This window comes from Mesorhizobium sp. (genome assembly GCF_004963255.1).
Lineage (GTDB): Bacteria > Pseudomonadota > Alphaproteobacteria > Rhizobiales > Rhizobiaceae > Mesorhizobium.
In genome coordinates this window covers 1-54,282 of the sequence record NZ_SUGA01000016.1, presented here as the reverse complement: position 1 = coordinate 54,282, position 54,282 = coordinate 1, and the positions used below count along the sequence as shown (strand labels likewise).

The following is a 54,282-nucleotide window of genomic DNA, read 5'->3' as shown; positions in this document are numbered from 1 at the left end:
TTGCCGGCCGGCCCGGTCTGCTTGGTGACCAGCGTGTGGCCGAGCATCTCGTTGGCGTTGGCGACGACTTCGGCCGCCGACTTCGCCAGCCGCACGCCACCCTTGGCGTCGGGGCCGAGCTCCTTGAACTTGCCCTTGCCGCGGCCGCCGGCATGGATCTGGCTCTTCACGACATAGAGCGGGCCGGGCAGCGCCTTTGCGGCGGCTTCCGCCTCGCTGGCCTTGAACACCGGGACACCGCTTGCCACTGGCGCGCCGAACGTCTTCAGCAGCGCCTTGGCCTGATACTCATGGATGTTCATGCGATTGATCTCCGGGGAGGACGATTGCTTTGCCGGCGAGATTACTTGCTGGCGAGATGCGGGGCGATCTTGGTGCAGGCCTCGGTTAGGCCCTGGACGGCCGCGACCGAATTGTCGAACATCTTCTGCTCTGCCTTCGACAGGTCGATCTCGATGACGCGCTCGACGCCGCCGGCGCCGATCACCACGGGAACGCCGACATAGGTTCCCCTGACGCCATACTGGCCGGAAAGGTGGGCGGCGCAGGGCAGCACGCGCTTCTTGTCTTTGAGGTAGGATTCGGCCATGGCGATCGCCGAGGCCGCCGGCGCGTAATAGGCCGAGCCGGTCTTCAACAGGCCGACGATCTCGGCGCCGCCGTCGCGGGTGCGCTGCACGATCTGGTCGAGCTTCTCCTTCGAGGTCCAGCCCATCTTGACGAGATCCGGCAGCGGGATGCCGGCGACCGTCGAATAGCGGATCATCGGCACCATCGAGTCGCCATGACCGCCGAGCACGAAAGCGGTGACGTCCTCGACCGAGACCTTGAACTCCTCGGCCAGGAAGTAGCGGAAGCGGGCACTGTCGAGCACGCCGGCCATGCCGACGACATGACTGGTCGGCAGGCCGGAGAACTTCTGCAGCGCCCAGACCATCGCGTCGAGCGGGTTGGTGATGCAGATGACGAAGGCCTTCGGCGCGTATTTCTTGAGACCCGCGCCGACCTGCTCCATGACCTTGAGGTTGATGCCGAGAAGGTCGTCGCGGCTCATGCCCGGCTTGCGCGGCACGCCGGCGGTGACGATGCAGACATCCGCGCCCTCGATGCCGGCATAGTCGTTGACGCCGGTCAGCCGGGAGTCGAAACCGTCGACGGGGGAAGACTGCGCGATGTCGAGGCCCTTGCCCTGCGGAATGCCCTCGGCGATGTCGAACAGCACCACGTCGCCGAGATCCTTGAGGCCGATCATATGGGCTAGCGTGCCGCCGATCATGCCCGAGCCGATGAGCGCTATCTTGTTGCGTGCCATGTGAGGATGTTTTCCCTTTGTCTGTGACGGTGCCGTGACGGGGCCGGGGAGGCCGAAAGGATGCGGGAAGCCGCGAGATTTCGCCGCACCCATTAGCGCCGGCCAAAGAAAAATTCAAATGATTATTTTGATCCCAGTGTTTTCAATCGGTTAGATGCTTTGGGAATTACGTAAACGTCAAAGTTCCTGAGACGACTGACGCGAACTTATACAATGAACGTGGAAATCAGAAGGCCTCATCCCGGCGATGACGCCCTTGTGAATTAACGGCTTGGTTTCTGACGCTGCCGGCCTGCGCTGCGACGGCCGGCTGCAGCTATACCTGCGCCTGCCTTGCCTTCGCCACCGGCGCCACCTCCCGCCGTTCCGCCCAATCATCGAGCCAGTCACGGCTCTGCATTTCGACCAGGCGCGAGGCGGTGCGCTCGAATTCGAACACTTCCGTGCCGCGTTTGGCCGTGTAGAGCCCTTTCGGCGCCGCAGCGGCGCTCATCACCAGCCGCATGTGGTGGTCGTAGAGCGTGTCGATCAGAAGGATGAAGCGCTTGGCCTCGTTGCGCTTGCCTTCGCCCAGCACCGGCACATGGTCGATGAAGACGGTCGAGAAGCGGCCGGCGATGGCCAGATAGTCGCGCGCGCCGAGCGGCTTTTCGCAAAGGTCGGCGAAGGAAAAACGCGCCGCGTCGCCGGCGGCGCGCGGCACGATGAGCTGACGGCCTTTCAGCGTCAGCGTTACCTCGCCGGTCGGCTGGCCATCCGTCATCGCCTTCCAGGCCTCGTCCAGCGCGCGCTCGGCCGCAGCGTCATCCGGCGTGACATAGACCGGTTGGCGGTTTAGCTTTTCCTGGCGGTAGTCCTTGTCGGCATCCAGCGTCATCACATGCGCATTGCGCTCGAGCAGCGAGATGAACGGCAGAAAGAGCTGGCGGTTCAACCCGTCGCGATAAAGGTTCTCCGGCGCCACGTTGGAGGTGGCGACCAGCACCACGCCATTGGCGAACAACGCCGAGAACAGGCGCGACAGGATCATGGCGTCGGCGATGTCGGTGACGGAGAACTCGTCGAAGCACAGCACCCAGGCTTGATCGGCGAGCGCCCGGGCGACCGGCGGGATCGGGTCGTCCTCTTTGACCGTGCCTTCCTTGCGCGCCTGCCGGTGTTTCTGGATCCGGTCCTGCACATCGGCCATGAAGTCGTTGAAATGCACGCGGCGCTTGCGGCGAACCGGCAGCAGCTCGAAGAACATGTCCATCAGCATGGTCTTGCCGCGACCGACGCTGCCATGGATGTAGAGGCCTTTGACGGGCTCGCGCGGCTGCCGCTTGGCCGCGAACAGCCAGCCCAGCGCGCTCGATTTCTGCGCCAGCCTTTTGGCCGAGATCTCGTCGATCAGCCGGTCGAGCGCGGCGACGATATGCTCCTGCGCCGGATCGCGCTCGACAGCGCCGCTCTGGACGAGATGGTCGTAGCGCTGCCTGACGGTCGCGTGGGTCTGGAGGCCGTCACGCAGGTGCATGGTTCACATCATTTACTTTGAGCAAAATGCTCCAGGGAGGCGCCAGGCTATGTTGAGATTCAGGTCAGGCCGAGCCGAGAAGGGTGGGTTCCGAGAACCGGAGCGGAGCGTACGTGAGCACCGGAAGCGCAGGAAGCCGCCATTCGCAGGCCGGCCTCACCTGAATATCAGCATAGCCTACCTTGTAAGCGAGATAGGCTGGCCATTGGAAGTCTGGCCGTCGAACTTTTCGCCGCCCGAGGAATAGAGCCTGGCCAGCGTGCCGCCATTTTCATCGTAGAGCGTCAGCTGCTTGCCGGCGACATTCCACGACTTGATGCCGTCGATCGGCGCCGGGCAGTGCAGCGGACCGGCGCGGTAACCGGCGCCGAACTTGGTCTGCGGCGTCGCGACCTTGCAGCTCTGCCCGGAGACATTGACGTTCCACACGCCGGCGACGCTGGCCGCGGTGAGATCGGTGGCGCCGGCGGGCGCGGTGCCGTCCGGCGGCAGCGAAGCGACCTGGGTGTTCTTCGGCGCGGTGGGAAATTGCGACGGATCGGTGGTGCCGGGGGCGGCTGGCGGCGGCAGTTGATTCTGCGTCACCGTGCCGGACGGAGCCGGCGTCAGCGGCGCCGGCTGCTGGTCGTCCATCGACGAGAAGCGCGAGGTCGAGCAGCCGCTCGCAACCAGCGCGGCCAGCGAGATGGCCACAAGGCCGCTCCGCGAAAAGGGGCGGGTCATCGAAAAATTCATCAAAACCTCCGTCGGATCCGGCCGGGGGGAAGCCCATCCGCGTAATCTTCGCTTCACCAAGATGGGGAAGGTGGCAGAATTTCAACCTGATATGGTTAAAATAGGGTTTTCGGAGTTGCTGTTGCAAATTTATCGCAGCCGGGGTCCGGCGCCGGAGAGTCGCTGGCAGCGATTGTCTAAACTATTGAAATATCAATGCTATGTTCGGGCACTTGGCACGAATACATAGCCATCCGGGCCAACGATATAGCATTCGCGCAGGCCATGCGGCTTATCGATGGAGCCGGCCAGCACGATGTGGCCGAGCGCCGCCGCCTTTTTCTCGATTTGATCCGGGTCGGCGCCGTAAAGGCGCAGTTCGATTCCGGCCCCGCGTGTTTCGGCGCCTGCAGTAACCCCGGTCATCGGGTGGTCGAGATAGGAATGGTCGGCATGCAGCATGAAGACCGAGCCTAGCAGTTCGATCGCCGCGAAATCCTCATCGGCATAGATGATCCGGGCACCGAGCACGTCGCGGCAAAAGGCCTCCATCGCCGCCATGTCGGTGACCAACAGGTTGACGCCGACCCCAAGCGGCAGCGAGCGGCCGAAATCCTCGGCCTTCATCCACGGTGTCCCGGTTCGCTTCATGACCATGATGATCGCCCCTCGCTCCCGATCCTAGATGAAGCGGGCTCCGCCCATTGGCATTCGCCAGCAAAATGCTTGCGCCAGGTCCGCGCACCCTTATCTCAGGAAGAGACCGAGCCGGCGGAGTGAGAATGGCCGCGAGAAAAAGAACCGCCAACCGCTATTACAGCGGCCCGCATAGCGATCATTTCGACGGTGCCTTGTTCTTCAACCCCGGCGGCAAGCCGCCGGGACGCTTCGGCGATCTTCTCAGATGGCAATTCAGCGGCAAGCGGGCGAGATGGCCCGCCGCCGTTCCGAGCCCTCACCCGCAGGCGAAGCCGGTGGGTCGCGTGGATGGCGGCGCGCTAAGGCTCACAATGGTCGGACACGCCTCATTGCTTATCCAGACCGCCGGCCTGAATATTCTGACCGATCCGGTCTGGTCGGACCGCGCCTCGCCCTTCACCTTCGCCGGCCCGAGAAGGGTCAATGCGCCGGGCATCGCCTTTGCCGACCTGCCGCCGATCGACCTGGTCCTGGTCAGCCACAACCACTACGACCACCTCGACCTCGCCACGCTGAGGCGGCTAAAGGAGGCCCACGACGCGCGCATCATCACGCCGCTCGGCAACGACGCCATCATCCACCGCGCGGTGCCCGGCATCCGGCTCAGTGCGCATGATTGGGGCGACAGGATCGACACAGGGGTCGCCGCCATCCATGTCGAGCCGGCGCATCATTGGTCGGCGCGCGGCGGGCGCGACCGCCGCATGGCGCTTTGGGCCGGCTTCGTCATCGAAACGGCGGGCGGCAACATCTATTTCGCCGGCGACACCGGCTTCCATGACGGCATCAATTACCGGCTGATGGGAGAAAAGCATGGCGGCTTTCGCCTCGCCATCCTGCCGATCGGCGCCTATGAGCCGCGTTGGTTCATGGCGCCGCAGCACCAGAATCCGGAGGAGGCCGTTCTCGGCATGAAGCTCTGCAACGCGGCTCACGCCGCAGGCTGCCACTGGGGCACGTTCCACCTCACCGACGAGCCGGTCGAGGAGCCGGCGCAAAAACTGGCCGAGGCGCTTGAGGCGCACGGCCTGCCGCCGGAGCGTTTTCGCGCCATGCGTCCTGGTGAGGTCTGGGACATACCGGCTATCTGACGAAGGAACCCAAACCTGCGAAAAGCGTTGGTTTCGCGACGCAATTTCGCTCGGAGCTTCCCATGATCAGGTGGATCATCATTCTTCTCATCATTGCCGCTGCCGCCAGCCTGCTCGGCATGCCGGCGCTGGCCGGAGCCGCCGCCACGGGAGCGCGCGTCCTCATCGGCATCGTGCTGATCATCTTCCTGCTGATCGTGCTCGGCGTCTTCGCGGTAACTTAAGCGCGACCACTTGGTCGTCGCGGCGCGACCGCGAGGTCGTCGCCGACGCGACGTTTCGCGGTGACCGAGACAAGAGCCGGACTGGTAATTCCCGCCCGTTTCCGCCATATAGCGGCCAAATGGATTGGCCAAACGGATTGGAATGACCGGGTAAATGGCAGGCACGGCCCCCTTCGCCAAGATGAACGGCATCGGCAACGAGATCATCGTTGCCGATATGCGCGGCCGTGCCGACAGGGTCACGCCGGCCGCGGCGATCGCGCTGAACGCCGACGCCGCGACCAAGTTCGACCAGATCATGGCGATCCATGACGCGCGCACGCCGGGCACCGCCTATTATATCGACATTCTGAATTCCGACGGCACCAGCGCGCAGGCCTGCGGCAACGGCACGCGCTGTGTCGTCCAGGCTCTGGCTGCCGAGACCGGCCAGAAGAGCTTCACCTTCGAGACCCGCGCCGGCATCTTGAATGCTCAGGAGCACGCCGACGGCACGATCTCGGTCGACATGGGCAAGCCGCGCTTCGGCTGGCGGGAGATCCCGCTGGCGGAAGAGTTCCGCGACACCCGCATGATCGAATTGCAGATCGGCCCGATCGACGCGCCGGTGCTGCATTCGCCCTCGGCCGTGTCTATGGGCAACCCACACGCCATCTTCTGGGTCGACAAAGACGTCTGGTCCTACGAGCTCGACCGTTTCGGCCCGCTGCTCGAGAACCACCCGATCTTTCCCGAGCGCGCCAACATCACCATCGCCCAGGTGACGTCGCCTCAAACCATGATCATCCGCACCTGGGAGCGCGGCGCCGGCCTTACCAAGGCCTGCGGCTCGGCGGCCTGCGCCGCCGTGGTGGCAGCAGCGCGCACCAGGCGCACTGGCCGCAGCGTCTCGCTGCTGACGCCGGGCGGCGGCGAATTGCATGTCGAATGGCGCGACGACGACCACGTCATCCTGACGGGTGCCGCCGAATGGGAATTTTCCGGCAGCTTCGATCCGTCGACCGGCGCCTGGGCCCGCGACACCGAAAGCGCCGCCTGATGTCCGCCCTTGAGAAAGGCGCGGTCACCAACGGTATCGACGTCGTCACCTTCGGCTGCCGCCTCAATACCTATGAATCGGAAGTGATGCGCCGCGAGGCCGAGAGCGCCGGTCTCGGCGCGCTGCAGGGCGGCGCCGTCATCTTCAACACCTGCGCCGTCACGGCGGAGGCGGTGCGCCAGGCCAAGCAGGCGATTCGCAAGGCGCGCCGCGAGAACCCTTCAGCCCGCATCATCGTCACTGGCTGCGCGGCGCAGACCGAACCGCACAACTTCACCGCCATGGACGAGGTCGACCTCGTGCTTGGCAATGAGGAGAAGCTCAAGGCCAACTCCTACCGCGCGCTGCCCGATTTCGGCGTCAACGACACCGAGAAGGCGCGCGTCAATGACATCTTTTCGGTGCGCGAGACGGCAGGCCACATGGTCGACGCCATCGAAGGCCGGGCGCGCGCCTTCGTGCAGGTGCAGAACGGCTGCGACCATCGCTGCACCTTCTGCATCATCCCCTATGGCCGCGGCAATTCGCGTTCCGTACCGATGGGCGCCGTGGTCGAGCAGGTGAAGCGCCTTGCCGGCAACGGCTATGCCGAGATCGTGCTCTCCGGCGTTGACATGACCAGCTTCGGCGCCGACCTGCCGGGCAGCCCGAAGCTCGGCAAACTGGTGAAGACTATCCTGCGCCAGGTGCCCGACGTGAAGCGGCTCAGGCTCTCCTCGATCGATTCCATTGAGGCCGACGACGACCTGCTCGACGCCATCGCCACTGAACAGAGGCTGATGCCGCATCTCCACCTGTCGCTGCAATCGGGCGACGACATGATCCTGAAGCGCATGAAGCGCCGCCATCTGCGCGACCAGTCGATCCGCTTCTGCGAGGACGTGCGCAAGCTGCGTCCTGAAATCGTGTTCGGCGCCGACATTATCGCCGGCTTCCCGACCGAGACCGAGGCGATGTTCGAGAATTCAGAACGGATCGTCGAGGAATGCGGGCTGACACATCTGCACGTTTTCCCGTTCAGCCCGCGCGAAGGCACGCCCGCGGCGCGCATGCCGCAGGTCCGCCGCGAGGTGGTGAAGGCGCGCGCCGCAAGGCTGCGCGCCGCCGGCGAGGCCGCCTATCGCCGTCATTTAACCTCGCTCCCCGGCACGCGGCAGTCGATCCTGATCGAACGCGACGGTCTCGGCCGCACTGAAGGTTTCACGCTGGCCGCGATCGGCGCCGGCGCGCCCGGCGAGATCGTCGATGCCGTGATCACCGGCCATGACGGCGCCCGACTGATTGCGGCTCCGCTTGCCGCGCAAGCCGCCTGAGAAACTGCGAGACGCATGGCTGGTTTTTTCAAGAAGATATTTTCGTTCGGCAAGAAAGAGGTCGTCGAGGAGCGCGTCGATGAAACGGCCCCGCTGCCGCCGATCAAATGGGATCAGCTGGACGCGCTGAAGCCGGAGGCCGATCAAGCAGCGCCGGAGATTCTGGCGCGCGAGCAGGAGCCAGCACCCCACCCTCCCCTCGATGAGGAGGGTCGCCACGAAGTGGCGGGGCGGGGTGAAAGCGCCGGCGGGGCCGCGCCACAGCCGCCCCCTGAAGAGCCGAAAGCCAAGCCTGCGCCGGGCATCCCGCCGACGCCGGAGCCCATCATCCCCGCCGAGCCGGAACCGCTGCCGCAGCCTGAGCCGGAGGAGGAGCCGCAACCGGCGCCCGAGAAGCCCGAGCCGCCGGCCCCCGAGGAAGTGCCGCCGGCACAACCCGAGCCCTTGCCCGCGCCGGCGCCAGAACCTGCGCCGCAGGAAGTGCCCGCCCCTGAGCCGGCTCAGCCGGACATCGAGCCTTCGCGCCCTGAACCGCTGCCTGAGCCTGCGCCTGTGGAGGTGCCGACGCCCGGCGAAGCGCCCGCAGAGACGCCGACACCGATCGAGGTGCCGCCAGCCGAGGTGCCCTCCATCGAGCCAAGCTCAGCAGAGGCTGGCGTTGCGCCTCGAGAGCCATCTGCCGAAGCCGAAGCCGAAATCGCGCCTCCTATTCGGCAGCCCGCGCCCGTCGAGCCGCAACCGATCCTTGCCGAGATAGCACCAGAGCCCGAGGCTGTGCCGTCGCCGCCATCCCCCTCCGTCGGCAAGGTGACGGTCTCGAAAAAGGTCGAGCAGAAGGCCGAGCCGGTAAAGGTCCCGGAGCCGGCGCCTCGGCGCTCCTGGTTCCAGCGCATGCGCGAAGGGCTCGCCCGCTCGTCCCGCGAGCTCACCGGCAACATTGCCGGCGTCTTCACCAAGCGAAAGCTGGATGAGGACACGCTGCAGGACCTGGAGGACGTGCTGATCCGCGCCGATCTCGGCGTGGAGACGGCGCTGCGCGTCACCGATTCGCTTGCCTCCAGCCGTTACGGCCGCGACGTCTCCGACTCCGAGGTCCGCACCGTGATGGCCGCGGAGGTGGAGAAGGTGCTGACGCCGGTGGCAAAACCGCTCGAGCTCGACCTCAGCCACAAGCCGCATGTCATCCTGGTCGTCGGCGTCAACGGCACCGGCAAGACCACCACCATCGGCAAATTGGCCGCCAAGCTCACCGATGGCGGCCTCAAGGTGATGCTGGCCGCCGGCGACACGTTCCGCGCCGCCGCGATCGAGCAGCTGAAAATCTGGGGTGAGCGCACGAAATCGCCCGTCATCGCCACCAAGCTCGGCGCCGACGCGGCGGGCCTCGCCTATGACGCCTTCGAGAAGGCCAAGGAGGCCGGCTCCGACGTTTTGATCATCGACACGGCCGGCCGGCTGCAGAACAAGACCGAGCTGATGGCGGAGCTGGAGAAGATCGTGCGCGTGCTCGGAAAACTCGACCCGGAGGCGCCGCACACGGTGCTGCAGACGGTTGACGCCACCACCGGCCAGAATGCGCTGAACCAGGTCGAGATCTTCCGCAACGTCGCCGGCGTCAACGGGCTGGTGATGACCAAGCTGGACGGCACGGCCCGCGGCGGTATTCTGGTGGCGATCGCCGCCAAGCACCGGCTGCCTGTCTATTTCATTGGTGTCGGCGAGCAGGTCGACGACCTCGAACCGTTTTCGGCCAGCGAATTTGCCAGGGCGATCGCCGGCGTCGCCTGAACAAAGGCGTGATCTTGGAAGGCCGCCTGCTTTTCGGCCAGATCATGCGCAAGAAGGAATTTTATGAACATCCTCGAACGCGACCCGTCCGATCCACGCCGCAAGCCGATGAACCCCGGCCTGAAATTCCTGCTCGAGCTGGGGCCGGGCCTGGTGTTCTTCTTCACCACCATCCGCGGCGAGTGGCTGGCCGAAAAATTCCCGGTGCTTGCCCATCTCGGCGAGCCGATCCTGATCGCCACCGCCTTCTTCATGGTCGCGACCGCGCTTTCGCTCGGCGTCTCCTGGCTGCTGACGCGCAGCCTGCCGCTGATGCCGCTGGTCTCGGCGATCGTCGTCTTCGTCTTCGGCGCGCTGGCGCTTTACCTGCAGGACAAGACCTTCGCTTTCATGAAGCCGACGATCATCAACTCGCTGTTCGGCGTAACCCTGCTCGGCGGGCTGCTGTTCGGCCGCTCGCTGCTCGGCTACGTCTTCGATTCCGCCTTCCAGCTCGATGCCGAGGGCTGGCGCAAGCTGACCTTCCGCTGGGGCCTTTTCTTCCTGTTCCTGGCCGTGCTCAACGAGGTCATGTGGCGCAACTTCTCCGAGGCGACCTGGCTATATTTCAAGGTCTGGGGCACGATTCCGATCACCCTGCTGTTCACCTTCAGCCAGATGCCGCTGATCATGCGCCACTCGCTCGAGGAAAAAGCCAAGGAAGAGAAGGCCGGGAACTAAAGCAATTCCAGGAAAAGTGTGACGCGGTTTTCCGTCCGGAATTGCGCCAGAATAAGAGGGGGCGACATGGAATTCCTCACCACGCATGACGAGCTGAGGACGATCTACAAGACGCCTCGGCCGACCGACGGTTCGATCCGGAAGGAACTGAAGAGCCTCGACGGCCATTGCCGCTCCTTCATCGGCAAGAGCCCCTTCGTGCTGATCGGATCCTCCGACGGCGCCGGCAATGCCGACGTGACGCCCAAGGGCGACAAGCCCGGCTTCACCGCCATCCTCGACAACAACACCATCGCCATTCCAGACCGTCCCGGCAACAACCGGCTGGACACGCTGGAAAACATCATCCGCAACCCGTCGGTCGGGCTGCTCTTCCTGATCCCCGGCATGAACGAGACGCTGCGCGTCAATGGCGACGCCCGCATCACCGTCGATCCCACCTTGCGCGAACGCCTGGCGGTCGACGGCAAGGAGCCGCAGAGCGTCATCGTGGTGACCGTCAAGGCCGCCTACATGCACTGCGCCAAGGCCTTCATGCGCTCCGATCTCTGGAAGCCCGAGACCTGGTACGACCGCGCGATGTTGCCGACGCTCGGCCAGATCATCCGCGACCAGCTGGCGCTGAGCGAAAGCGCCGGCGAGATCGACCGCGAGCTGGACGACGATTACCGGCAGACCATGTGGTAGGCTTCCGGGACGACTCAACCCTTCGTCCGGTCTCCCTTGATCGAAATCATCGCCATATCGGGCAGCCTGCGCGCCGCGTCGACCAATTCGGCCCTGCTTGCCGCCCTGGCCGCCAATGCCCCTGACGACTGTAGCGTCCAGGTCTATGACGGGCTCGGCCGGCTGCCGATCTTCAACCCCGACGATGAGGGCGAGCGCACGCCGCCCGAAGCGGCGCGCCTGATCGAGATGATCACCCGCGCTGATGGCGTCATCGTCTCCTGCCCCGAATATGCGCATGGCGTGCCCGGCGGCATGAAGAACGCGCTCGACTGGCTGGTCTCGCGCGACGCCGCCGTGGGCAAGCCGGCAATGCTGGTCCACGCCTCGCCCCGCTCGCTCTACGCGCGGGCGGCGCTCGCCGAGATCATGCGGACGATGTCGTTCGCGATGTATGAGGAGACACTGGAGATCGCGCTGCTGGGCAAGAAGCTAGGGGAGGTGGAGGCTATTCTGGCGGAGAATGCGAACCGCCAGGCGATGCGCGATGCGGTGCAGGGGTTCGCAAGATTTATTCGCGCCAACATAGCCTCGTCATCCTAGGGCGAAGCAAGGAGCGAAGCGACGCGGCGCAGACCCTAGGATCCATTCCGTGACGCTAAGGCGTTGCGGCGATTATAGAATTCTGCACCGTCGCGCTCGACGTCGAAAGTCACGGAATGGATCCTCGGGTCAAGCCCGAGGATGACGAACGCGAGGGGAGCGCCCATACCTCTGCCCCTCGCCGAAGGACCGCGCAGGCACTCGAACTGTAGCCTACCCCTTCCGCAGCGTCTCGACATCGGTCTTGCCGACATACCAGTCGCGGGCGTTGACCTCCTCGAACACCACCCAGACATCGTTGTTGCCAAGCCCGGTGGCCTCCATGATGGCCGAAGTTACCTTCTTGGCGATGTCAGCCTTCTTGCCGGCCGGATCGGCGGCGATCACTTCCTTGACGATGCGGATGTTGACGAATGGCATGATGTCCTCCCCTTGGGTTGTGCCGGTTGGCGTCAGGCGACGGTTTGGCAATTCGCTCCGGCAAAGCGGATGGCGTTGGTTGCGGGAACCGCAGCGCGGCGGGCGCTGCGGGAATGCGCAGAAAGGCGAGCAAAGGCCAGAGAAGCGCCTTGAGCAGTCTCAATAAGTCTTCGCCCCGTTCACCATCAGCCGCACCACGTAGAGCGAGGTGGTGCCGGCGATGTAGAGGCAGTTCAGCTTGTTGCCGCCGAACACGCAGTTGGCGGTCACTTCCGGCACCTTGACCTTGCCGATCAGCGTGCCGTCCGGGTCGTAGCAATGGATACCGTCGGCAGCGCTTGTCCAGATGCGCCCGTCGGAATCGAGCCGGAAGCCGTCGAACAGGCCGGCGGTACAGTCGGCGAAGACCTTGCCGCCCGAAACCTTCTTGCCGTGCTTGCCGACAGTGAAGACGCGTATATGCGCCGGGTTCTTCTCGCCATGCGTGCGGCCGGTGTCGGCGACATAGAGCAGGCTTTCGTCCAGCGAGAAGGCGAGCCCGTTCGGCCGCACCATGTCGGTGATGACGGCCTCGACATCGCCGGTCTCCGGATCGACCCGGTAGACATTGCAGGCGCCGATCTCGCTTTCCGCCTTGTCGCCTTCATAGTCGGTGTCGATGCCGTAGCTCGGATCGGTGAACCAGATCGAGCCGTCGGAACGCACCACCACGTCGTTGGGCGAGTTCAGCCGCTTGCCTTTCCATTTGTCGGCGATGGTGCTGATCGAGCCGTCGAATTCCGTGCGGCTGACGCGGCGGCCGGAATGCTCGCAGGTCACCAGCCGGCCCTGCCGGTCGACCGTGTTGCCGTTGGAATTGCCGGAGGGCTGGCGGAACACGCTGACGCTGCCGTCGGTCTCGTCATAGCGCAGCATGCGGTTGTTCGGGATGTCGGACCAGACGACATAGCGGCCGGCGGCGAACCAGGCCGGCCCTTCCGCCCAACGGCATCCGGTGAACAGCTTTTCCACCTGCGCGCTGCCGTTGAACAGGCGCGCGAAGCGCGGATCGAGAATTTCGTAATAGTCAGCGGCCGCCATGCGTTTCCTCCCGGCATCAGGTGACGGGCGGATCAAGCCAGCCCGCGGTCATTCTGGCAAGACGGCAGGCCTGTAATTTGTATGACAAAACGGATGAGACTGCGTGAAGCGCGCGCCAAAGGCCGCCATGCCGAATGCATGGGCCCGCTAGCCCGCGGTTAACCGGCTATGCGCTGGCTGCAATGGTGCATTGCAACATCTTTCTTTTGCAACGCACCATTCCTATGTCATGCTCGCAATTGTCAGGGAGGAACAACCGGCCGCAGCAGTGCGGCATGAAAGGAACCCTGTCATGTTCGACAATCTTGTTTCCCGCGCTCGCGCCAGCATCGCCAAGCGCCGTCAGTACAACCGCCTCGTCGCCGAAATCGAGAACCTGTCCGGCCGCGATCTCGCCGATCTGCGCGCCGACCGTTCCGAGATGCTCTATCAGATCCGCAAGCAGATCTACGGCTGAGCGTTTTCGGTCGAGGGCAATTCCCCCTCACCCGGATCGCCAACCGAATTGCGAAGGGCAATTCGGGGCAATCCGACCTCTCCCCGAGAGGAGAGGAGCAGGTAAGCGCCGGCGCCGACCTCTTCTCCCCTCGGGGGCGAAGCGGCCGGATGAGGGGGCGTCAACCCGGCGCAGCCAAGGCCTTTTCGATCTGCGGCAACAGCAAAGTCCTCACGGAGTCGGGTGTCAGCGGCCCGACATGCTTGTAGGCGATCTTGCCGTCCTTGCCGATGACGAAGGTTTCCGGCACGCCATACACGCCCCAGTCGATCGCCGCGCGTCCGGCCGGATCGACGCCGATGGCCTGATAGGGATTGCCGAGATCGCCGAGGAAGCGGCGGGCGTTTTCCGGCTGGTCCTTGTAATTCAGCGCCGCAAGCGTGAAGCGCTTGTCCTGCGACAGGCCAAGCAGAACCGGATGCTCTTCGCGGCACGGCGCGCACCAGGACGCGAACACATTGACCAGCGTCACCTTGCCGGCAAAGCTTTTGGAATCGAGCCCTGGCAGGTTCACCCCTTCCAGCGGCGGCAAGCTGGTCTGCGGCGCCGGCAGGCCGATCAGCGCCGAGGGGATCTCGGCAACATCGCGGCCCGACAGAAGCTGCGACAGGAACAGCCCCGCCAGCCCCAGGAACACCAGCAGCGGCAAAAGCACGAACAGGCGGCGGCGCGGCGCCGGAGCTTCGGTCCCGGTGCTCATGGCTTTGCCGCTCCGGATTTGTCCGAACGCCTGCGCACACCGGCTGCTTCCAGCGCCGCGAGCTCGCGCTTGCGCGCCCGCTGGTCGAGCAGGATCCAGCCGATCAGCCCGGCCAACACGATCGCCGTGATGGCATAGGCGGCGGTGACGAACAGGGCGTGCGCGCTCATGTCGACCGCTCCCCATTCTCCGTCATGCCAGTCGTTTCGATCATGTCTTTCCTCTGAGCGTTTCACCGTCTGATAGAGACAGTGATCCGCTCCATTTCCTTGTTCTGACGCAATTCCTGACGGAAAAACCGCTCGCGCTTTTCGTGGATTGGTCTAGCCCCGCCGCGGATTTCCCGCAATTGTCTCGGCGCCGCAGCGAAATGAACGTCCTTGTCGCATCAGTCCGTCCCGTGCCGCAGGGCCAGCGCCGCCGCCAGGGGCCCGACCACCGCAAGAAACAATGTCAGCGCGGCAAGAATGAGGAAGGGCTGCAGGAACGGCGCCGGATCGGCGACGGCGCCATAGCTTGCCGAAACGCCGAAGATCAGCACCGGAATGGTGAGCGGCAGCACCAGCACCGAAATCAGCAGCCCGCCGCGCGGCAGCGCCACGGCTACCGCCGCACCCGCCGCGCCGATGAAGGTGATGGCCGGCGTGCCGATGAGCAGCGTCAGCGCCGTGGCGCCGATGCCCAGCGGCTCCATGTTCATGAACAGGCCGAGCAAAGGAGCGGCGATAACCAGCGGCAACACGCTGCCCGCCCAATGCGCCAGGCATTTCGTCAGCACCGTCAGCGCCAGCATGTGCCGGTCGCCGTTGAGGACAAGAAGATCAAGCGAGCCGTCCTCCCGGTCGGCCTGGAAGAGCCGGTCGAGCCCGAGCAGGCAGGCGAGCAGCGCCGCGATCCACAGGATCGCCGGGCCGATGCGCGACAGAAGATTGAGGTCGGGCCCGACGCCGAACGGTATGGTGACGATGACGGCGAGAAAGAAGATGACGCCGACCAGCGCGCCGCCGCCGGCACGGATGGAAAGGCGGATGTCGCGGAGGAAGAGGGCCCACATTACGTCGTGATCCCTTTGCAGGGTTTGCGTTCCTTCGCGCCCCCCTCTGCCCTGCCGGGCATCTCCCCCACAAGGGGGGAGATCAGCCGTCGCAGACGATTTCGCCAATCACTAACCTTGGCAGGGTGAGCGGGGCGCCGAAGCTGCCAATCTCCCCCCAAGTGGGGGAGATGGCCGGCAGGCCAGAGGGGGGCGCCGTAGAGCACCGACATCAATGACCTACCTTCATTTGCAGCTCGCGCGCCCCCTCCAGCCCCAGCGGCAGATGCGTCGCCGCCACCACGATCCCTCCGCCCTCGAGATGGCCCCGCATCAGCCCCGCGAACCGCTCCTCCGAAGCCTTGTCCAGCCCCGCCGTCGGCTCATCCAGCAGCCATACCGGTCTATGGCTGACCAGAAGCTTGGCGATCGACACCCGCCGCCTTTGCCCGGTCGACAGATAGCCGAAGGGCAGATGCCCAAGCCCGCCGAGCGCCACAGTCTCCAGCGCGTCTTCGACGCTCAATGCCGGTTCGCCCTGGAGGGCCCGCCAGAAGCCGAGATTCTCCTCGACGCTGAGCGCCGTCTTCATCGCGTTGAGATGGCCGAGATAATGCGAGGCGGAGGCGACCGTCGGGAAAGCCTCGCCGCCGCCTTCGACCAGCACCTTGCCCGCGGCAACCGGCAGCAGCCCGGCGACTACCCTCAGCAGGGTCGATTTGCCCGAGCCGTTCGGCCCGGTGACGATGAGCGCCTCGCCCTGGTCGAGCGCAAAGCCGATGCCGGAAAAAACCGCCTCGCCGCCGCGCTCGCCGCCCAGATTTTCGGCGATCAGCCGCATCATTGCCCGTTCCGAAAGCACCGTTTCGCGGCCGTCGCCGCATCGCACAAATTTGCCTTTTGTCTGTCTAGAACTATTCCAGGAAATTCTCTATATGCGGTTCATCCGTGCCAGCGGTCGGCGCGGGAACAGAATTAGCGCCGAACCAGCGCACGCGCCGCCTTGAACGGCTCGGGTTGCTTGGGAGCGGACAGCGGAAATGGCCGTACCCGCACCTTTGCGCGTGATTGCATGCCATCGGCGTCCGTTCCCTTTCAGGCTGAACAGACAAGGACGGATCGCACGTGTCAAAATCCCTCGACAGTTTCAATTGCCGCCGCACCCTGACCGCGGGTGCGGACTATGTCTATTTCGACCTCGTTGAGGCCGAGAAGAATGGCCTCACCGGCATCGCCCAGCTGCCCTATTCTATGAAGGTGCTGCTGGAGAACCTGCTCCGCAACGAAGACGGCCGCTCCGTCACCAAGGAATCGATCCAGGCGGTCGCCGCCTGGCTGACCGACAAGGGCACCGCCGGCGTCGAGATCGCCTATCGCCCGGCCCGCGTGCTCATGCAGGATTTCACCGGGGTTCCGGCCGTGGTCGACCTCGCCGCCATGCGCGACGGCATCAAGGCGCTCGGCGGTGACCCTGAAAAGATCAACCCGCTGGTGCCGGTCGACCTCGTCATCGACCATTCCGTCATCGTCGACGAGTTCGGCACGCCGATGGCCTTCGCCCGCAATGTCGAGCTCGAATATGAGCGCAACGAGGAGCGCTACAAGTTCCTGAAATGGGGCCAGCAGGCCTTCCGCAACTTCCGCGTCGTGCCGCCCGGCACCGGCATCTGCCACCAGGTCAATCTCGAATATCTGGGGCAGGTGGTGTGGACCAACTCGGAAGACGGCGAGACGGTCGCCTATCCCGACACCTGCGTCGGCACCGATTCGCACACCACCATGATCAACGGGCTCGGCGTGCTCGGTTGGGGCGTCGGCGGCATCGAGGCCGAGGCCGCGATGCTCGGCCAGCCGGTCTCCATGCTTCTGCCGGAGGTCATCGGCTTCCGCCTCACCGGCAGGCTCAAGGAAGGCGTCACCGCCACCGACCTGGTGCTCACCGTCACCCAGATGCTGCGCAAGAAGGGCGTCGTCGGCAAGTTCGTCGAGTTCTTCGGCCCGGGCCTGTCCAACATGACGCTGGCCGACCGCGCCACCATCGGCAACATGGCGCCGGAATATGGCGCGACCTGCGGCTTCTTCCCGGTCGACTCGGAAACCATCCGCTACCTCACCATGTCCGGCCGCGAGGAAAGCCGCATCGCCCTGGTCGAGGCCTATTCGAAGGCGCAAGGCATGTGGCGTGACGCCGGCTCGGCCGATCCGGTCTTCACCGACCTGCTCGAGCTCGACCTCGGCGATGTCGTGCCGTCGATGGCCGGGCCGAAGCGCCCCGAAGGCCGCGTCGCCCTGCAGGACGTTCCGGCCGGCTTCGCCAAGGCGATGGAGACCGAATACAAGAAGGCCGCCGAGATCTCGAAGCGCTATGCGGTCGAAGGCACCGGCCACGATCTTGGCCATGGCGACGTCGTCATCGCCGCCATCACGTCCTGCACCAACACCTCCAACCCGAGCGTGCTGATCGGCGCCGGCTTGCTTGCTCGCAACGCCAACCGCGTCGGCCTGAAGCAGAAGCCGTGGGTGAAAACCTCGCTCGCCCCCGGCAGCCAGGTGGTCGCCGAATATCTGGAAAAATCCGGCCTGCAGAAGGAACTCGACCAGATCGGCTTCAACCTGGTCGGCTTCGGCTGTACTACCTGCATCGGCAATTCCGGCCCGCTGCCGGCGCCGATCTCCAAGACCATCAACGACAAAGGTTTGATTGCTGCCGCGGTGCTTTCCGGCAACCGCAACTTCGAAGGCCGCGTCTCGCCGGACGTGCAGGCGAATTACCTCGCCTCGCCGCCGCTGGTGGTGGCGCATGCGCTGGCCGGCACGGTGACCAAGGACCTGACCACCGAGCCGCTCGGCGAGGGCAGCGACGGCAAGCCGGTCTATCTCAAGGACATCTGGCCGACCTCGGCCGAGATCCAGGAGTTCATCGAGAAGAACGTCACGCGCGAGTTGTTCGCCCGCAAATATGCCGACGTCTTCAAGGGCGACGCCTACTGGCAGAAGGTCAAGGCGCCGGAAGGCCAGACCTATGCCTGGGACGACCATTCGACCTATGTGCAGAACCCGCCCTATTTCGCCGGCATGGGCCGCGCCTTCGGCAAGGTCGGCGACATCAAGGGCGCGCGCGTGCTCGGCCTCTTCGGCGACAAGATCACCACCGACCACATCTCGCCGGCGGGTTCGATCAAGGCCGCCTCGCCGGCCGGCAAGTACCTCACCGAGCATGGCGTCGGCGTCGCTGACTTCAACCAGTACGGCACGCGGCGCGGCAATCACGAGGTGATGATGCGCGGCACCTTCGCCAACATCCGCATCCGCAACCACATGCTGGGCGAGAACGGTCGCGAGGGCGGCTACACGATCCACTATCCTTCCAAGGAGGAGATGTCGATCTACGACGCGGCGATGGAGTACAAGAAGGACGGCGTGCCGCTGGTGATCTTCGCCGGCGTTGAATACGGCAACGGCTCCTCGCGCGACTGGGCGGCCAAGGGAACGAATCTCCTCGGTGTCCGCGCGGTCATCGCCCAGTCCTTCGAGCGCATCCACCGCTCGAACCTGGTCGGCATGGGCGTCATCCCCTTCGTCTTCGAGGAAGGCACCTCATGGGCCTCCCTCAATCTGAAGGGCGACGAGCTGGTCGAGATCGACGGCCTGGACGCGATCAAGCCGCGCCAGAAGATGGTGGCCAAGGTGACCTATGGCGACGGCACGGTGAAGAACGTGCCGATCATCTGCCGCATCGATACGCTGGATGAGCTCGACTACTTCAAGAACGGCGGCATCCTGCAGTACGTGCTGCGGGATTTGGCTGCCTAATAGGGGAATAAGGGAGTAGGGCAGTAAGGGAGTAGGGAAAGACACTCCCTACTGCCCTACTGCCCTACTGCCCTACTGCCCTTGCTTTCCAAACCCCGCCGTCGCGGCCAGCAGCACCGCCAGCATCAGCCCGTCGAGCCGATGCCGATCGCGACCACCACCAGGCCAGCAGCTCGGCGAAGCTGCCGATCCTGTATTGCCGCACTTGCCGGACGCCCTACAGTCCCGCGGCAATGAAAGCCAGGTTGGTCAAAGCATTAGCCGGCTCCGCCCAAAGTCTTGGTCCGTCCGTTCGCAATAAAGATCGACGGAGGTCAGGAGAGTTTGCCACGTGGTTCGGATGCTGCTCCCCGATCGAACCGCGCCTTGAAATGCAACCGCTCTCCTATTGGGCCCTTACCTGCGGCTGAAACAGCAAAAATTTCACCGCAACGTGACTTCCCGTTGACCGCCGCTTCTGCCACATATTTTAGCAATCAGAACAAAGCCGGCGTCACCGGCGGGAATTGGAAAAGTCATGGCATTTCGAGGACGATTGCGGCTTGCGGCAGCAGCGCTGGCCCTTACGGCGTTGGGCGGCGTGGCCCTGCCAGCCGAGCCTGAGAAGGCCGCGACCGACAAGTCCCAGGCCGACAACCCCCAAATCGCCAGGCCCTTGGGCGTGGTCGAATTGTTCACCAGCCAGGGCTGCAGTTCCTGTCCGCCGGCGGACGAGTTCTTCGCCGAGCTCGCCGGCAAGGACAACATCATCGCGCTCGCCTACCACGTCAATTACTGGGACTATCTCGGCTGGCAGGACACGCTGAGCACCAAGGAGAACACCGAGCGGCAATATGACTATATGCGCGCCTTCGGCAGCCGCTCGGTCTATACGCCGCAAGCCGTCATCAACGGCCGCAGCCACGTCAACGGTGCCAGCCGCAAGGATGTCGACGGCGCCTTGGCCCGGATGGACAGGACCGGCGAAGGCATGCGGGTCGCCATCAAAGTGAGCCGCACCAGCGACCGTGTCATGATCGACGCGGGCGATGCCGGCAACGGCCCGGCGGATGCCCATGTGGTGATCGTCTATTTCGATCCGCCGCAGATGGTGAAGATTGGCCAGGGCGAGAACAGCGGCCGCAGCCTGACCTACTGGAACGCAGTTTCCGACATCCAGACCGCCGGCATGTGGCACGGCAAGGCCCAGCGTTACGAATTGCCGATGACCGAGATCGCCAAGAAGGGCGGCTGCGCGGTGCTGCTGCAGTCGGTCGGCAAGGACGGCATGCCCGGCCCGATCCTCGGCGCCGCCTTCATCCGCAAGCCGGATCGGCTTTAAGCTGCCACCTTCTAGCAATTGGCTTCTCGTCCGCTAGCGCGGACTGCTTCTCACCACAAGGCAGGACTATCTTTGGGAGTTCGAATAGCCGGCATGCCTTGATCGGCGTGACTGATCAGGCGGAGGCTTGATTGCCACGTGGTTCCCCCAATCCGTCGCTGCTTCGCAGCGCCACCTTCCCCCCTCCGGAGGGAAAGGAAGGGAGCGTTGCTGGACGAGCGCTGACGCCAAAAAGCTTGGCGCCTTCCTCTACCCCGTCGATCGGGGGAGAGGTGGCTCGGCGAAGCCGAGACGGAGTGGGGGTCGACCAGCGCTACATTGGACAATGCGTGCGCCAAGCTGCCATGCACCCTATCGCCAAGACCAGATGCTCGGAAATGTGTGCATGCCGCAGACAACAGGAGAAGGAAAAATAAAAAAACCGGCGTCAGCTTGCTTCTGACGCCGGTCATTCAGGTTTTGGGATCGTCGCACCTGATTTTTCCAAGGAAAAACCGAGGTTGGTTCGATCCGACGCTGACCCGTGGGCGGGGGGCTTGGGGTTTACGAGCCGGTGCCGGACCGAACCGTCTCAGGCAACGCCGGTAAACTCGTCGGAGATTGGGGCATGAGCGCGGATTATTTGTGGCAAGAATGTGGCAGAGTATCACCAATTCCAACATGTGTTTCGCAAACGTGACTGGACGTTTGGGAAAGCGCACGACCCTGCGCATGCCTGCCCGGCCCTTGCAATTTGAATCTGAAAGCGCGAACCTTGGCCGGCGCATGATTCAATCGAAGGATCGAGGCATGACCGATCACAGCGGCGGGACGGAGGATGGGGAAGCATCCGGAATATTGATCCCGTTGCACGAGGCGCGCAGCGCACGCCTCGACCAGCCGGTGCGATTCGACCGGCGCGAGCTCGACCAGATCCTGAGGCTCTACGGACGCATGGTGGCGGCCAATGAATGGCGCGACTATGCCATCGACCATCTCACTGATCGCGCTGTCTTTTCCGTCTTCCGCCGGGCCAGTGAAGTGCCGCTGTTCCAGATCGTCAAGGACCCGAAACTGGCGCGCAGGCAGGGCGCATTCGCCGTCATCGCGGCGGGCGGCCGCATCCTCAAGCGCGGCCAGGAACTCGGCCGCGTGCTTGGGGTCTTCGATGCCAAGCTGAAGGTGGTTGAGGCGTGAGAAGAGGAACTGGAGAACTGAAGAATTGAGGAAAAGAGGCGCTACGCGCCTGATAAAATGATCTTCCTTTCTTCAGTTCTTCAATTCCTCATTTCTTCAATTCCCATTTTCCCATTTTGCTCATTTCCCTCCGAGCCTGAACCTTCGCTCCGGCAGCGAATCAGGATCCGGCGGTAGCTCTGCGCCGCCATTCAGCGACAGCTGCATGAACACCGTGTCCAGCCAGCGCCCGTGCTTGTAGCCTGATCCTTCCAATCGCCCGGAATGGCGGAAGCCGAGCTTTTCGTGCAGCCGCACCGAGGCGCTGTCGGCATGGCCGTCGCCGATCACGGCGATGATCTGGCGGAAGCCCGCCGCGCGCGCCGTTTCGATCAGCGCCCGCATCAGCAGCGAGCCGACGCCCTGCCCCTTGGCCTCGGGCGCGACATAGACCGAATCCTCGATGACGAATCGGTAGGCGGGGCGCGGCCGGAACGGTCCGGCATAGGCGTAGCCGAGCACGGCGCCGCCCTTTTCCGCCACCAGATAGGGGAAGCCGCCCGCCGCCAGAGTGTCGAATCGGTTGCCCATTTCAGCGCGGGTGGGCGGCTCCAGCTCGTAGCTCGCCGTGCCGTGGACGACCGCATCGGCGTAGATTTCAGTGATCCGGTCAAGGTCGGCCGCAGTCGCAGCCCTGATCTCAATATTGCTCATAATCTGTGCAGTTTGTTTTCCTGCCTCGATAACAGCAAAGGCATGCAAAAAAGGAAAGGGCGGCCGTTGGGCCGCCCTTTCGCAACTCTATGGTCCAGTGAGACCGGGTAACGCCCTTAGCGGCGGTCGCCCATGAACTGCAGCAGGAACATGAACAGGTTGATGAAGTCGAGATAGAGGCGCAGCGCGCCCATGATCGCCTTGCGGCCGGCGACGTCGGCGACGTCACCCTCGAAATACATCTCCTTGATCTTCTGCGTGTCGTAGGCGGTGAGGCCGGCGAAGACCAGCACGCCGATCGCCGAAATGGCGAAAGCGAGCGCCGACGACTGCAGGAAGATATTGATCAGCATCGCGATCAGCAGGCCGATCACGCCCATGATCAGGAACGAGCCGAATGCCGACAGGTCGCGCCTGGTCGTGTAGCCGTAGAGCGACAGGCCGCCGAAGGCCGCGGCCGTGGCGAAGAAGGTCTGGGTGATGCTGGTGCCGGTGTAGACGAGGAAGATCGTCGACAGCGACAGGCCGACAAGGCCGGCATAGACCCAGAACGTGGTCTGCGCCGCCGCCACGCTCATCGACTGGATGCGGAACGACAGGAACATCACCGCGGCGAGCGGCGCCAGGATGACGACCCAGCGGAACGCGCTGGCGTAAATGAGCTGGCCGAAACCAGTCAGCTGGCCGTCGCCGGTCACGGCGAGGTGGAAGGCGCCCCAGGCGGCAAGGCCGGTAATGAGCAGGCCAAGCCCCATGAGGTTGTAGACTTTGATCATATAGGCGCGCAGGCCCTGATCGATATCGACTCGCGCGCCGGAGGCGGCGCCCGTCTGGTAGTTGCGAATGGGATCAGCCATTGGAAATCCTCTGTTGCTTCTGCCCCGTCCGGTGACAGGTCCGCTTGGATTGATCCCTGGACCAGGCGCCGCTGGCGGGGCTCCAGCATGCCTGACGCGAAATATGATGGTTCTTGACGTCAAGAACAAGACGGTAACGGGTCGTAACGCTTTGTGAGAGTGCGAAAGGCCGGTTTCTGGGCCTTCCGCCGGGCATTCTTACAAAGATTTAATCGGGCCGGGACTTGGAGCCGCGCTCGGTCAGAGGTTGCGCAGCACCGGCGCCGCCTTGTGCCCGAGCACCCGCCAGGTGCCGGCAAGGCCGATGCCGACGGTGACCGTCAGCGAGGCCAGGATCGTCGCCACCGCCACCTCCGGCATGAAATGCGACGGCAGCGTCATGATATGCGCGACCACGAACCAGGCGGCGATGCCGCCGGCGGCCAGCGCGAACAGCGCCGTCGCAAGGCCGATCAGCACATATTCCAGCGAGAAGGCGGCAATCAGCGTCCGCCTTGTCGCGCCAAGCGTCTTCAGCACCACGGCGTCGTGGATGCGCGCCCGGTTGCCGGCGGCCAAGGCGCCGGAGAGCACCAGCACCGAGGCGATCAGCGCGACGCCGGCGGCGGCACGGATCGCCGTCCCCAGTTGCGCGACCAGCCGGTTGACGATGTCGAGCGCGTCCTTGACGCGCACCGTCGTCACCGCCGGGAAGGCGCGGGTGACGGCGTTGAGCAGCCTTGCGTCGTCGGCCGTGGTGGCTTGTTTGTCGGTCAGTGTCGCCAGCCAGCCATGCGGCGCCCCGGCAAAGGCGTTGGGTGAGAACACCATGACGAAGTTGATGCCCATTGTCTCCCACTGCACCTGCCGGAAATTGGCGATCTTCGCCGTGACGTTGCGCCCCAGCACATTGACGGTGACGGTATCGCCGAGCTTCAGCCCGATCGCCTTGCCTTCCTCGGCCGAGAACGACACCAGCGGCTCGCCGGAATAGTCCTGCGGCCACCACGCGCCTTCGGTCAGCGTCGCGTTCTCCGGCTGCTTGGCGTCGTAAGTCAGGCCACGGTCGCCGCGCAGCACCCAGGCGCCGTCGGCCGGGATCTTCACCTTGTCGACGTCGACGCCGTTGAGCGCCATGATGCGGCCGCGCAGCATCGGCACCTTGACCAGCGTTCCGCGCGGCGACTCCTTGCCGACAAGGTTGGCGAAGGCATCGACGTCGCTGCTCTGGATGTCGACGAAGAAGAAGTTCGGCGCCCGCTCAGGCAGGCTGCCGGAGATCTGCCGCCTGAGATTCCCGTCGATCAGCGCCAGCGTCACCAGCAGCGTCAGCCCGAGGCCGAGCGATAGCACCACCGAGGGCGTCAGCGCGCCCGGACGGTGGATGTTGCCGAGCGCCAACCTCAATGAGACCGAGCGCACGCGCGGACTTTTCTTCGCCGCCCATTGCACCAGCACCGCGACCAGCCGCAGCACCAGAAAGGCAAAGACCGTGGCGCCGACGACGATCGAGGCGATGCGGGTGTCATTGGCCGAAAGGATCGCCAGCGCCGCCAGCGCGACGACGATCGCCAGCGCCGCACCCGTATAGGGCAGGCGCGGCAGGCCGCGGCTTTCGAAACCCATCTCGCGGAACAGCGCGGTCGCCGGCACGTCGCGGGCGCGGCCGAGCGGCAGGAGCGCGAAGGCCAGTGTCACCAGCAGGCCGAACAGGGCCGCCATGGCCAGCGCGCCTGGATAAAAGCCGCCTTGCGCCGGCACGGGAATGACCGACTGCAGAAGCGCGCTCGCCACGAACGGCATCGCGGCGGCAAGGATCAGCCCGAGCAGGATGCCGAGGCCCGCGATTAACAGGATCTGCACCAGATAGATGGTGAAGACGAAGCCGCCCGAGGCGCCGAGGCTCTTGAAGGTGGCGATGACGCCGCGCTTGCCGTCGAGATAGGTGCGCACGGCGTTCGCCACGCCGACGCCGCCGACCACCAGCGCCGTCAGCCCGACCAGGGTGAGGAACTGCGAGAAACGCTCGATATTGGCCGACAGCGCCGGCGCGGCGTTGCTGCGCGTGCGGATCGACCAGCCGGCCTGCGGGAAATCCTTCGCGGCTTGCGCCTGAATGTCCTTAATCCGCGCCTCGGAAGTCCCCTCCGGCAGCCTCACCTTATAGGCGTTCTCGACCAGGCTGCCGGGCTGCACCAGGCCGGATGCGGCGAGGCCCTGGCTGGAGATCATCAGCCTAGGGGCGAAGCCGAAACCGTCCGACACGGCGTCCGGCTCGCTGACCAGCCTGGCGCGCAACTCGAAAACGGCGCTGCCGAGCTTCAGCCTGTCGCCGATATGGACGTTGAGCCGCTCGAACAAGAGGTCGGGCGCGGCAGCGCCGAACACGCCGGACCTTTCGCCGAACAATTGGTCCCTCGGCAGCGCCGGATCGGTTTCCAGCGCGCCGTAGAGCGGATAGGCGTCGTCGACGGCCTTGGCCTCGACCAGCGCCTGGTCGGAGCCGTCCTCCAGCCGCGCCATCGAGCGCATGCCGGACGTCTGCGAGACCGCGCCGAGGCTGCGGATGAAGCCAAGCTCGGCATCCGAAGCGCTGCGCTGGTTGACCTGGAAGCGCAGATCGCCGCCAAGCAGCGTCTGGCCCTGATCGGCGACGCCGGCCGAGATTGCCTGCGCCACCGAATTGACGCCGCCGATCGCCGCGACGCCCAGCGCGATGCAGGCAAGGAAGATCATAAAGCCCGACAGGCCGCCGCGCATCTCGCGCAGCGAGAAGCGGATGGCGAGCTTCAGTGTCCGCATCAGGCGTGCATCCTCACGGCTTTCGGCGCATCCTCGATCCGCCCCGAGCGCATCGACACCTGGCGCGCGCAGCGCGCGGCGAGCACCGGATCATGCGTGACCAGCACCAGCGTCATGCCGCGTTCCGCCGCCTTGGCGAAGAGAAGGTCGGCGATCTGCTTGCCCGTCGCCTGGTCGAGATTGCCGGTCGGCTCGTCGGCGATGAGGAGGCGCGGCGATGGCGCCAGCGCCCGCGCGATCGCCACGCGCTGCTGCTCGCCGCCGGAAAGCTCGCCCGGATAATGCGTCACGCGGTCGCTCAGGCCGACAGCCGCGAGCTCGCGCGCGGCCACCCCGAACGGATCGGCATGGCCGGCGAGCTCGAGCGGCACCGCGACATTCTCCAGCGCCGTCATGTTGGGAATGAGGTGGAAGGACTGGAACACGATGCCGATGTTTCGCCCCCGAAACGAAGCAATCTGGTCTTCGCTTTTGCCGTTGATCAGCTCGCCGGCGATCCGGACCGTGCCCGAATCGACCCGTTCCAGGCCAGCAAGAACCATCAGCAGCGTCGACTTGCCCGAGCCCGATGGGCCGACAATGCCGGTAGCTTGCCCGGCCGCCACGTCGAGGCTCACGCCCTTCAGCACATGGACGGAGGATGCGCCCTCGCCGAGCGTCAGCGATACGTCCCTCAACGCGATGACGGCTTCTGTCACAATAAAAGCGCCCTATATGTGGAAAAGGAGACGGCCCGTGTCTCCTTGCTTGGGTTGTTTCGGTCATATGGGGCTCGCCGCATGGCATTCAAACATCGTTTTGCCGCAGCCCCCGTCGTTTTCGCAGCCCTCATCCTTTTCCTTGGCCTTTGCGGCGCCATTTCGTCGGCGCGCGCCGCCACCTTCACCATCGTCGGCTTCGGCGACAGCCTGATGGCAGGCTACAGCCTTGGCCCTGGCCAGGGTTTCACCGACAGGCTGCAGGCAGCCTTGAAGGCGAAGGGCCTCGACGTCACCGTGGCCAATGCCGGCGTGTCCGGCGACACCTCGAGCGGCGGGCTGGCGCGGCTCGACTGGTCGGTGCCGGACGGCACAAGGCTGGTTATCCTCGAGCTCGGCGCCAACGATATGCTGCGCGGCCTTTCACCCGAAATCGCCGAGAAGAACCTCGACGCCATGCTGGGCAAGCTGAGAGAGCGCAAGATCGCGGTGCTGCTCGCCGGCATGCGCGCCGCGCCCAATCTTGGCGCCGACTACCAGAAGGCTTTCGACGCCATCTATCCGCGGCTTGCGGAGAAATACGGCGTCCCGCTCTATCCGTTCTTCCTCGACGGCGTCGCCGGCCACGCCGATCTGCAGCTGGAGGACGGCCTGCATCCCAATCCGAAGGGAGTCGACATCATGGTCGACCGCATCCTCCCAGTGGTCGAGAAGGCCATCGCGGACAATGGCGGTGCGTCGTGAGACCGAAAAGTCACGCTTTCCGCTGGGGAAACATTGTGGACAACAAACCGCTTGCCCCGCGCTGATATCGATGATTCGCTAGGGCCGAGAGTTTCGATTCGAGGACAGGAGGCTTCACATGCCACGTCTTTTCACCGCCCTCGAAATTCCGCGTGACGCCGCTCTCTCCTTGTCCCTGCTCCGGGGCGGGCTGCCCGGGGCGCGCTGGATCGACGTCGAAAACTACCATCTGACGCTGCGCTTCATCGGCGATGTCGAAGGCCATGTCGCCGACGAGATCGCCAACGCCCTCGACAGGGTTCACCGCCCCTCATTCCAGATGACGCTCTCTGGCGTCGGCGCCTTCGGCGGCAAGAAACCCCATGCGGTATGGGCCGGCGTGTCCGCCTCGCCGGACCTGACGGCGTTGCAGGGCGAAATCGACCGCATCTGCCAGCGGCTCGGCCTGCCGGCCGACCCGCGCAAATTCTCGCCGCATGTGACGCTGGCGCGCCTGCGCAACGCAAGCCCGCTCGATGTCGCGCAATATCTTTCGGCGCGCGGCAATTTCGCCGCGTTGCCCTTCCGCGTCGGCCGCTTCGTGCTGATGTCGTCGCGCGATTCGGTCGGCGGCGGCCCTTATATCGTCGAGGAAGCCTGGCCGCTGGTGGGCGAAACGCTCGCCTCGAGCCGCTTCGCCAGCGCCTCCGACGCCTCGCGGATCATGCGGTAGACCGAAGCGAAGGCCTCGGCGCCGTCATAATAGGGATCCGGCACGTCCGCGGCCTTTCCCGTGGCGAAGTCCAGATAGAGATGGACGCGGTCTCGCGCGGCTTGCGGCGCCAGCGCCTTGAGGTCGCGCACATTGGCCCGGTCCATGCCGAGGATCAGGTCGAAGCGCGAAAAATCCCCCGGCAGCACCTTTCGCGCCCTCTGCCCTGAAATGTCGAGGCCATGCTTCGAGGCCACCGCGATCGAGCGCCGGTCCGGCTCCTGGCCGGCATGCCAGCCGCCGGTCCCGGCCGAATCGAGCAGCATTTGGTGGCCCCGGCCACGCTCGGCCCAGACGGCGCGAAACACGCCCTCGGCGAGCGGCGAACGGCAGATATTGCCGAGGCAGACGAACAGAACGGAATTTATGGGCTTTATGCTCATTCGATATGCGCTGTTTGTGCATTTGGAACCCCAAAACCGCAAAGCAGCTTTGGGCGACTTGCCTTATGGTGGGGTCAAATTCGAGATAGCACGGGAAATCATCATGACGAGAGAAAAACTAAGCAAGGACGCGATCGCCGCCGCTCTGGCCGAGCTCGACGGCTGGTCGCTCGCCGCCGACGGCGCGTCGATCAAGCGCAGCTTCGTCTTCAAGAATTTCTCCGAGGCCTTCGCCTTCATGACCCGCGTGGCGCTGGCCGCCGAGAAGATGGACCATCACCCGGACTGGTCCAATGTCTACAAAACCGTTGACGTGACGCTCAACACCCATGACGCCGGCGGCGTGACGGCGCTGGATATCGAGCTGGCAAAGCGGATGAACCGGTATTTCGGCTGAACTCTTGCAGCGGTGGTCCGGTTTCACCACATTTTCCCGCGGTGTGCCTGTGCAACGACGCACACGGCCGCCAAGGAGCGATTGATGACGCAAGGCAGCGGTTCCGATTTCTTCGGCTTCGGCGACAAGCTTGCCGGCGAAGGCGAGATCCGTGAAAAATTCTGGCGCACCGCCAAGAAGGCGGCGCGGCAGATTCCGTTCATGGACGAAGTCGTCGCCGCCTATTACTGCGCCATGGACAAGGACACGCCGCTGCGCGCCAAGGCCACGCTGCTCGGCGCGATGGGCTATTTCGTCCTGCCGTTCGATTTCATTCCCGATTTCGTCGTCGGCCTCGGCTACACCGACGACCTTGCGGTGCTGACCGCAGCGATCGCCGCCGTCAGCGCCCATATAACGCCTGCCCACAGGCAGGCCGCCAGGGACGCGCTGGCCGACAAGGGCTGACGGCGGCTTGCTCAGCTCGCAAATCAGCGCGTTCGAAAAGACAAACTCTTGCCGTTTTCGTGGCATCCAACTCCGCCCGGGACGTCGCGCCAGCCTCAATCCACGGTGGCGGCGCGGATGGTGGCGGTTTCCTGGGGTGAGTTCCTTTTCTCAAGGAGAATTCACCGTTTGGTAACCCTGATTAAATCAAAATGAAGCGACGGCAGGACGCCACGCGGCCCGCCTCCGCACCACTTGGAATACGGGAAGAACGATGCGCGGATTGATTGCTATAGTTTCCAGCCTGGTCCTGGCGGCCGCTTTCGCGGCGCCGGCGCTGGCGCAGCAGGCGACCAAGATCGGCCAGCACAATGCCTGGGGCACCTACAGCTATCAATCGCAGGCCGGCAAGGTCTGCTATGTGCTGACCGTGCCGACCGACAAGCAGCCGCCGTCGCTCGACCATGGCGACATGTTCTTCTTCGTCAGCCAGCGTCCCGGACAGCAGGTTTCCTACGAGCCGCAGTTCATCGCCGGCTACAACTTCCAGGAAGGCTCGAAGGCCACCGTCACCATCGACAAGAAGAGCTTCTCGATGTTCACCCGCGGCAAGTCGGCCTGGGTGGAGAACGCCGCCGAGGAGCCGGTGCTGATCGCCGCCATGAAGACCGGCACCGACATGAAGGTGTCGGCCAAGTCGGGCCGCGGCAACCCCACCTCCTATGTCTTTTCGCTGAAGGGCATATCGGCCGCGCTGGCCTCGATCGCCAAGTGCAAGTAGGCAGAGACCGAGTCTGAATCCGATGGCCGGGCCGCAAGCCCGGCCTTTTTCATTTGAGAGCAATTGCGGAAAGAATGTGAAACGGATTCGATGCGCAATTGCGCATCGGAGAGCGAGTTGGCGTTTCATGAAATGAGCATCAGATCCTACCGCTATTTGGTAGATGAATAGCGGAATGGGTGTTACGGCAAGCAAGGCTGGTTGCTATGGTGGGCATGTACGGCTCGAACCGGCGGAATGAGGACAACCCGAGACCGAGCAAATTCCCCCGCGAGCGGACCGGAAGGAACCCTTTCGTGAGCGCCCAACACCAGTGTCTTGCGATCGCCGCGATGTTGGCTCTTTGGTCTCAGGATTCGCGTGCCGACCCAAGAGCCGCCGTTCCGACCGCGGATTTTCTGAACAGCATCGGCGTCGTCAGCACATTTCCGGACCGGGGCCAGCCTTTGGCCAAGACCGTCGAGATGGTCCGCTATTGCGGCTTCCGGTGGGTGAGGGCGGGAATAGAGGGGTTAACTGACAACGGCCCCACGACCATGCAGACCTTTCTGGAACTGCATCGGCAAACCGGTGCCCGGCTGAGTTGGGGACTGGTGAGCGGTGGGTCTGACCTGAAGAGGTTGATAGAAACCGGCAAGGTATTGGCGCAGGCCGACGCGCTGCTGGCTTTTGAGGGCAACAACGAGCCAAACAACTGGCCTGTTGAGTATCAAGGCGAGAAAGGCGGCGGGCGCGGTTACTCGTGGATGGCGGTCGCGAAATTGCAGCGGGACCTTTACCAGGCGGTCAAAACGGATCCGGCGCTGGCGAAATACCCCGTGTGGTCGATTTCGGAACCGGGAGCGCAAAATGACAACGTTGGCCTTCAGTTTCTTGCAATTCCTCAGGGCGCTGGAACCTTGATGCCGGACGGCACCCGATATGCGGACTACGCGAATGTACACAACTACCTCTATCACCCGCATTCGCCCTATCCGGCCGACAACAAGGTGTGGGATGCTGCCGACCCAACCTATGCTTCGCGGGTCGACGGACTATTCGGAAACTTCGGTCTGACATGGTCGAAATGGTTCCGGGGCTACCCGCCTGAACAACTTGAAACACTGCCGCGTGTCACGACCGAGACGGGAACCAATATCCAAGGACCGGTCACCGAAGAGTTGCACGGTTTGAATTTGTTGAATTTGTATTTCGCTCAGTTCAAGCGTGGTTATGCCTACACTTCGGTCTATCTGCTGAGGGACCGCACCGATGAGGCCGGCAACCAGTCGTTCGGTTTCTTCAGGCCCGATTATTCACCCCGCAAGGCCGCGACTTACCTTCACAACGTTACGACTATTCTGGCTGATGAGGGTACGGTCGCTACGTCCGGCACGTTGGATTACACGATCACGGACCAGCCTCCGACGGTCCATGATCTTCTCCTGCGGCGCAGTGACGGGACGTTCCAACTGGTCGTCTGGGACGAACGGTTGAACGACCAGGACCAAGTGACCATGCGCCTTGGCGCCACGGCGACTTCCATAAGCATCTATGATCCGACTGTCGGCACCGATCCTGTCCGGACGGTGACGAACACGACCTCGCTCGACCTTTTGCTCAGCGATCATCCGATTGTAATCGAGATCTCGTCTGCCAGATAGCTGGCGCGTTTGGACAAGCAGGCCGGAGCTCAAATCCGGCCTTCGCTTTCACAGCGGCTGTTCTGTCCCGGCAACCCTGCGCCGCCGGATCGCCTCGGCGATGAAGACGCGCGACAGCGCGTGATAGAGCGGCTCGTTGGAGATGAGCCGGGCCGTGCCGTAGCCCAGCATCGCCGCGCACATCAGCGCGATGACATTGTCGTGGTTGCCGGTCATTTCGAGGATGATGACGAAGGCCGTCATCGGCGCCTGGACGACGCCGGCGAAATAGCCGGCCATGCCGAGCAACGCCGCGGTGCCGGTGGCCGTGCCGAAGACCATACCGAGCGTGCTGCCCAGTCCCGCGCCCACCGCCAGCGACGGCGCGAAGAGGCCGCCCGGAATGCCCGACACCATCGACAGCAGGCCGGCCGCGAATTTCTCCACGAAGAAGAAGGCCGGCAGCGGCGTGCCTTCGATCGCGCCGCGCGCCTGCGCATAGCCGGTGCCGAAGGTCAGCCCGCCGGACGCAATGCCAATCACCGCGACGGCGAACCCGCAGACGGCCGCCACGACCAGCGCGCGCGGCAGCGGCTGCAGCGCGTTCCAGCGCCGGATGCGGCGCATGACCTTCAACGCCGAGAGCGAGAACAGCGCGCCGACCCCGCCGCCGATGATGCCGCAGGCCAGCACCAGCGGCCAGTCGGAGGCGAAGGCGACCGTGTCCCTGGCGACGCCGAAATATGTGTAGTTGCCAAGTAGGCCCAGCGAGGCGAGGCCGGCCAGGATCACCGCCGTCAGCACCAGCCCGTTGGTGCGCGCCTCATAGGTCCGGCCCATTTCCTCGATGGCGAAGACGATGCCGGCAAGCGGCGTGTTGAAGGCGGCGGCTATGCCGGCGGCCGATCCCGCCAGGATCAGCCCGCGCGCCTGCGCCATGCCGCCCCAGCGTGCCGCCTGCAGCATCAGCGAGGCGCCGACCTGCACCGTCGGGCCTTCGCGGCCGATCGAGGCGCCGCAGGCGAGGCCGACGATGGTGAGCGCGATCTTGCCCACCACCAGCCTGAGCGACAGGATGCGGCTGCGATCGTCCTCGTCGCGCAGATGCCGCGCCGCGATCGCCTGCGGAATGCCGCTGCCTTGCGATCCAGGAAAGAAGGAATGCGCCAGCCAGGCGCAGAGCACGAACCCAAGCGGCGTCACGACCAGGGGCAGATAGAAGCGCCAGCCGCCGTCATTGCCGGTCATGACATGGAACAGGGCCTGCGCGCGGTCGGCGAGCAGGGCGAACAGGACGCTGATCAGGCCGATCGAGATGGCGCCGGCCCAGAAGACCAGGCGCGGCTGCCAGATGCGGCGCGACACCCACATGGCGTGGGAACGCCGCAGCAAACGGTACTTTCGGGATATGCCGGCCATACCTGTCCTCTCAAACGGACTCCGCCTATTGCGCGATCAGCATCGGGAAGTTGGTCGAGAGCGGAATACCAAGCCCTGGACCGACAACGGATCAAACGCTCGCGCCGATAGTTCTGCTCCTTTAGCGAGGAGAAGAGGCATGAGCTACATCCGATTTGTCGCAATGACCGTGGTGTCGACCATCGTCATGTATGGGCTCATGTATCTGAACACATATGCACTGGATCATGTTTTCTTCAGCCAGACCCGCGTCTGGATGGCCATTTTGATGGGCGGCACGATGGCGCTTATCATGATCGGCTTCATGTGGGAGATGTACAAGAGCATCGCTGCAAACGTCGCTATTGTCGTAGCCGCCATTGCCGTTTTTGCCGGCGCGTTATGGCTGGTCAGGAGCCAGGAAACCGTGACCGACGTTTCTTACATGAAGGCAATGATCCCGCATCACTCGATCGCGATCATGACCAGCGAACGCGCCCACATTCGCGATCCCGAAGTTCGCAAGCTGGCTGACGGCATCATCGACGCACAGGTTCGTGAGATCGCTCAGATGAAGCGCCTGATTGCTCGGTTTGAGGCAAACCCCGCTCCGACAGGCGCTCCCGACCTGCCTTCGTATCGGGCCCGTGGCGCCGCGCCGCCACCGCCCGAAACGGACCAGAGCACCGGGATCAATACCCTTGAGATTGACAGGTGATCGGCCGGCCTGGCGGCAAGCCGGGCGCCGTCTCACCGGCCAGACGTGCCGGTGAGACGGAAGCTGGCCTCACATCGCCATTTTTTCACACTCGGCCTGGGCCTTCTTGCTCGACGTATCGATCATGTAGGCTTTGCCCTTGGCGTCGGTGATCATCATCATGCAATGCTTGATCGGCTTGGCCATCTTCATCATGTCGGCGCTCATCTTGGCGTCCGGCATCATGGTGCCCATGTGACCGTCCGGCATGATCGCGGTGACCTGGCCGCCCTTCATCATCGTCATGGCGCCCATTGTGTCCTCGGCGAAGGCCTGCGAAGCCGAAAGACCGACGAGGCCGGCAATGAGTGCGAACTTGATCGAGTGCATCTGAACAACTCCCATTGTTGAAGGGCATGGTCGCCCTCTTCCGGTTCGCCGGCGCGGCGCGAATAGTTACGCCAACACGAATACGTGATCGATTTTCATGGCGGCAGCCGGCCGCGTCGCGCCACCGCCGCTGGCGGAGGTCAAGATTTGTTGACCGCTGTGCCAGCCGAAATCGCTATCGCTTCGCATCGATCGGGCCATAAAGCAGCCCGGTGCGGCGGGAGGCCAGGCCGGCAGGGCCGCACGACATCGACGCCGGCTTGATCGCGGATGGCTCGCGGGCGGGCCATCGCTTCCTGCACGACGGAACTGGCCGACAATTGGAACAGCATCTCTTTGCGACCGAGCGCGACCCGCGTCTCAGGCTGATCATCCCGGCAATCGTCGCCATCGCCTTCCTGATGGAACAGCTCGATTCCACCATCCTCACCACCGCCATTCCGGCCATCGCGCAAAGCCTCGACACAACGCCGGTCCGGCTCAATCTGGCGATCACCACCTACATCCTGACCTTGGCCGTGTTCATCCCGGTCAGCGGCTGGTTCGCCGACCGGTTCGGCGCCCGCAGGATCTTCGCCCTGGCGCTCTTCACCTTCACCTTGGGCTCCGTCCTGTGCGGCGTGGCCGACAGCGTCGGCATGTTGCTCGCGATGCGCGCGCTGCAGGGGCTGGGCGGCGCCATGATGACGCCGGTCGGTCGGCTGATCCTGCTGCGGTCCTTTCCGCGCAGCGGGCTGATCACCGCCATGACCTACATGACCTTGCCGGCGATCGTCGGTCCCGTGATCGGGCCGCTGCTCGGCGGCATGCTGACCACCTATGCCTCCTGGCGCTGGATCTTCTACGTCAACGTGCCGTTCGGCCTCATCGGCATTTTCGCCGCCTTGCGCTTCGTCGGCGATTTCCACGGCGAGGAAGCGCAGCCTTTCGACTTCGCCGGTTTTCTGATGGTGGGAGCCGGCGCGGCACTCCTGCAATTCGGCCTGGAGAATATCGGCAGGCCGATCATTTCGCCGCTGGCGACCATGCTGGTGCTGGCGGCCTCGGTGCTGCTGCTCTTCGCCTTCGGCCGCTATGCGCGCCGCGTCGCGGCGCCCGCGGTCGATCTCACGCTGTTCCGCTTCCGCTCCTTCTGGGTCGGCACGCTGGCCGGCGGGCTCTGCCGCATCGGCCTCAACGGCGCGCCCTTCCTGTTGCCGCTGATGCTGCAGGTCGGCTTCGGCATGAGCCCGGTCACGTCGGGCTCGCTGACCTTCGTCGGCAGTTTCGGCGCGCTGCTCATGCGGCCGCTGCTGTCGTTCTTCCTGCGGCGCTTCGGCTTCAAGGCCGTGCTGAGCGGCAGCGCGGTGGTCGGGTCAGTTGCCGTGGCGGGCTTTGCCCTGCTCGACGCCGACACCCCGCATTGGCTGATCGGCCTCTATGTCTTTTTCTTCGGCATCGTGCGTTCGGCGCAGTTCATGTCGTCCAACACGCTCTCCTACGCCGACCTGCCGGGCGAGAAGCTCAGCCGCGCCACCAGCCTGGGCGGCGTCCTGCAGCAGCTCAGCGTCTCGCTCGGCGTTTCGATCGCCGCCATGGTGCTCGGCCTCGTCTCCGGTGAGGTGCACGCGCCGACGGCGAGCCAGTTCCATTGGGCGTTCCTGCTGACGGCGGTGATCCCGCTGCTCTCCATCCCGGGATTCTTCTTCCTCCATCCGGAAGACGGCCAGCAGGTCAGCGGCCATCGCCGCAAGGCGGAAGCAGCCGCCGACGCCACGTCGTGACCTCCCGGGCGCATGACTCCGCCGTCAACCTGTGCTATGCGCCGCGCTTCCTTGTCCGGCCCTACTGAAATCGGCCGCAAATCGCTTATATTGGCGCCACCATGACCGTTTCGCTTGATCTTACCGCCGAAGGCGCCCGTGACGCCTTGCGCCGCGCAGCACCCACCGAGAAGCCGTCACTGATCGGCTTGACCCGCGCCGAGCTCGGCGAGGCCCTCGTCGGCGCCGGCATCGTGCCGGAGCGCCAGGCCAAGATGCGCGCCCAGCAGCTCTGGCACTGGATGTATGTGCGCGGCGTCTCCGACTTCGCCCACATGTTCAACATCTCCAAGGATCTGCGCGCCGCGCTCGACCAGCATTTCACCGTCGCGCGGCCTGAGATCGTCGAGGAGCAGATTTCTTCCGACGGCACGCGCAAATGGCTGTTCCGCTTCCCGCCGCGCGGCGCCGGCCGCCCGGTCGAGATCGAGACGGTCTACATTCCCGAGGAAGGCCGCGGCACGCTCTGCATCTCTTCGCAGGTCGGCTGCACGCTGACCTGCTCCTTCTGCCACACCGGCACGCAGAAGCTGGTGCGCAACCTGACCACCGAGGAGATTCTGGCGCAGCTGCTCACCGCGCGCGACCGGCTCGGCGACTTCCCCGATCGCGACACGCCGGACGGCGCCATCGTGCCGGCCGAGGGCCGCAAGGTGTCGAACATCGTCATGATGGGCATGGGCGAGCCGCTCTACAATTTCGAGGCGGTGAAGAAGGCGCTGCTGATCGCTTCCGACGGCGACGGCCTGTCCCTGTCGAAGCGCCGCATCACGCTGTCGACCTCCGGCGTCGTGCCGGAGATCGCCCGCACCGGCGAGGAGATCGGCGTCATGCTGGCGATCTCGCTGCATGCCACCAACGACGACCTGCGCGACCTTCTGGTGCCGATCAACAAGAAATTCCCGCTGAAGGAGCTGATCGCCGCCTGCAAGGCCTATCCCGGCCTCTCCAACGCCAAGCGCATCACCTTCGAATATGTGATGCTGAAGGACGTCAACGATTCCCTCGACGACGCCAAGGCGCTGGTGAAGCTCTTGAGGGGCATTCCGGCCAAGATCAATTTGATCCCATTCAACCCCTGGCCCGGCACCAACTACCAGTGCTCGGACTGGGAGACGATCGAGAAGTTTGCCGACTACATAAACAATGCCGGCTACGCCTCGCCGATCCGCACGCCGCGCGGTCGCGACATCCTCGCCGCCTGCGGCCAGCTCAAGTCGGAATCCGAGCGCATGCGCAAAGTCGACCGGCTGGCGCTCGAAGCCATGATGATCGCGGGGCATGGCGAGGCGTGAGCGATCTCCCCTGGGGTCGCATCGCTCTCGCCTGTATGGGCTATCTCGCCGCCGTTTTGATCGCGGCCGCCATCACTGTGTTTGCCATGCTGGCACCCAGCGCCCTGCCTGATAATGGTGCATGGGGATCGATCTATGCCAACAGTCGCCAGCTGGTCGACATTTACTCGGTAGGGTTGGCGATCACATTTCCGACGGCGCTACCCGGTTTTCTTTTGACGCTGTTCGTCGCGCGCCGAACTGGCTGGGTTGGCTGGCTGCCATACGCATGCGCCGGCGTCCTCGACGCCATCCTTGCCCTGGCGATCTTCGATCTCGGACTTCAGATGCTCGACCCCCTCCCGCCGCGGATACCCCTGTTGGGAATGCCCTTAAAAATATTGTTGCCCTGTGTCCCAGGTGGTTTCGCTGGTGGCTTTGCTTACTGGGCATTGGTCAGACGATCTCTGCCGAGCAACAGACAGTGGTTTTGGGCATGAGGCGCATCATCGCCTATCTCGTCCGCTTCGCCGTCATCCTGATTGGCTATGTTGTCGGCTCGCTGGCGGCGAGCGCCTTTCTCAACGCGCTTTTCCTCGGTTATTTCGGCTATGCGCTGGAGCCAAGCCACCCGACGATCGCGCCGGCGCTCTATTTTTCGGTGCCGTTCGTGGCACTGTTCGTCGCCTATTTCGCCTTCATGCCGGCGGCCGTCGTGATCCTGGCGGCCGAGGTGCTTGGCCGGCGCGACTGGCTGTTCTACGCGCTGGGCGGCGCGGTCGTCGCCATCGTCTTCCTCGGCTTCGTGCATAATCTGGGCGATGCCAATTTCGATGTCACCGCGACCAATGTCCGCTTGGCCGTGACCGGCAGCGGCATGGTCGGCGGCATCTTCTACTGGCTCTCCGCCGGCCGCTGGGCCGGCACCTGGCGCCGCGACCCGCTGCCCGACGCGGACCCTTGAGCTGATGACGAAAAGTTGCAGACTTTTCCGCAGCGGATCATGTCAAAACCCATCGACTTGAACAGGCTGCCCGTATCGAATTTGGCGCGCCGCGCCGAGACATTCTGGCAAGACAGATAGGAGCAGGGCCGTGGCGGAAGGCGAAATGAATGGCGGCTCGGCCGCCGCCGTGGCCGAACGGCTCGATCAACCGGCCGAACGCAGTCCCTCCGGCCTCGGTGCCGGCCTGCTGTTCATCCTCTCCATCGCCTGCGGCGTAAGCGTCGCCACCATTTACTTCCCGCAAGCCATCACGCTGCTGATCGCGTCCGACCTGCACGTCCCTGCCGACACGGCGGCTCTGGTCGTCACCACCGCCCAACTTGGCTATGCGCTTGGCCTTCTGCTGCTGGTGCCGTTGGGAGACCGGCTGCCGCATCGTCCGCTTGTCGCAACCCTGTTGACGCTGACGGCCGCAGCACTTCTGATCGCCAGCCAGGCGCCGACGCTGCCGGTGCTGGCAGTCGCAAGCATGGCGACGGGCATCACCACCGTGGTGCCGCAGATCCTGCTGCCGATGGCGGCCGGACTGATGCCGCCGGAGCGGCGCGGGGCGGTCACCGGCACGCTGCTCAGCGGATTGCTGGCCGGCATTCTTTTGGCCCGCACCTTCGGCGGCTTTCTCGGCGAGCATCTCGGCTGGCGCGGACCGTACCTGGTCGCCGCGGCGGCGCTGTTCGCCTTCGCCGTTCTGCTTGGCCTCGTGCTGCCCAGGACGGCGCCGACATCTTCGCAGCGTTATCCTTCGCTGGTCGCGGCGGCATTCATCCTCTTTTGCGACGAGCCGGAGCTGCGCCGCTCCTGCCTTTACCAGGCGCTGATGTTCGGCGCCTTCACCGCCGCCTGGACGAGCCTGGCCTTGCTGCTTGGCGGACCGCTGTACCATCTCGGCGGCCAGGCGGTCGGGCTGATCGCGCTGGTCGGCGCGGCCAGCGTGCTCTGCACGCCGGTCGTCGGCCGGCTGATCGACCGCAAGGGCCCAGACGTCGTCAGCCCGCTCGCCTTTGTCACCGGCATCGCGGCGGCGATCGTCCTGCTCGGCGGCGCGCTTGGCGGAGCAACAGGCCTGTTGGCGCTCACGGCGGGCATGCTGCTTCTCGATATCGCCGTGCAAAGCGGTCAAACCGCCAACCAGGCGCGTGTCTTCGCGATCCGGCCCGACGCCCGCAGCAGGCTCAACACGGCCTATATGACCTCGGTTTTCCTCGGCGGCAGCGCCGGCTCGTGGATCGGCGTCAAGATCTACGGCCATTGGGGATGGCCGGGCGTCTGCGCGCTCATCGCCGCCGCGGCGACGATCGCTCTCGCAAGGCATACGGTGAAGATATATCGCTGAACCCTTGCCGATTGCCGCAAGCGCCGAGCGACAGCTACTTCGCCTGCGCGGTCAGGATCTTGAGCGCGAAGGCCGAGAACACGCCGCCAAACAGATAATCGACCCCCCGCGTGACGCGCGGGCTTGCCTTCATCGCCGCCGAGAATTTTTCCGCCGCCAGCACCATCGGCGCCGTCACCGGGATCGACAGCGCGATGAACATCACGCCGAGGAAGAACAGTTTGCCGGACGCGTTGGGATCATGCGCGGAGACGAATTGCGGCAGGAAGGTCATGAAGAACAGGATGATCTTCGGGTTGAGCAGGTTGACGCCGAGCCCGGCCGCCCAGCTGCGGAACAGCGAAACCTGCGGTCCCGTCCGCTTCTCCGGCGAGAAGGCCGAGCCCTTCGTCACCGCCTGCCAGGCCAGAAACACCAGATAGCCTGCGCCGAAGATCTTGAGCACGAAGAAGGCCATCGGCGAAGCGACGATCAGCGCCGAGATGCCGACCACCACCAGCGTTGTGTGGATCAGCGTGCCGGTGAGCGCGCCAGCCATCGAGGCGAAGCCGGTGGCGCGGCCCTGGCTCAGCGTGCGCGAGACGAACAGCGTCATGTCCGGCCCCGGCGTGATCGCCAGGATGATGGTGGCAATGGCGAACTGGATGAGCGTCGAAGTGTCGGGAATGAAGGACATTGGTCGCCTCGGGGGTCGCCTCGGGTGGATCGCGCAGCCCTATAACGCGGCGCTTTCTGCCGCGCCAGCGTCTGTCCTGGCAAACATCTGGCCCAGCCTGTGCCATAGCCCGGCGCGCCTTCGTCTCTTGCGCCGCCCGGAAACGGCGTGATACTCGCCCCCGAAGCTTTTTCCCGCGGAACCGCCAAAAATGTCCAAATTCAAAAACGTCAAGAAAGTCGTGCTCGCCTATTCCGGCGGCCTCGACACCTCCATCATCCTGAAATGGCTGCAGACCGAACTCGGCGCCGAAGTCGTCACCTTCACCGCCGATCTCGGCCAGGGCGGCGAGCTGGAGCCGGCGCGCCGCAAGGCCGAGATGATGGGCATCAAGGATATCCGTATCGTCGACGTGCGCGAGGAGTTCGTCGCCGACTTCGTCTTCCCGATGTTCCGCGCCAACGCCGTCTATGAAGGCACCTATCTGCTCGGCACCTCGATCGCCCGGCCGCTGATCACCAAGCATCTGGTCGAGATCGCCCAGGAGACCGGCGCCGACGCGATCGCCCATGGCGCCACCGGCAAGGGCAACGACCAGGTCCGCTTCGAATTGTCGGCTTTTGCGCTGAACCCGGACATCAAGGTCATCGCGCCCTGGCGCGAATGGTCGTTCAAGTCGCGCACCGACCTTCTGAACTTCGCTGAACAGCATCAGATCCCGGTGCCGAAGGACAAGCGCGGCGAAGCCCCCTTCTCGGTCGACGCCAACCTTTTGCACTCCTCCTCCGAGGGCAAGGTGCTGGAGGACCCGTGGAGCGAGCCGCCGGAATTCGTCCACCAGCGCACCGTCTCGCCGATGGACGCGCCCGACGCCGTCACCGAGATCGAGATCGAGTTCCTCAAGGGCGATCCAGTCGCGCTCAACGGCAAGAAGCTGTCGCCGGCCACCATGCTGGCGGCGCTGAACGACCTCGGCCGCGACAACGGCATCGGCCGCCTCGACCTGGTCGAGAACCGTTTCGTCGGCATGAAGTCGCGCGGCGTCTATGAGACTCCCGGCGGCACGATCCTGATCGCCGCCCACCGGGCGATCGAATCGATCACGCTCGACCGGGGCGCCGCGCACCTCAAGGACGAGTTCATGCCGCGCTATGCCGAGCTCATCTACAACGGCTTCTGGTTCTCGCCCGAGCGCGTCATGCTGCAGGCGATGATCGACAAGAGCCAGGAAGACGTCGAAGGCACGGTGCGGCTGAAGCTCTACAAGGGCAATGTCATCGTCACCGGCCGCAAGTCGAAGAAGACGCTTTACTCGGATGCGCTGGTCACCTTCGAGGACGACCGTGGCGCCTACGACCAGAAGGACGCGGAAGGCTTTATCCGGCTGAACGGACTCCGGCTGAGGACGCTGGCCGCGAGAGACCGCAAGCACTGATATATTTTGCCGATACGGCAGCGATCAAACGACCCGGCGGAAACGCCGGGTTTTTATTTCAAACATCTAATATAAAAAAAGTGCAGATCAATTCAGAGAAATTATCGTTTGACCTTTCCGCCGCTCTAATTAAGTTCGCAAGTGGGATACGGGGAGTTTTGACAGTGAAAAGTAGTATTTCTCTTCTGGTTGCGGCGACGTTGACCTTGATGGCGTGCGGGCCCTCGCAAGCAGGCCCGAAGCAGGCGTCTAAGGCTAATTTGGACGGGTGCATCTCCGCTGTCCATTTATGGAGCATCACGTTCAAGCACGAAATCGCCTCTTTCATGGGCGTCTCGCAAGAGCGCATGCCGGCCCTGTTCTGTCAGCGCCTTGCCGAAGGGATACGCAGCGGCCGGATCAGCTACTCCGACATAAACAGGGTGCAGCTCGATCAACCGACCGAAATCTGGTTGGTCATCAAGGGCAAGTCAAAGGCGGCGGCGGCCACGCCGCCGCCGCGGAACTCTAGATTCCGTACCTGCTCAAATGTTATCACCGGCTCCTTCGAGGTTTCCGCTTCCGAGAAATGCCCCTTAGGCGGCAGCTACTCGCAAGCTGCCGGAGTCCCGACAGTGATCGAGGGTAAGTCAAGGGTGGCTGCTCCAGCGCCGCGGAACTCCAAATTCCGTACCTGCAGCGGCACTACCGGTACTTTCCAGATTCCCGTTTCCCGGAAATGTCCATTGAGCGGCTACGCGAATGATTGAGAGTTAGGTGATGAGATCGGACCCGGTCGTTCCGGTGGTTCGGTTTTGACCCTTGCTTCGTAACAAAAAAAGCCCGGCGCAGGCCGGGCTTTGCGTAGAACTGGGGATTCGATCAATCCGCGTCGATCGCCTCGGCGATGCGGGCGATAGCCTGCTGATAGACGCTTGCCGAGTTCCAGCCGGCGATCGCGCCCATATTGGCCTCGTAGCTCGCGCCGGCGCGCCAGCCATGGCCCTTGAGGAAGTTGGCGGTGGACGCCAGCGCCGTGTTGCGGTCGCGCAAATTGCCGCTGCCCACGCCGTATTTCAGCACGTTTCCGGGCAGGAACTGAGTGTGGCCGATCTCGCCATGCATGGCGCCGACGGAGGAGGCGCTGAGCGCGCCGCGATCGACCAGCTTCAGCGCGGCGATGGCGTGTGGCCTGAAATAATCCGGGCGGCGGCAGTCATAGGCGAGCGTCACGATCGCCGAAACCGTGTTCTGGTTGCCCATCGAGGCGCCGAAACCGGTTTCCATGCCCCAGATGGCGAGCAGCACGCCCGGCGGCACGCCATAGGTACGCTCGATATTGGCGAACATCGCCGCGTTTGCTTTCTTCAGCGCACGGCCTCGGGAGATGATCGCGGACGCGCCGCGCCGCTGCATGAAGCTTTCCACCGAGCCGCTGAACGCCTTGTGGATCGCCCGGTCAGCGGCGATCGTCCTGGTGGCGTAGGTAGCACCCGCCAGCGCGGACAGGCCCCTCTGGCCGACACCCTCGGCTCTGGCCTCGCCGGCAAAATCCTGTTTCCAGGCGTCAAAGCCGGCGCCGTTCTTGCCACAGCTCGGCGCCGCCTCGGCGCCCGCCGCCAGCGCCAGCGTCGCCACCACGGCCGCCGCAAAAATCCTTCCCTTGGCAAAAAATGCCATCTCGTTCTCCTGAATTGCCTGAATCACGTCCCGGTTGTGAATTTGCCAGCGAAACGCCGGGTTGTCACCGCCCTCGCGGAGCACGTGACACCCGACACTGGCGAAAGAAGGGCAATCCGCTGCGATCGGCCGTCAGGTGTGGCGGGCTTGCCTCATGAAAGAGGTTGACGTCATGATGATTGGCGCCGGTTCGGGAGCTTGTCGCGGCAAAGAGCTGGCGAAATAGCGGTGGAACGCCGGATGTCTGCCGGCGTTAGAACCCGAGTCCACCTCCACGTTCCGACCCTGCAGGCTGATCACTCATGAAGCTCTTCGATTGTCCAAACTGCGGGCACCGCCTTTATTTCGAGAACGCCCAGTGTCTGAACTGTTCCAGCCTGGTGCTCTACGACCCGGAGCAGGCGAAATTCGTGCTCAGCGGCGAGGGCGTCCTTCCATGTGGCAACGCCGATGAATGCGCGTGCAACTGGCGCGCCGAGAACGGCCGGACCTTCTGCCGCGCCTGCGCTCTCAACAAGGTCATTCCCGACCTCTCCATCGACGGCAACCGCAGGCGCTGGATACGGGTCGAAGCGGCGAAGAAGCGTGCCGTCTACTCTCTGCTCGCCCTCGGCCTGCCGGTCATGCCCAAGGCCGATGCGGGGGACGAGACCGGTCTGGCCTTCGACTTTCTCGCCGACCCGATTGGCGCCGGTCCAGGCGGCGAACGCATCCTGACCGGTCATGACAACGGATTGATCACGCTCAACGTCGCCGAGGCCGATTCCGCCGAGCGCGAGCGCCGGCGTGTCGAGATGGGCGAGAACTACCGCACCTTGCTCGGCCATTTCCGCCATGAGCTTGGCCACTATTATTGGGACCGGTTGGTCCGTGACAATCCGGCGCGCCTTTCGGCTTTCCGCGCGCTCTTCGGCGACGAGCGGATCGATTACGAGCAGGCCTTGCAGGCCTACTACGCCAACGGCGCGCCGCCGGACTGGCAGCAGCGCCACATCTCTGCCTACGCCACGTCCCATCCCTGGGAGGATTGGGCCGAGACCTTCGCGCATCATCTCCACATCACCGACACGCTCGAGATGGTGCATGCGCTGAATCTTCCGCTCGGGCGGCTGGAGACCGTCGGCGACGGCGACCTGCCGCGCGCCGATACCGGCGGACATTTGCAGCCGGCGCCTGGCGATCCAGATCCGGTGCAGGAGCCGTTCGAGAGAATCCTCGCCCGCTGGCTGGTGCTTTCAGAGGCCTCCAATTCGATCAACCGCTGCATGGGACTGCCGGACCTCTACCCCTTCGTGATTTCCGAGGTGTCGGCGCGAAAACTGGCCTTCGTGAACGACCTTCTGACCGGCGCGCCGAAAAAGCCTGGAACAATTCGTGAGCCGGCAGCGGCGCTTTAGCCGGAACGCATAAGCCCTTGTTTCGTTTTCGAGCCCGAGGGAGCGTTGAAAACGGAGAGAAAACCATGAAACGCCTATTGTTTCCGGCGCTTGCCGGTGCGCTGCTCACTATCACGGGCGCCGCTTTCGCCGACACCCCTGTACAGGCGGTGACCGACTTGAACGTCCGCGCTGGCCCAGGTCCGCAATATCCGGTCGTCGGCGTGCTGGCGGCCGGCCAGTCGGCCACGCTCAATGGCTGCATCGAAGGCAGCAAATGGTGCACCATCGCCGAAGCAGGCGGCAAGGGTTGGGTCTATTCCGATTATGTGACGGGTGACTTCGGCGGCAGCCGCGTTGTCGTGACGCGCCGGCCGGCCGATGCCGGCATTGCCGTCGTGGCGCCGCCGACCGATGACGTCTATACCACGGACACCTACACCGGCGCCATCGTCTCCAACGACGACGCCATCGAATCGATCGGCAGGCCGCCGGCCGAGGTCGGCACCTATGTCACCGAGCACCGGGTCGATCCGGTCTATCTCGACGGCGAAGTGGTGACCGGCGCAACGCTGCCCGACACGGTCGAGCTGCGCGAGATCCCGGATTACCGGTATCGCTACGTCTATGTGAACAACCAGCCGGCGCTGGTCGATCCGGGCACGAGGCGTATCGTCTATGTGATGCGCTGATCCGGCCTGATCGCCATGAAAAGAGCGGCCGCCGGCGATGGCGGCCGCTTGTTTGTGTGCCGGCGGCTGTCTGATCGCGACATACGTTCGGAATTGACCGAAGCGCCCGAACTTCGTCATCCACGGGCGGAGCGACGCGAAGCGGCGCGCAGACCCCAGGATCCATTCCGTGACCTCGCGCGAAGAATGAAGACGGTGCAGAAGAGAGGCTCTTCTGCACCGCTGCATCGCTCAGATGTAACGGCATGATCCTATGGTCTGCGCGCGTCGCTTCGCTCCTTGCTCCGCCATAGGACGACGATCGCGACAGGCAGGCATCCAGCTCGTCTTCGACCGCGACATCCACGCCGTTGTGCTTGAAGCGACCTATTCAACCCGGGAACCTGATGGCGTAATCGCACGGTAACCACTGATCGCCATAAATCAGGCAGCCAAAGCCTTCGGCAAGGGAGCCGCGTGACCACCGAGAATGCCGCCTTCGAGGGCTATCGCCGCTCGCCGAACGAAAAGACCACTTTGCTGCGCCTGTTCTTCGGGTCGGCGATCGTCATCGCCTTCTGGATGGCGATGACGGCCGTCGTGCTGTTTGCCGGCACTTATGTCTACATCGTCTGGCGCCTGCCCGGTCCATCGACCGGGCGGTACGTGCAGGATTTCCTGGCCTCGCCCGTCGGCATCCTGAGCGCCCTGACCTCATTCGCCGGCATCTGGATCGGCCTGTGGGTGGCGATGCGCCTCGTCCACGGCGAGCCGCTATCCGCGCTGTTCGGCGCCAGCCGCCGTATCGCCGGTGGCGATTTCCTGAAAGGGCTGATCGCGGTGCTGATCACCTCGCTCTTCTCCGAAGTGCTGCTCTATTGGATGCAGCCGGAAATCGCGCGCGGACCGATCGCCTTTTCGTCCTGGCTGCTCTTCCTCATCCCGATCGTGCTGCTCGCTTTCCTGCAAACCTCGTCGGAAGAAATGCTGTTTCGCGGCTACCTGCTGCGCGGCCTCGCCTGTCGCTTCAGGAGCCCGTGGGTCTGGGCGCTGCTGCCCGGCCTGATCTTCACCTCGCTGCACTGGAACTCAGCCTCGACGCTTGCGATCAATGCCTGCGTCCTGGTCTCGATCGGCATCTTCGCCCTGCTGCTCACCCTGCTGGTCTATGTCACCGGCAATCTCGGTGCCGGTTTCGGCGCCCATCTCGGCAACAACCTCACCGGCTTCCTGCTGATCTCGCACCAGGAGGGCTATAATGGCTTTGCCCTGCTCAACGCCAAGCCGCTCGAAGGCCCCGGCTGGACGAACGGGGACGCCGTGCTGATCGCGGCCATCGGCATCGCCAGCACGCTTTTGACGATGCTTTTGCTTTTGCACCGGCGCTCGCCGCTGCGAGTCAGGACGAACAAGCAAAGCATCGGTTGAGCGATCCCAAATCGCGGCGTTTTGGCCTGGATTTGGGCTCAACGCTTGACTCCACGGCCGATTTCCTGTCTAGAGCCGCTGAATTTCCGCGACGAGTTTTCTTTCGCGAAAGCCGACCAGGACGCCGAAGCCTCTTTGAGGCGAGAGCTGTAAAGAGATCCTGGAGGCCAACACCCGGCAGCGCGATGCGCCCCCGGGTGCTTTTTGGCTTTGCGCTTTTGCTTGGCGACCCGGCGCGAACGCACTACCTCTCGGGCATCCACGGTGCCAGGGAAAAGGGAAAAGAATGTTTGAATCACTCCAGGAGCGCCTTGGCTCCATCCTGAACGGCCTGACGGGTCGCGGCGCGCTTTCCGAGGCGGATGTCTCGGCGGCGCTGCGCGAGGTGCGCCGTGCGCTGCTCGAGGCCGACGTCGCGCTGGAAGTGGTTCGCTCCTTCACCGACAAGGTGCGCGAGAAGGCGGTCGGCGCCGCGGTGCTGAAGTCGATCAAGCCCGGACAGATGGTCGTCAAGATCGTCCATGACGAGCTGGTCGAGATGCTCGGCGCCGAGGGCGTCGCCATCGATCTCAACGCGCCGGCGCCCGTCGTCGTCATGATGGTCGGCCTGCAGGGCTCCGGCAAGACGACGACCTCGGCCAAGATCGCCAAGCGGCTGACCGAGCGTCAGAACAAGAAGGTCCTGATGGCCTCGCTCGACACGCGGCGGCCCGCAGCACAGGAGCAGCTGCGCCAGCTCGGCGAGCAGACGAAGGTCGCGACGCTGCCGATCATCGCCGGCCAGAGCCCGGTCGACATCGCCAAGCGCGCCGTGCAGGCGGCAAGGCTCGGCGGCCATGACGTCGTCATTCTCGACACCGCCGGCCGCACCCATATCGACGAGCCGCTGATGGTCGAGATGGCCGACATCAAGAAGGTGTCGAGCCCGCACGAGATCCTGCTGGTCGCGGACTCGCTGACCGGTCAGGACGCCGTGAACCTGGCGAAAAGCTTCGACGAGCGCGTCGGCATCACCGGCCTGGTGCTGACCCGCATGGACGGCGACGGCCGCGGCGGCGCCGCGCTCTCGATGCGCGCCGTCACCGGCAAGCCGATCAAGCTCATCGGCACCGGCGAGAAGATGGACGGGCTGGAGGAATTCCATCCCAAGCGCATCGCCGACCGGATTCTCGGCATGGGCGACATCGTCTCGCTCGTCGAGAAGGCTGCCGAGACCATCGATGCCGAGCAGGCGGCGGCGATGGCCAAGAAGATGCAGTCGGGCAAGTTCGACCTGAACGACCTCGCCCAGCAGCTTCAGCAGATGTCGAAGATGGGCGGCATGGGCGGCATCATGGGCATGATGCCCGGCATGGGCAAGATGAAGGACCAGCTCGCCGCCGCCGGCCTCGACGACAAGATGTTCGGCCGCCAGCTCGCCATCATCTCCTCGATGACCAAGGCCGAGCGCGCCAACCCCGATATACTCAAGCATTCGCGCAAGAAGCGCATCGCCGCCGGCTCCGGCACCGACGCTGCCGAGATCAACAAGCTCTTGAAGATGCATCGCGGCATGGCCGACATGATGAAGGCGATGGGCGGCAAGGGCAAAGGCGGCGGCCTCATGCGCGGCATGATGGGCGGTCTTGCCTCGAAGATGGGCCTTGGCGGCATGATGCCGGGGGGTATGGGAGGTATGGGGGGCATGCCCGACCTCTCCAAGATGGACCCGAAGCAGCTGGAGGCTTTGCAGAAGCAGGCGCAGGCCGCCGGTCTCGGCAAGGGCCTGCCGGGCGGCTTGCCCGGTGGACTTCCCGGCGGCGGACTGCCGGGCCTGCCCGGCGGCATGAAGCTTCCGGGTCTTCCCGGCCTGGGCGGCGGCGGCCTGCCTGGTTTGGGCAAGAAGAAGTGAGGGGGCGATGAACGAGGAGAAAGACATGGCCGACGCACGCGCCATCCTGGCCGGCTACCGCGCCTCGATCGACAACATCGACGCCGCCCTCATCCACATGCTGGCCGAACGCTTCCGCTGCACCAAGGCGGTTGGCGTTCTGAAGGCCGAGCATGGCCTGCCGCCGGCCGATCCGGCGCGCGAGCAGCAGCAGATCGCCCGCCTTCGCCAGCTGGCGAAGGATGCGAATCTCGACCCGGATTTCGCGGAGAAGTTCCTGAACTTCGTCGTCCGTGAAGTGATCCGCCATCACGAACAGATCGCCGCTTCCAACGGCGCTGCCAAAGCCGGCTAACAGTATCGGCCGCAAAACCACATCAAACGAAATCAGAGCTTTTAGGAGAAAAGAATGGCACTGAAGATCAGACTGGCCCGCGCTGGGTCGAAGAAGCGTCCTTACTACCACGTCGTCGTTGCCGACGCCCGCTCGCCGCGCGACGGCCGTTTCATCGAGTCGCTGGGTTCCTGGAACCCGCTGCTGCCGAAGGACGGCGAGCGCGTCAAGGTCGACGCCGACCGCGTCAAGCACTGGCTGTCGCACGGCGCCCAGCCGACCGACCGCGTGCTGCGCTTCCTCGATGAAGCCGGCCTTGCCAAGCGCGAAGCTCGCTCGAACCCGACCAAGGCCCTGCCCGGCAAGAAGGCGCAAGAGCGTTCCGCCCTGCTGAAGAAGGCTCAGGAAGATGCGGCCGCTGCCGCCGCCGCGGCGACCGCCGCGCCGGCCGAGGCTGAAGCCGCCACCGCCGAGTAATCACGGCGCCGTTGAAACGGCAAACGCTCCAAGAAAACGGCGGGCATGTATGTGCCCGCCGTTTTCTTTTGGTCCGCCTAACGCCTCAGTAGCCGGACGGGCAGCGCGCCACATAGACGCGCCCGTAGCGGTCGCGGTAGCGGCACTGGCCGGCCTCGCTGGCGTGGCCGATCAATGCGCCGGCGACGGCACCGACCGCGCCGCCGACCACCGCGCCCTGCACCGGATCGCCGGCCACCGCGGCACCAACCGCCGCGCCGCCCAAACCGCCGATCGCCGCGCCCTTTTCCGTCTGCGAGCAGGCGCCCAAGGCCAACGTCAGAACCAGAATGGTAATTGCTTTCTTCATTGCTGTTCCTCTCTCAAGCGCCGTCCTCGCCGCCATGCCCTAAACTCACGAACAGCTAAATTGATCCCGGCGATGGTGAAAATTGGCCGGCTACGTGCCGACCGCATCTACGGGACCAAGTGCTAACCTGTTGAAATCTCGGGGCCTTCACCGCCGGCCGCGAAATCTTGCCGATGAGGTTGTGAGAATGAGCACCGCTTTGCCCCCTCCTATCGGCTGAACGGGATCAGCGCCCGCACTCTTGCGTCGCGCAAATAGAGGCCGCCCCACAGGATGATGCCGAGATAGACGCCGAACAGCGTGTGCGAGAAGAGCGGGTTGCCGATCCGCACATGCGTCGAGATCGCGCCACCCATATAGGCGGTAAGCAGGATCGCGCCGAGCACCGAGGTGCGCGGCAAGGCATAGAGCGCGGTCGAGATCAGCCCGATGACCCCGATCAGCCGTGCGATGTTCGGATCGGCCGGCCAGCCGAGCTGCGCCATCGTCTGGGTGACGATATCCAAAGGCGGCAGCTTGATGACGCCGTCGAAAATCATAAACAGGACCACGACGGCACTGAGCGCGCGCCCTGCCCACAAGGCGCCTTTTGAAGCAGGCGCGGCTTCGGAAATGCTCATGAATGTTCCCCTCCAAGGTTCGAATGCCGGCTGCTTGCCGGGTTCGATCCAAGGACGGAGGAACATGCCGCGATCCTACACGCCTTTGTCATACTCGGGCTTGACCCGAAGCGTCTGTGGTTACGAGAAATAGAACTTGTCGGCCGCGATCATCTTCGGCGGCGTCTCGTCCAGCGCCTCGAACACGGAAATCTCACAAACGCGGCAGAGGCCGTCGAGCGCCAGGTCGTTCGCCTCGATGCCGAACGGGTCCTCGAGCTCTTCCGACAGCGCGTCGAGGCCGAAGAAGGTGTAGGCGATCAGCGCCGTGAACAACGGCGTCACCCAGCCCGTGGTCGAGACCAGTCCGAACGGCAGAAGCAGGCAGACGACATAGGCCGTGCGATGCAGCAGAAGCGTATAGGCGAAGGGCAGGGGCGTGCCGGCGATCCGCTCGCAGCCGGCCTGGATAGCGGCGATCGCGGCCAGCCTTTCATCGAGGATGCGGAAGCCGATCGGGTCGAGCGCGCCGGCCTCGCGCCGCGCATTGGCGCGCCGGCCCATGCGGCGGACCATGTCTTCGGCAGGGTTGGCGCGGGCGGCGGCCTTGTCGACCTCGTCGCCGATGAAGGCGCGCGCGTCCTTTATGCTGTCGATCCGCCGCAATTGCCCGCGCAGCAGGTGGCAGAAGGCAAGCGCCTCCATCAGCAGCGCGCGCTGCTCGGCGCGGTCGCCGATCAGGCTGGTGGTGGCGCGCGCCAGGTTGCGGATCTCGAAGACCAGCGCGCCCCAGAGCTTACGCGCCTCCCACCAGCGGTCATAGGCGGCGTTGTTGCGGAACGACAGATAGATCGACAGCGTCACGCCGACGAGCCCGAAAGGCGCGATGCTGAAGGCGCTGAGATCAAGCTGGAAGTGCCGTGCCACGAGCAGGATGACCGCCGAGTAGATGGCGAAGCCGAAAATCTGCGGCAGGATGCGCGGCACCACCGAGCCGCGCATGATGAAGAACAGCTGCAGGAATGTGGGGCGCGGGCGGACGATCATCGGGTGAACCTTTACGAGCCGTTATGTCTCTACGGCGATAACGGACCTGCCGCTCAGCCGCCAGCGACATCGCCATGTCGTCCAGGCGCCGGGCCGTTGACGTTTCGAGCATGACTGTCGAGAACGTCGCAGGGCGCCAAACAAAGGGAAGGAAGACATGAGCGGCGAAACGGACCTGCAAAAGCTGCTGGCATCGATGACGCCGCAGTTGCTCGCCGGAACCTATGTCTTCGCGACCCTGAAGCCGGGCGCCCCGGTCCCCGACGCACTCGAAACCGTGATGCAATTTCGCGAGCGGGAGGGCCTGACGCTGATCGTGGCGGAAGACGAGGCGAAGGCCGCCGGCCTCACCGGAACGTTCCGCTGCCGGATGATCACGCTCGACATCCACTCCTCGCTGGAAGCCGTCGGCTTCCTCGCCGCCATCACGACGCGACTGGCAGCGGCCGGCATAGGCCCCATCTCGGCCTTCTATCACGACCATCTGTTCGTGCCGGCGGAGCGGGCGGATGAAGCGCTGGCGATATTGCGGGCGCTGGCAGCGGAGGGCGGTGCCTGACTTCAGCGCCTGAGCACATAGAGAATATCCGGCAGACCTTCCTCATTGGCCGATCCCTCGCTGAAGGCTTCGGCGCGAAAACCGTGGCTTTCGTAGAAGAGGCGCGCGCCGGTGTTGGCCTGGAAGCAATTTAGCTTGACCACAGACATGTCGGCAGTGGCCTCGGCAAGCAACCGGCTGCCGATGCCTTGGCCTGTCCGGGCAGGATCGAGATAGAGCTGCTCGACCCAATCGCCGTTGACGGCGATGAAGCCGACGATGCGGCCGCCGGCGGTGGCGACCGTCACCTGCTGGTTGGGCAGCAGGATGTCGCGGATGAAGAACAGGTCCTGCTGCGGCGTATGCAGCACCGGCATCCACTCGAAGGCATTGAGCGACGCGCGCAGGAGCTTGGCGATGGCGGTGGCATCTGAGATTTTGGCTTGGCGCAGCGAGATTTCAGGAAAACTGGACATGCCGGCGCTGCCCCTCATCCGCCCTTCGGGCACCTTCTCCCCGTTGAACGGGGAGAAGGAAGAAGCGCTGCGGCCGAAGGCCGAGCCCACGACCGCGGGCCGCCGGTGGTCCGGCGCCCCCGCGGAGGCCCAGCCGCGGCAGCGGCGGTGCGGGCCGTGAGCGAAATTAAGCCGCCTTCTTCTTCGGCTGGATCAGGCCGCGCTCGACCAGCAGCTCGGCGATCTGTACCGCGTTCAGCGCCGCGCCCTTGCGCAGATTGTCGGAAACGACCCACATCGACAGGCCGTTGTCGATGGTCGAATCCTCGCGGATGCGCGAGATAAAGGTGGCGTCTTCGCCGGCCGATTCCAGCGGCGTGATGTAGCCGCCGTTCTCGCGCTTATCGAGCACCTGGCATCCCGGCGCCTCGCGCAGGATCTCGCGCGCCTCGTCGGCGGTGATCGGCTTTTCGAACTCGATGTTGACCGCTTCCGAGTGGCCGATGAACACCGGCACGCGCACGCAGGTCGCCGTCAGCTTGATCTTGGGGTCGAGCATCTTCTTGGTCTCGGCCACCATCTTCCACTCTTCCTTGGTTGAGCCGTCATCGAGGAAGACGTCGATATGCGGAATGACGTTGAAGGCAATGCGCTTGGTGAACTTCTTGACGTCGACCTGGTCGGCGACGAAGACGGCGCGGGTCTGCGTGAACAGCTCGTCCATGCCTTCCTTGCCGGCGCCGGACACCGACTGGTAGGTGGCGACGACGACGCGCTTGATGGTGGCGACGTCATGCAGCGGCTTCAGGGCCACGACCAGCTGCGCCGTCGAGCAGTTCGGATTGGCGATGATGTTCTTGCGCGAGAACAGCGAGATTGCGTCCGGGTTCACTTCCGGCACGATCAAGGGCACGTCCGGGTCGTAGCGGAAGGCGGACGAATTATCGATGACGACGCAGCCCTGCTTGCCGATCTTGGGCGACCATTCCTTGGAGACGTTGCCGCCGGCCGACATGACGCAGAGGTCGGTGTCGGAAAAATCATAGGTGTCGAGCGCCTTGACCTTCAGGGTGCGGTCGCCGAAGGACACTTCGGTGCCCTGGCTGCGCCGCGACGCCAGTGCCACCACTTCGCTCACCGGGAAGCCGCGCTCGTCCAGAATGTTGAGCATTTCGCGGCCCACATTGCCCGTGGCGCCGACTACCGCAACCTTGAAACTCATCTGATATCTCCTGTCCCTCTCCGCTTGGTTGTTGGAGAAAACCCGCCGGCCTGTTGCGGGTTTCGTCCCCCGGGCCGGACCGGGAGAGGGTGGTTAGGCCAAGGGAATCACACCGTTTTGGTGGTGGTTTTTTTGGCCGTAGTTTTGCTGGAACGGACGGACGCGCCGACGCGCCCGGCCCGATGTTGCGCATCGCGGCTGGGGGCATCGAATGCAAGAAGAGCCATCAGAAGGCCGCGCATCGAATAACGATCCCGTTCGACGCGGGCTTTTACGCGGTTTGGCAAAAGAGTCAATTGGCGGTGGGGCTCCCCCTTCCCCCCTTGTGGGGGAAGGTGGCCGAGCGGAGCTCGGTCGGATGAGGGGTGCTCCAGGGAAAGCCGACGTCTCACTCCGCTGGAACACCCCTC

General features: G+C 64.4%; 59 protein-coding genes and 1 pseudogene (1 of these 60 only partly in view). 33 read left to right on the top strand and 27 right to left on the bottom strand.

The genetic code is table 11. The features are described 5' to 3' along the window. The 5 genes from sucC to E5X34_RS17850 all read right to left on the bottom strand — a co-directional run. Positions 1 to 302, bottom strand: the 5' portion of a protein-coding gene (gene sucC, locus E5X34_RS17870) for an ADP-forming succinate--CoA ligase subunit beta (RefSeq protein ID WP_292567331.1). 892 nt of this gene lie to the left of the window's left edge; 302 of the gene's 1,194 nt are visible here — the first part of the coding sequence; it begins with the start codon at positions 300 to 302; its stop codon lies beyond the left edge, outside the window. A 41-nt stretch (positions 303 to 343) separates the two neighbouring features. Next, complete coding sequence (gene mdh / locus E5X34_RS17865; protein WP_292567329.1) at positions 344 to 1,312, bottom strand: malate dehydrogenase; 969 nt, start codon at positions 1,310 to 1,312, stop codon at positions 344 to 346. A 316-nt stretch (positions 1,313 to 1,628) separates the two neighbouring features. Further along, entirely contained in the window at positions 1,629 to 2,828 is a 1,200-nt protein-coding gene (gene zapE, locus E5X34_RS17860; protein ID WP_292567327.1) for a cell division protein ZapE, read from the bottom strand. Positions 2,829 to 3,005: 177 nt separating this feature from the next. Next, entirely contained in the window at positions 3,006 to 3,563 is a 558-nt protein-coding gene (locus tag E5X34_RS17855) for a protease inhibitor Inh/omp19 family protein (RefSeq protein WP_245456270.1), read from the bottom strand. 198 nt (positions 3,564 to 3,761) lie between these two features. Further along, positions 3,762 to 4,199, bottom strand: a complete 438-nt coding sequence (locus tag E5X34_RS17850; RefSeq protein ID WP_292567325.1) for a VOC family protein — start codon at positions 4,197 to 4,199, stop codon at positions 3,762 to 3,764. 125 nt (positions 4,200 to 4,324) lie between these two features. Here E5X34_RS17850 and E5X34_RS17845 point away from each other — a divergent pair, with 125 nt between their 5' ends. From E5X34_RS17845 to E5X34_RS17810, 8 genes are all read left to right on the top strand, one after another. Beyond that, a complete protein-coding gene (locus E5X34_RS17845; protein WP_292567323.1) occupies positions 4,325 to 5,332 on the top strand; it encodes an MBL fold metallo-hydrolase in 1,008 nt (335 codons plus the stop codon). 62 nt (positions 5,333 to 5,394) lie between these two features. Next, complete coding sequence (locus E5X34_RS17840) at positions 5,395 to 5,556, top strand: DUF1328 family protein (RefSeq protein WP_292567321.1); 162 nt, start codon at positions 5,395 to 5,397, stop codon at positions 5,554 to 5,556. 154 nt (positions 5,557 to 5,710) lie between these two features. Then, positions 5,711 to 6,595, top strand: a complete 885-nt coding sequence (gene dapF / locus E5X34_RS17835; protein WP_292567319.1) for a diaminopimelate epimerase — start codon at positions 5,711 to 5,713, stop codon at positions 6,593 to 6,595. Further along, a complete protein-coding gene (mtaB, locus tag E5X34_RS17830; RefSeq protein ID WP_292567318.1) occupies positions 6,595 to 7,908 on the top strand; it encodes a tRNA (N(6)-L-threonylcarbamoyladenosine(37)-C(2))-methylthiotransferase MtaB in 1,314 nt (437 codons plus the stop codon). Before dapF ends, mtaB begins: the two co-directional genes overlap by 1 nt. A 15-nt stretch (positions 7,909 to 7,923) precedes the next feature. Continuing rightward, positions 7,924 to 9,696, top strand: a complete 1,773-nt coding sequence (gene ftsY / locus E5X34_RS17825) for a signal recognition particle-docking protein FtsY (RefSeq protein ID WP_292567316.1) — start codon at positions 7,924 to 7,926, stop codon at positions 9,694 to 9,696. Between the two features lie 63 nt (positions 9,697 to 9,759). Then, the gene (locus E5X34_RS17820) at positions 9,760 to 10,416 is read left to right on the top strand and encodes a septation protein A (RefSeq protein WP_126080443.1); all 657 of its coding nucleotides are present in this window, start codon (positions 9,760 to 9,762) and stop codon (positions 10,414 to 10,416) included. Between the two features lie 66 nt (positions 10,417 to 10,482). After that, the gene (locus E5X34_RS17815) at positions 10,483 to 11,103 is read left to right on the top strand and encodes a pyridoxamine 5'-phosphate oxidase family protein (protein WP_292567314.1); all 621 of its coding nucleotides are present in this window, start codon (positions 10,483 to 10,485) and stop codon (positions 11,101 to 11,103) included. 36 nt (positions 11,104 to 11,139) lie between these two features. Further along, complete coding sequence (locus E5X34_RS17810) at positions 11,140 to 11,685, top strand: NADPH-dependent FMN reductase (protein WP_292567313.1); 546 nt, start codon at positions 11,140 to 11,142, stop codon at positions 11,683 to 11,685. A 213-nt stretch (positions 11,686 to 11,898) separates the two neighbouring features. Here E5X34_RS17810 and E5X34_RS17805 read toward each other — a convergent pair whose 3' ends face one another. Further along, the gene (locus tag E5X34_RS17805; protein ID WP_042645446.1) at positions 11,899 to 12,105 is read right to left on the bottom strand and encodes a 4-oxalocrotonate tautomerase family protein; all 207 of its coding nucleotides are present in this window, start codon (positions 12,103 to 12,105) and stop codon (positions 11,899 to 11,901) included. 159 nt (positions 12,106 to 12,264) lie between these two features. After that, on the bottom strand, positions 12,265 to 13,185 hold the full coding sequence (locus tag E5X34_RS17800; RefSeq protein WP_292567311.1) for an SMP-30/gluconolactonase/LRE family protein: 921 nt from the start codon (positions 13,183 to 13,185) through the stop codon (positions 12,265 to 12,267). A 292-nt stretch (positions 13,186 to 13,477) separates the two neighbouring features. On the opposite strand from E5X34_RS17800, the gene E5X34_RS17795 reads away from it, so the two are divergent. Beyond that, positions 13,478 to 13,642 carry a hypothetical protein gene (locus tag E5X34_RS17795; protein WP_245431577.1) on the top strand — a complete coding sequence of 55 codons (165 nt, stop codon included), beginning with the start codon at positions 13,478 to 13,480 and terminating at the stop codon, positions 13,640 to 13,642. 160 nt (positions 13,643 to 13,802) lie between these two features. Here E5X34_RS17795 and E5X34_RS17790 read toward each other — a convergent pair whose 3' ends face one another. From E5X34_RS17790 to ccmA, 4 genes are all read right to left on the bottom strand, one after another. After that, on the bottom strand, positions 13,803 to 14,381 hold the full coding sequence (locus tag E5X34_RS17790) for a DsbE family thiol:disulfide interchange protein (protein ID WP_292567309.1): 579 nt from the start codon (positions 14,379 to 14,381) through the stop codon (positions 13,803 to 13,805). After that, positions 14,378 to 14,551: a heme exporter protein CcmD gene (ccmD, locus tag E5X34_RS17785; RefSeq protein ID WP_292567307.1), complete on the bottom strand. Its 174-nt coding sequence runs from the start codon at positions 14,549 to 14,551 to the stop codon at positions 14,378 to 14,380. Before ccmD ends, E5X34_RS17790 begins: the two co-directional genes overlap by 4 nt. Before the next feature lie 218 nt (positions 14,552 to 14,769). Further along, positions 14,770 to 15,435 (bottom strand): heme exporter protein CcmB, encoded by a 666-nt coding sequence (ccmB, locus tag E5X34_RS17780; RefSeq protein WP_292567305.1) that lies wholly within the window; start codon positions 15,433 to 15,435, stop codon positions 14,770 to 14,772. Positions 15,436 to 15,646: 211 nt separating this feature from the next. After that, positions 15,647 to 16,255 carry a heme ABC exporter ATP-binding protein CcmA gene (gene ccmA, locus E5X34_RS17775; RefSeq protein WP_292567507.1) on the bottom strand — a complete coding sequence of 203 codons (609 nt, stop codon included), beginning with the start codon at positions 16,253 to 16,255 and terminating at the stop codon, positions 15,647 to 15,649. Positions 16,256 to 16,539: 284 nt separating this feature from the next. On the opposite strand from ccmA, the gene acnA reads away from it, so the two are divergent. Continuing rightward, on the top strand, positions 16,540 to 19,227 hold the full coding sequence (gene acnA, locus E5X34_RS17770) for an aconitate hydratase AcnA (RefSeq protein WP_292567303.1): 2,688 nt from the start codon (positions 16,540 to 16,542) through the stop codon (positions 19,225 to 19,227). 131 nt (positions 19,228 to 19,358) lie between these two features. Here the strand turns inward: acnA and E5X34_RS17765 are convergent. Continuing rightward, positions 19,359 to 19,569 (bottom strand): annotated as a pseudogene (locus E5X34_RS17765) (hypothetical protein); the annotation flags it as partial. A 175-nt stretch (positions 19,570 to 19,744) separates the two neighbouring features. On the opposite strand from E5X34_RS17765, the gene E5X34_RS17760 reads away from it, so the two are divergent. Further along, a complete protein-coding gene (locus tag E5X34_RS17760) occupies positions 19,745 to 20,548 on the top strand; it encodes a thioredoxin family protein (protein ID WP_292567301.1) in 804 nt (267 codons plus the stop codon). A gap of 789 nt (positions 20,549 to 21,337) precedes the next feature. Next, positions 21,338 to 21,724, top strand: a complete 387-nt coding sequence (locus E5X34_RS17755; RefSeq protein WP_292077808.1) for a DUF2794 domain-containing protein — start codon at positions 21,338 to 21,340, stop codon at positions 21,722 to 21,724. 120 nt (positions 21,725 to 21,844) lie between these two features. Here the strand turns inward: E5X34_RS17755 and E5X34_RS17750 are convergent, their stop codons facing one another. The 4 genes from E5X34_RS17750 to E5X34_RS17735 all read right to left on the bottom strand — a co-directional run bounded on the left by E5X34_RS17750 (position 21,845) and on the right by E5X34_RS17735 (position 26,753). Further along, a complete protein-coding gene (locus E5X34_RS17750; protein WP_292567300.1) occupies positions 21,845 to 22,417 on the bottom strand; it encodes a GNAT family N-acetyltransferase in 573 nt (190 codons plus the stop codon). A gap of 116 nt (positions 22,418 to 22,533) precedes the next feature. Then, the gene (locus E5X34_RS17745) at positions 22,534 to 23,274 is read right to left on the bottom strand and encodes a Bax inhibitor-1/YccA family protein (protein WP_126063630.1); all 741 of its coding nucleotides are present in this window, start codon (positions 23,272 to 23,274) and stop codon (positions 22,534 to 22,536) included. Positions 23,275 to 23,514: 240 nt separating this feature from the next. After that, positions 23,515 to 26,055 carry an ABC transporter permease gene (locus tag E5X34_RS17740; RefSeq protein ID WP_292567297.1) on the bottom strand — a complete coding sequence of 847 codons (2,541 nt, stop codon included), beginning with the start codon at positions 26,053 to 26,055 and terminating at the stop codon, positions 23,515 to 23,517. After that, positions 26,055 to 26,753: an ABC transporter ATP-binding protein gene (locus E5X34_RS17735; protein ID WP_292567295.1), complete on the bottom strand. Its 699-nt coding sequence runs from the start codon at positions 26,751 to 26,753 to the stop codon at positions 26,055 to 26,057. The genes E5X34_RS17740 and E5X34_RS17735 overlap by 1 nt, the downstream gene beginning before the upstream one ends. An 81-nt stretch (positions 26,754 to 26,834) precedes the next feature. On the opposite strand from E5X34_RS17735, the gene E5X34_RS17730 reads away from it, so the two are divergent. Both E5X34_RS17730 and thpR read left to right on the top strand, forming a co-directional pair. After that, the gene (locus E5X34_RS17730; protein WP_292567292.1) at positions 26,835 to 27,497 is read left to right on the top strand and encodes an arylesterase; all 663 of its coding nucleotides are present in this window, start codon (positions 26,835 to 26,837) and stop codon (positions 27,495 to 27,497) included. A gap of 118 nt (positions 27,498 to 27,615) precedes the next feature. Continuing rightward, entirely contained in the window at positions 27,616 to 28,209 is a 594-nt protein-coding gene (gene thpR, locus E5X34_RS17725; RefSeq protein WP_095820315.1) for an RNA 2',3'-cyclic phosphodiesterase, read from the top strand. Here thpR and E5X34_RS17720 read toward each other — a convergent pair. Then, the gene (locus E5X34_RS17720) at positions 28,116 to 28,631 is read right to left on the bottom strand and encodes a low molecular weight protein-tyrosine-phosphatase (RefSeq protein ID WP_292567289.1); all 516 of its coding nucleotides are present in this window, start codon (positions 28,629 to 28,631) and stop codon (positions 28,116 to 28,118) included. The genes thpR and E5X34_RS17720 overlap by 94 nt on opposite strands. A gap of 103 nt (positions 28,632 to 28,734) precedes the next feature. On the opposite strand from E5X34_RS17720, the gene E5X34_RS17715 reads away from it, so the two are divergent. The 4 genes from E5X34_RS17715 (at position 28,735) to E5X34_RS17700 (ending at position 31,878) form a co-directional block, all read left to right on the top strand. After that, positions 28,735 to 29,028: a 4a-hydroxytetrahydrobiopterin dehydratase gene (locus E5X34_RS17715; protein ID WP_292316730.1), complete on the top strand. Its 294-nt coding sequence runs from the start codon at positions 28,735 to 28,737 to the stop codon at positions 29,026 to 29,028. An 84-nt stretch (positions 29,029 to 29,112) separates the two neighbouring features. Continuing rightward, positions 29,113 to 29,475, top strand: coding sequence for a YkvA family protein (locus E5X34_RS17710; RefSeq protein WP_292567286.1), 363 nt, complete (start codon positions 29,113 to 29,115; stop codon positions 29,473 to 29,475). A 253-nt stretch (positions 29,476 to 29,728) separates the two neighbouring features. Beyond that, the gene (locus tag E5X34_RS17705) at positions 29,729 to 30,235 is read left to right on the top strand and encodes an invasion associated locus B family protein (protein WP_042645424.1); all 507 of its coding nucleotides are present in this window, start codon (positions 29,729 to 29,731) and stop codon (positions 30,233 to 30,235) included. Between the two features lie 296 nt (positions 30,236 to 30,531). Then, positions 30,532 to 31,878, top strand: coding sequence for a glycosyl hydrolase (locus E5X34_RS17700; RefSeq protein ID WP_292567285.1), 1,347 nt, complete (start codon positions 30,532 to 30,534; stop codon positions 31,876 to 31,878). Positions 31,879 to 31,926: 48 nt separating this feature from the next. Here the strand turns inward: E5X34_RS17700 and E5X34_RS17695 are convergent, their stop codons facing one another. Next, on the bottom strand, positions 31,927 to 33,276 hold the full coding sequence (locus tag E5X34_RS17695; RefSeq protein WP_292567283.1) for a chloride channel protein: 1,350 nt from the start codon (positions 33,274 to 33,276) through the stop codon (positions 31,927 to 31,929). A 139-nt stretch (positions 33,277 to 33,415) separates the two neighbouring features. Here E5X34_RS17695 and E5X34_RS17690 point away from each other — a divergent pair, with 139 nt between their 5' ends. Further along, entirely contained in the window at positions 33,416 to 33,973 is a 558-nt protein-coding gene (locus E5X34_RS17690) for a DUF305 domain-containing protein (RefSeq protein ID WP_292567281.1), read from the top strand. Between the two features lie 69 nt (positions 33,974 to 34,042). Here E5X34_RS17690 and E5X34_RS17685 read toward each other — a convergent pair whose 3' ends face one another. Next, a complete protein-coding gene (locus E5X34_RS17685; RefSeq protein ID WP_042645420.1) occupies positions 34,043 to 34,342 on the bottom strand; it encodes a hypothetical protein in 300 nt (99 codons plus the stop codon). Positions 34,343 to 34,662: 320 nt separating this feature from the next. Here E5X34_RS17685 and E5X34_RS17680 point away from each other — a divergent pair, with 320 nt between their 5' ends. The 5 genes from E5X34_RS17680 to E5X34_RS17660 all read left to right on the top strand — a co-directional run bounded on the left by E5X34_RS17680 (position 34,663) and on the right by E5X34_RS17660 (position 39,757). Then, positions 34,663 to 36,105 carry a DHA2 family efflux MFS transporter permease subunit gene (locus E5X34_RS17680; RefSeq protein WP_292567277.1) on the top strand — a complete coding sequence of 481 codons (1,443 nt, stop codon included), beginning with the start codon at positions 34,663 to 34,665 and terminating at the stop codon, positions 36,103 to 36,105. Positions 36,106 to 36,206: 101 nt separating this feature from the next. Continuing rightward, positions 36,207 to 37,439 carry a 23S rRNA (adenine(2503)-C(2))-methyltransferase RlmN gene (rlmN, locus tag E5X34_RS17675; protein WP_292567275.1) on the top strand — a complete coding sequence of 411 codons (1,233 nt, stop codon included), beginning with the start codon at positions 36,207 to 36,209 and terminating at the stop codon, positions 37,437 to 37,439. Further along, entirely contained in the window at positions 37,436 to 37,918 is a 483-nt protein-coding gene (locus E5X34_RS17670) for a hypothetical protein (RefSeq protein WP_292567274.1), read from the top strand. Before rlmN ends, E5X34_RS17670 begins: the two co-directional genes overlap by 4 nt. Further along, entirely contained in the window at positions 37,915 to 38,382 is a 468-nt protein-coding gene (locus E5X34_RS17665) for a hypothetical protein (RefSeq protein WP_292567272.1), read from the top strand. Before E5X34_RS17670 ends, E5X34_RS17665 begins: the two co-directional genes overlap by 4 nt. A 130-nt stretch (positions 38,383 to 38,512) precedes the next feature. Then, on the top strand, positions 38,513 to 39,757 hold the full coding sequence (locus E5X34_RS17660; RefSeq protein WP_292567270.1) for an MFS transporter: 1,245 nt from the start codon (positions 38,513 to 38,515) through the stop codon (positions 39,755 to 39,757). Positions 39,758 to 39,791: 34 nt separating this feature from the next. Here E5X34_RS17660 and E5X34_RS17655 read toward each other — a convergent pair whose 3' ends face one another. Then, on the bottom strand, positions 39,792 to 40,433 hold the full coding sequence (locus tag E5X34_RS17655; protein WP_292567269.1) for a LysE family translocator: 642 nt from the start codon (positions 40,431 to 40,433) through the stop codon (positions 39,792 to 39,794). Positions 40,434 to 40,623: 190 nt separating this feature from the next. On the opposite strand from E5X34_RS17655, the gene E5X34_RS17650 reads away from it, so the two are divergent. Next, positions 40,624 to 41,847 carry an argininosuccinate synthase gene (locus tag E5X34_RS17650; RefSeq protein ID WP_292567267.1) on the top strand — a complete coding sequence of 408 codons (1,224 nt, stop codon included), beginning with the start codon at positions 40,624 to 40,626 and terminating at the stop codon, positions 41,845 to 41,847. A gap of 164 nt (positions 41,848 to 42,011) precedes the next feature. Continuing rightward, entirely contained in the window at positions 42,012 to 42,596 is a 585-nt protein-coding gene (locus E5X34_RS17645) for a hypothetical protein (RefSeq protein WP_292567265.1), read from the top strand. A gap of 112 nt (positions 42,597 to 42,708) precedes the next feature. On the opposite strand, the gene E5X34_RS17640 is transcribed toward E5X34_RS17645, so the two are convergent. Next, positions 42,709 to 43,506, bottom strand: coding sequence for a lytic transglycosylase domain-containing protein (locus E5X34_RS17640; protein ID WP_042645451.1), 798 nt, complete (start codon positions 43,504 to 43,506; stop codon positions 42,709 to 42,711). A 302-nt stretch (positions 43,507 to 43,808) separates the two neighbouring features. On the opposite strand from E5X34_RS17640, the gene E5X34_RS17635 reads away from it, so the two are divergent. From E5X34_RS17635 to rpsP, 6 genes are all read left to right on the top strand, one after another. Next, a complete protein-coding gene (locus tag E5X34_RS17635; RefSeq protein WP_292567263.1) occupies positions 43,809 to 44,903 on the top strand; it encodes a putative zinc-binding metallopeptidase in 1,095 nt (364 codons plus the stop codon). Positions 44,904 to 44,968: 65 nt separating this feature from the next. Beyond that, positions 44,969 to 45,574, top strand: a complete 606-nt coding sequence (locus E5X34_RS17630; protein ID WP_292567260.1) for a DUF1236 domain-containing protein — start codon at positions 44,969 to 44,971, stop codon at positions 45,572 to 45,574. A gap of 456 nt (positions 45,575 to 46,030) precedes the next feature. Continuing rightward, positions 46,031 to 46,981 (top strand): CPBP family intramembrane glutamic endopeptidase, encoded by a 951-nt coding sequence (locus tag E5X34_RS17625; RefSeq protein ID WP_292567258.1) that lies wholly within the window; start codon positions 46,031 to 46,033, stop codon positions 46,979 to 46,981. Between the two features lie 286 nt (positions 46,982 to 47,267). Next, a complete protein-coding gene (ffh, locus tag E5X34_RS17620; RefSeq protein ID WP_292567256.1) occupies positions 47,268 to 48,872 on the top strand; it encodes a signal recognition particle protein in 1,605 nt (534 codons plus the stop codon). A gap of 7 nt (positions 48,873 to 48,879) precedes the next feature. After that, a complete protein-coding gene (locus E5X34_RS17615; RefSeq protein WP_073989908.1) occupies positions 48,880 to 49,206 on the top strand; it encodes a chorismate mutase in 327 nt (108 codons plus the stop codon). A gap of 54 nt (positions 49,207 to 49,260) precedes the next feature. Next, positions 49,261 to 49,662 (top strand): 30S ribosomal protein S16, encoded by a 402-nt coding sequence (gene rpsP / locus E5X34_RS17610; protein WP_292567253.1) that lies wholly within the window; start codon positions 49,261 to 49,263, stop codon positions 49,660 to 49,662. A gap of 85 nt (positions 49,663 to 49,747) precedes the next feature. On the opposite strand, the gene E5X34_RS17605 is transcribed toward rpsP, so the two are convergent. The 3 genes from E5X34_RS17605 to E5X34_RS17595 form a co-directional block, all read right to left on the bottom strand. Further along, on the bottom strand, positions 49,748 to 50,011 hold the full coding sequence (locus E5X34_RS17605) for a YMGG-like glycine zipper-containing protein (protein ID WP_292567250.1): 264 nt from the start codon (positions 50,009 to 50,011) through the stop codon (positions 49,748 to 49,750). Positions 50,012 to 50,220: 209 nt separating this feature from the next. Beyond that, positions 50,221 to 50,631, bottom strand: a complete 411-nt coding sequence (locus E5X34_RS17600) for a DoxX family protein (RefSeq protein WP_292567247.1) — start codon at positions 50,629 to 50,631, stop codon at positions 50,221 to 50,223. Between the two features lie 120 nt (positions 50,632 to 50,751). Further along, on the bottom strand, positions 50,752 to 51,657 hold the full coding sequence (locus tag E5X34_RS17595) for a bestrophin family ion channel (protein WP_292567244.1): 906 nt from the start codon (positions 51,655 to 51,657) through the stop codon (positions 50,752 to 50,754). Positions 51,658 to 51,814: 157 nt separating this feature from the next. Here E5X34_RS17595 and E5X34_RS17590 point away from each other — a divergent pair, with 157 nt between their 5' ends. Further along, positions 51,815 to 52,216, top strand: coding sequence for an ACT domain-containing protein (locus E5X34_RS17590; protein WP_292567243.1), 402 nt, complete (start codon positions 51,815 to 51,817; stop codon positions 52,214 to 52,216). 2 nt (positions 52,217 to 52,218) lie between these two features. On the opposite strand, the gene E5X34_RS17585 is transcribed toward E5X34_RS17590, so the two are convergent. From E5X34_RS17585 to E5X34_RS17575, 3 genes are all read right to left on the bottom strand, one after another. Beyond that, positions 52,219 to 52,671 carry a GNAT family N-acetyltransferase gene (locus tag E5X34_RS17585; RefSeq protein ID WP_292567241.1) on the bottom strand — a complete coding sequence of 151 codons (453 nt, stop codon included), beginning with the start codon at positions 52,669 to 52,671 and terminating at the stop codon, positions 52,219 to 52,221. A gap of 166 nt (positions 52,672 to 52,837) precedes the next feature. Then, positions 52,838 to 53,872 (bottom strand): aspartate-semialdehyde dehydrogenase, encoded by a 1,035-nt coding sequence (locus tag E5X34_RS17580; protein ID WP_292567238.1) that lies wholly within the window; start codon positions 53,870 to 53,872, stop codon positions 52,838 to 52,840. 107 nt (positions 53,873 to 53,979) lie between these two features. Further along, the coding region (locus E5X34_RS17575) for a hypothetical protein (protein ID WP_292567236.1) at positions 53,980 to 54,282 on the bottom strand (303 nt) is incomplete at its 5' end.

What these genes read in the sequence shown, in the direction of transcription:
- E5X34_RS17580 (WP_292567238.1), bottom strand. Translation starts at nt 53,872, where the DNA reads ATGAGTTTCAAGGTTGCGGTAGTCGGCGCCACGGGCAATGTGGGCCGC.
- E5X34_RS17760 (WP_292567301.1), top strand. Translation starts at nt 19,745, where the DNA reads ATGGCATTTCGAGGACGATTGCGGCTTGCGGCAGCAGCGCTGGCCCTT.
- thpR (WP_095820315.1), top strand. Translation starts at nt 27,616, where the DNA reads ATGCCACGTCTTTTCACCGCCCTCGAAATTCCGCGTGACGCCGCTCTC.
- zapE (WP_292567327.1), bottom strand. Translation starts at nt 2,828, where the DNA reads ATGCACCTGCGTGACGGCCTCCAGACCCACGCGACCGTCAGGCAGCGC.
- E5X34_RS17665 (WP_292567272.1), top strand. Translation starts at nt 37,915, where the DNA reads ATGAGGCGCATCATCGCCTATCTCGTCCGCTTCGCCGTCATCCTGATT.
- E5X34_RS17715 (WP_292316730.1), top strand. Translation starts at nt 28,735, where the DNA reads ATGACGAGAGAAAAACTAAGCAAGGACGCGATCGCCGCCGCTCTGGCC.
- E5X34_RS17720 (WP_292567289.1), bottom strand. Translation starts at nt 28,631, where the DNA reads ATGAGCATAAAGCCCATAAATTCCGTTCTGTTCGTCTGCCTCGGCAAT.
- E5X34_RS17635 (WP_292567263.1), top strand. Translation starts at nt 43,809, where the DNA reads ATGAAGCTCTTCGATTGTCCAAACTGCGGGCACCGCCTTTATTTCGAG.
- E5X34_RS17615 (WP_073989908.1), top strand. Translation starts at nt 48,880, where the DNA reads ATGAACGAGGAGAAAGACATGGCCGACGCACGCGCCATCCTGGCCGGC.
- mdh (WP_292567329.1), bottom strand. Translation starts at nt 1,312, where the DNA reads ATGGCACGCAACAAGATAGCGCTCATCGGCTCGGGCATGATCGGCGGC.
- E5X34_RS17750 (WP_292567300.1), bottom strand. Translation starts at nt 22,417, where the DNA reads ATGAGCAATATTGAGATCAGGGCTGCGACTGCGGCCGACCTTGACCGG.
- E5X34_RS17805 (WP_042645446.1), bottom strand. Translation starts at nt 12,105, where the DNA reads ATGCCATTCGTCAACATCCGCATCGTCAAGGAAGTGATCGCCGCCGAT.
- E5X34_RS17855 (WP_245456270.1), bottom strand. Translation starts at nt 3,563, where the DNA reads ATGAATTTTTCGATGACCCGCCCCTTTTCGCGGAGCGGCCTTGTGGCC.
- E5X34_RS17850 (WP_292567325.1), bottom strand. Translation starts at nt 4,199, where the DNA reads ATGGTCATGAAGCGAACCGGGACACCGTGGATGAAGGCCGAGGATTTC.
- mtaB (WP_292567318.1), top strand. Translation starts at nt 6,595, where the DNA reads ATGTCCGCCCTTGAGAAAGGCGCGGTCACCAACGGTATCGACGTCGTC.
- E5X34_RS17590 (WP_292567243.1), top strand. Translation starts at nt 51,815, where the DNA reads ATGAGCGGCGAAACGGACCTGCAAAAGCTGCTGGCATCGATGACGCCG.
- dapF (WP_292567319.1), top strand. Translation starts at nt 5,711, where the DNA reads ATGGCAGGCACGGCCCCCTTCGCCAAGATGAACGGCATCGGCAACGAG.
- E5X34_RS17710 (WP_292567286.1), top strand. Translation starts at nt 29,113, where the DNA reads ATGACGCAAGGCAGCGGTTCCGATTTCTTCGGCTTCGGCGACAAGCTT.
- E5X34_RS17630 (WP_292567260.1), top strand. Translation starts at nt 44,969, where the DNA reads ATGAAACGCCTATTGTTTCCGGCGCTTGCCGGTGCGCTGCTCACTATC.
- E5X34_RS17585 (WP_292567241.1), bottom strand. Translation starts at nt 52,671, where the DNA reads ATGTCCAGTTTTCCTGAAATCTCGCTGCGCCAAGCCAAAATCTCAGAT.
- E5X34_RS17745 (WP_126063630.1), bottom strand. Translation starts at nt 23,274, where the DNA reads ATGGCTGATCCCATTCGCAACTACCAGACGGGCGCCGCCTCCGGCGCG.
- E5X34_RS17845 (WP_292567323.1), top strand. Translation starts at nt 4,325, where the DNA reads ATGGCCGCGAGAAAAAGAACCGCCAACCGCTATTACAGCGGCCCGCAT.
- ftsY (WP_292567316.1), top strand. Translation starts at nt 7,924, where the DNA reads ATGGCTGGTTTTTTCAAGAAGATATTTTCGTTCGGCAAGAAAGAGGTC.
- rpsP (WP_292567253.1), top strand. Translation starts at nt 49,261, where the DNA reads ATGGCACTGAAGATCAGACTGGCCCGCGCTGGGTCGAAGAAGCGTCCT.
- ffh (WP_292567256.1), top strand. Translation starts at nt 47,268, where the DNA reads ATGTTTGAATCACTCCAGGAGCGCCTTGGCTCCATCCTGAACGGCCTG.
- E5X34_RS17840 (WP_292567321.1), top strand. Translation starts at nt 5,395, where the DNA reads ATGATCAGGTGGATCATCATTCTTCTCATCATTGCCGCTGCCGCCAGC.
- E5X34_RS17755 (WP_292077808.1), top strand. Translation starts at nt 21,338, where the DNA reads ATGACCGATCACAGCGGCGGGACGGAGGATGGGGAAGCATCCGGAATA.
- E5X34_RS17795 (WP_245431577.1), top strand. Translation starts at nt 13,478, where the DNA reads ATGTTCGACAATCTTGTTTCCCGCGCTCGCGCCAGCATCGCCAAGCGC.
- E5X34_RS17690 (WP_292567281.1), top strand. Translation starts at nt 33,416, where the DNA reads ATGAGCTACATCCGATTTGTCGCAATGACCGTGGTGTCGACCATCGTC.
- E5X34_RS17650 (WP_292567267.1), top strand. Translation starts at nt 40,624, where the DNA reads ATGTCCAAATTCAAAAACGTCAAGAAAGTCGTGCTCGCCTATTCCGGC.
- E5X34_RS17605 (WP_292567250.1), bottom strand. Translation starts at nt 50,011, where the DNA reads ATGAAGAAAGCAATTACCATTCTGGTTCTGACGTTGGCCTTGGGCGCC.
- E5X34_RS17740 (WP_292567297.1), bottom strand. Translation starts at nt 26,055, where the DNA reads ATGCGGACACTGAAGCTCGCCATCCGCTTCTCGCTGCGCGAGATGCGC.
- ccmA (WP_292567507.1), bottom strand. Translation starts at nt 16,255, where the DNA reads ATGCGGCTGATCGCCGAAAATCTGGGCGGCGAGCGCGGCGGCGAGGCG.
- E5X34_RS17705 (WP_042645424.1), top strand. Translation starts at nt 29,729, where the DNA reads ATGCGCGGATTGATTGCTATAGTTTCCAGCCTGGTCCTGGCGGCCGCT.
- E5X34_RS17815 (WP_292567314.1), top strand. Translation starts at nt 10,483, where the DNA reads ATGGAATTCCTCACCACGCATGACGAGCTGAGGACGATCTACAAGACG.
- ccmD (WP_292567307.1), bottom strand. Translation starts at nt 14,551, where the DNA reads ATGAGCGCGCACGCCCTGTTCGTCACCGCCGCCTATGCCATCACGGCG.
- E5X34_RS17655 (WP_292567269.1), bottom strand. Translation starts at nt 40,433, where the DNA reads ATGTCCTTCATTCCCGACACTTCGACGCTCATCCAGTTCGCCATTGCC.
- E5X34_RS17595 (WP_292567244.1), bottom strand. Translation starts at nt 51,657, where the DNA reads ATGATCGTCCGCCCGCGCCCCACATTCCTGCAGCTGTTCTTCATCATG.
- E5X34_RS17600 (WP_292567247.1), bottom strand. Translation starts at nt 50,631, where the DNA reads ATGAGCATTTCCGAAGCCGCGCCTGCTTCAAAAGGCGCCTTGTGGGCA.
- E5X34_RS17695 (WP_292567283.1), bottom strand. Translation starts at nt 33,276, where the DNA reads ATGGCCGGCATATCCCGAAAGTACCGTTTGCTGCGGCGTTCCCACGCC.
- rlmN (WP_292567275.1), top strand. Translation starts at nt 36,207, where the DNA reads ATGACCGTTTCGCTTGATCTTACCGCCGAAGGCGCCCGTGACGCCTTG.
- E5X34_RS17820 (WP_126080443.1), top strand. Translation starts at nt 9,760, where the DNA reads ATGAACATCCTCGAACGCGACCCGTCCGATCCACGCCGCAAGCCGATG.
- E5X34_RS17685 (WP_042645420.1), bottom strand. Translation starts at nt 34,342, where the DNA reads ATGCACTCGATCAAGTTCGCACTCATTGCCGGCCTCGTCGGTCTTTCG.
- E5X34_RS17800 (WP_292567311.1), bottom strand. Translation starts at nt 13,185, where the DNA reads ATGGCGGCCGCTGACTATTACGAAATTCTCGATCCGCGCTTCGCGCGC.
- ccmB (WP_292567305.1), bottom strand. Translation starts at nt 15,435, where the DNA reads ATGTGGGCCCTCTTCCTCCGCGACATCCGCCTTTCCATCCGTGCCGGC.
- E5X34_RS17640 (WP_042645451.1), bottom strand. Translation starts at nt 43,506, where the DNA reads ATGGCATTTTTTGCCAAGGGAAGGATTTTTGCGGCGGCCGTGGTGGCG.
- E5X34_RS17790 (WP_292567309.1), bottom strand. Translation starts at nt 14,381, where the DNA reads ATGAGCACCGGGACCGAAGCTCCGGCGCCGCGCCGCCGCCTGTTCGTG.
- E5X34_RS17730 (WP_292567292.1), top strand. Translation starts at nt 26,835, where the DNA reads ATGGCATTCAAACATCGTTTTGCCGCAGCCCCCGTCGTTTTCGCAGCC.